Origin of the sequence: Ensifer sp. M14 (assembly GCF_003355565.1) — a bacterium.
Lineage (GTDB): Bacteria > Pseudomonadota > Alphaproteobacteria > Rhizobiales > Rhizobiaceae > Ensifer.
Genome location: NZ_QJNR01000004.1, coordinates 2,283,728 through 2,338,268, shown reverse-complemented (window position 1 = coordinate 2,338,268; position 54,541 = coordinate 2,283,728). Strand labels below are relative to the sequence as shown.

57 protein-coding genes (2 of these 57 cut by a window edge) are annotated in these 54,541 nt (G+C 62.9%); 31 read left to right on the top strand and 26 right to left on the bottom strand.

Going from position 1 to position 54,541, the window contains the following annotated elements:
* A protein-coding gene (locus tag BLJAPNOD_RS11115; protein WP_115419843.1) for a LysR family transcriptional regulator crosses the window boundary here: on the top strand, positions 1-106 show its 3' portion. It extends 791 nt beyond the left edge of the window; 106 of the gene's 897 nt are visible here — the last part of the coding sequence; its start codon lies beyond the left edge, outside the window; it ends in the stop codon at positions 104-106.
* A gap of 18 nt (positions 107-124) precedes the next feature.
* Here BLJAPNOD_RS11115 and BLJAPNOD_RS11110 read toward each other — a convergent pair whose 3' ends face one another.
* A complete protein-coding gene (locus BLJAPNOD_RS11110) occupies positions 125-532 on the bottom strand; it encodes a GFA family protein (protein ID WP_115419842.1) in 408 nt (135 codons plus the stop codon).
* Positions 533-833: 301 nt separating this feature from the next.
* Here BLJAPNOD_RS11110 and BLJAPNOD_RS11105 point away from each other — a divergent pair, with 301 nt between their 5' ends.
* The gene (locus BLJAPNOD_RS11105) at positions 834-1,826 is read left to right on the top strand and encodes a threo-3-hydroxy-L-aspartate ammonia-lyase (protein ID WP_244610919.1); all 993 of its coding nucleotides are present in this window, start codon (positions 834-836) and stop codon (positions 1,824-1,826) included.
* Positions 1,827-2,223: 397 nt separating this feature from the next.
* Complete coding sequence (locus tag BLJAPNOD_RS11100) at positions 2,224-2,973, top strand: SDR family oxidoreductase (protein ID WP_115419840.1); 750 nt, start codon at positions 2,224-2,226, stop codon at positions 2,971-2,973.
* Positions 2,974-3,082: 109 nt separating this feature from the next.
* On the opposite strand, the gene BLJAPNOD_RS11095 is transcribed toward BLJAPNOD_RS11100, so the two are convergent.
* On the bottom strand, positions 3,083-3,535 hold the full coding sequence (locus BLJAPNOD_RS11095; protein WP_077505806.1) for an Lrp/AsnC family transcriptional regulator: 453 nt from the start codon (positions 3,533-3,535) through the stop codon (positions 3,083-3,085).
* A 114-nt stretch (positions 3,536-3,649) separates the two neighbouring features.
* Between BLJAPNOD_RS11095 and BLJAPNOD_RS11090 the strand changes: the two genes are divergently transcribed.
* Positions 3,650-4,633, top strand: a complete 984-nt coding sequence (locus BLJAPNOD_RS11090; protein WP_115419839.1) for a nucleoside recognition domain-containing protein — start codon at positions 3,650-3,652, stop codon at positions 4,631-4,633.
* A gap of 302 nt (positions 4,634-4,935) precedes the next feature.
* Positions 4,936-7,326 (top strand): arylsulfatase, encoded by a 2,391-nt coding sequence (locus tag BLJAPNOD_RS11085; RefSeq protein ID WP_115419838.1) that lies wholly within the window; start codon positions 4,936-4,938, stop codon positions 7,324-7,326.
* Positions 7,327-7,754: 428 nt separating this feature from the next.
* On the opposite strand, the gene ftrA is transcribed toward BLJAPNOD_RS11085, so the two are convergent.
* Positions 7,755-8,801 (bottom strand): transcriptional regulator FtrA, encoded by a 1,047-nt coding sequence (gene ftrA / locus BLJAPNOD_RS11080; RefSeq protein ID WP_199565994.1) that lies wholly within the window; start codon positions 8,799-8,801, stop codon positions 7,755-7,757.
* A gap of 82 nt (positions 8,802-8,883) precedes the next feature.
* Between ftrA and BLJAPNOD_RS11075 the strand changes: the two genes are divergently transcribed.
* From BLJAPNOD_RS11075 to BLJAPNOD_RS11065, 3 genes are all read left to right on the top strand, one after another.
* Positions 8,884-9,315 carry a rhodanese-like domain-containing protein gene (locus BLJAPNOD_RS11075; protein WP_077505801.1) on the top strand — a complete coding sequence of 144 codons (432 nt, stop codon included), beginning with the start codon at positions 8,884-8,886 and terminating at the stop codon, positions 9,313-9,315.
* Positions 9,316-9,509: 194 nt separating this feature from the next.
* On the top strand, positions 9,510-9,986 hold the full coding sequence (locus tag BLJAPNOD_RS11070; RefSeq protein WP_115419836.1) for a GNAT family N-acetyltransferase: 477 nt from the start codon (positions 9,510-9,512) through the stop codon (positions 9,984-9,986).
* Between the two features lie 438 nt (positions 9,987-10,424).
* Positions 10,425-10,844 carry a DUF1801 domain-containing protein gene (locus BLJAPNOD_RS11065; protein ID WP_115419835.1) on the top strand — a complete coding sequence of 140 codons (420 nt, stop codon included), beginning with the start codon at positions 10,425-10,427 and terminating at the stop codon, positions 10,842-10,844.
* 386 nt (positions 10,845-11,230) lie between these two features.
* Here BLJAPNOD_RS11065 and BLJAPNOD_RS11060 read toward each other — a convergent pair whose 3' ends face one another.
* From BLJAPNOD_RS11060 to BLJAPNOD_RS11050, 3 genes are all read right to left on the bottom strand, one after another.
* The gene (locus BLJAPNOD_RS11060) at positions 11,231-12,463 is read right to left on the bottom strand and encodes an HlyD family secretion protein (protein WP_115419834.1); all 1,233 of its coding nucleotides are present in this window, start codon (positions 12,461-12,463) and stop codon (positions 11,231-11,233) included.
* Between the two features lie 3 nt (positions 12,464-12,466).
* Positions 12,467-12,931 (bottom strand): hypothetical protein, encoded by a 465-nt coding sequence (locus BLJAPNOD_RS11055; protein ID WP_244610918.1) that lies wholly within the window; start codon positions 12,929-12,931, stop codon positions 12,467-12,469.
* Positions 12,932-13,259: 328 nt separating this feature from the next.
* A complete protein-coding gene (locus BLJAPNOD_RS11050; protein ID WP_115419833.1) occupies positions 13,260-14,528 on the bottom strand; it encodes an NAD(P)/FAD-dependent oxidoreductase in 1,269 nt (422 codons plus the stop codon).
* A 354-nt stretch (positions 14,529-14,882) separates the two neighbouring features.
* Between BLJAPNOD_RS11050 and BLJAPNOD_RS11045 the strand changes: the two genes are divergently transcribed.
* The 3 genes from BLJAPNOD_RS11045 (at position 14,883) to BLJAPNOD_RS11035 (ending at position 17,961) form a co-directional block, all read left to right on the top strand.
* Positions 14,883-16,223, top strand: a complete 1,341-nt coding sequence (locus BLJAPNOD_RS11045; RefSeq protein ID WP_244610917.1) for a HAMP domain-containing sensor histidine kinase — start codon at positions 14,883-14,885, stop codon at positions 16,221-16,223.
* Between the two features lie 245 nt (positions 16,224-16,468).
* Positions 16,469-16,864 carry an Ohr family peroxiredoxin gene (locus BLJAPNOD_RS11040; protein ID WP_115419831.1) on the top strand — a complete coding sequence of 132 codons (396 nt, stop codon included), beginning with the start codon at positions 16,469-16,471 and terminating at the stop codon, positions 16,862-16,864.
* Positions 16,865-16,932: 68 nt separating this feature from the next.
* Entirely contained in the window at positions 16,933-17,961 is a 1,029-nt protein-coding gene (locus BLJAPNOD_RS11035; RefSeq protein ID WP_115419830.1) for a DUF3095 family protein, read from the top strand.
* Positions 17,962-18,382: 421 nt separating this feature from the next.
* Here BLJAPNOD_RS11035 and BLJAPNOD_RS11030 read toward each other — a convergent pair whose 3' ends face one another.
* The gene (locus BLJAPNOD_RS11030; RefSeq protein WP_077500229.1) at positions 18,383-18,889 is read right to left on the bottom strand and encodes a MarR family transcriptional regulator; all 507 of its coding nucleotides are present in this window, start codon (positions 18,887-18,889) and stop codon (positions 18,383-18,385) included.
* A 154-nt stretch (positions 18,890-19,043) separates the two neighbouring features.
* Here BLJAPNOD_RS11030 and BLJAPNOD_RS11025 point away from each other — a divergent pair, with 154 nt between their 5' ends.
* Both BLJAPNOD_RS11025 and BLJAPNOD_RS11020 read left to right on the top strand, forming a co-directional pair.
* The gene (locus BLJAPNOD_RS11025; protein ID WP_077500196.1) at positions 19,044-19,439 is read left to right on the top strand and encodes an Ohr family peroxiredoxin; all 396 of its coding nucleotides are present in this window, start codon (positions 19,044-19,046) and stop codon (positions 19,437-19,439) included.
* A gap of 452 nt (positions 19,440-19,891) precedes the next feature.
* Entirely contained in the window at positions 19,892-20,155 is a 264-nt protein-coding gene (locus tag BLJAPNOD_RS11020; RefSeq protein ID WP_077500194.1) for a hypothetical protein, read from the top strand.
* A 26-nt stretch (positions 20,156-20,181) separates the two neighbouring features.
* Here the strand turns inward: BLJAPNOD_RS11020 and BLJAPNOD_RS11015 are convergent, their stop codons facing one another.
* Positions 20,182-20,646 (bottom strand): Lrp/AsnC family transcriptional regulator, encoded by a 465-nt coding sequence (locus BLJAPNOD_RS11015; RefSeq protein WP_077500227.1) that lies wholly within the window; start codon positions 20,644-20,646, stop codon positions 20,182-20,184.
* 200 nt (positions 20,647-20,846) lie between these two features.
* Here BLJAPNOD_RS11015 and BLJAPNOD_RS11010 point away from each other — a divergent pair, with 200 nt between their 5' ends.
* Positions 20,847-21,566: an aspartate/glutamate racemase family protein gene (locus BLJAPNOD_RS11010; RefSeq protein WP_115419829.1), complete on the top strand. Its 720-nt coding sequence runs from the start codon at positions 20,847-20,849 to the stop codon at positions 21,564-21,566.
* A gap of 183 nt (positions 21,567-21,749) precedes the next feature.
* Positions 21,750-23,123, top strand: a complete 1,374-nt coding sequence (locus BLJAPNOD_RS11005; RefSeq protein ID WP_115419828.1) for an HD domain-containing protein — start codon at positions 21,750-21,752, stop codon at positions 23,121-23,123.
* A 74-nt stretch (positions 23,124-23,197) separates the two neighbouring features.
* Here the strand turns inward: BLJAPNOD_RS11005 and BLJAPNOD_RS11000 are convergent, their stop codons facing one another.
* From BLJAPNOD_RS11000 to BLJAPNOD_RS10985, 3 genes are all read right to left on the bottom strand, one after another.
* On the bottom strand, positions 23,198-23,572 hold the full coding sequence (locus BLJAPNOD_RS11000; RefSeq protein WP_115419827.1) for a VOC family protein: 375 nt from the start codon (positions 23,570-23,572) through the stop codon (positions 23,198-23,200).
* Positions 23,573-23,809: 237 nt separating this feature from the next.
* Positions 23,810-25,081 carry an NAD(P)/FAD-dependent oxidoreductase gene (locus BLJAPNOD_RS10995; RefSeq protein WP_115419826.1) on the bottom strand — a complete coding sequence of 424 codons (1,272 nt, stop codon included), beginning with the start codon at positions 25,079-25,081 and terminating at the stop codon, positions 23,810-23,812.
* A 378-nt stretch (positions 25,082-25,459) separates the two neighbouring features.
* Entirely contained in the window at positions 25,460-25,864 is a 405-nt protein-coding gene (locus BLJAPNOD_RS10985; protein ID WP_077500184.1) for a helix-turn-helix domain-containing protein, read from the bottom strand.
* Between the two features lie 196 nt (positions 25,865-26,060).
* Here BLJAPNOD_RS10985 and BLJAPNOD_RS10980 point away from each other — a divergent pair, with 196 nt between their 5' ends.
* Together BLJAPNOD_RS10980 and BLJAPNOD_RS10975 are read left to right on the top strand one after the other, a co-directional pair.
* On the top strand, positions 26,061-26,948 hold the full coding sequence (locus BLJAPNOD_RS10980; RefSeq protein WP_115419825.1) for an SDR family oxidoreductase: 888 nt from the start codon (positions 26,061-26,063) through the stop codon (positions 26,946-26,948).
* 212 nt (positions 26,949-27,160) lie between these two features.
* On the top strand, positions 27,161-27,544 hold the full coding sequence (locus BLJAPNOD_RS10975; RefSeq protein ID WP_115419824.1) for a VOC family protein: 384 nt from the start codon (positions 27,161-27,163) through the stop codon (positions 27,542-27,544).
* A 64-nt stretch (positions 27,545-27,608) separates the two neighbouring features.
* Here the strand turns inward: BLJAPNOD_RS10975 and BLJAPNOD_RS10970 are convergent, their stop codons facing one another.
* The 3 genes from BLJAPNOD_RS10970 to BLJAPNOD_RS10960 form a co-directional block, all read right to left on the bottom strand.
* Positions 27,609-28,823, bottom strand: coding sequence for a multidrug effflux MFS transporter (locus BLJAPNOD_RS10970; RefSeq protein ID WP_115419823.1), 1,215 nt, complete (start codon positions 28,821-28,823; stop codon positions 27,609-27,611).
* A 122-nt stretch (positions 28,824-28,945) separates the two neighbouring features.
* Positions 28,946-29,569, bottom strand: a complete 624-nt coding sequence (locus BLJAPNOD_RS10965) for a histidine phosphatase family protein (RefSeq protein WP_115419822.1) — start codon at positions 29,567-29,569, stop codon at positions 28,946-28,948.
* Positions 29,570-29,811: 242 nt separating this feature from the next.
* Entirely contained in the window at positions 29,812-30,564 is a 753-nt protein-coding gene (locus BLJAPNOD_RS10960; RefSeq protein ID WP_077500174.1) for a pyridoxine 5'-phosphate synthase, read from the bottom strand.
* A 464-nt stretch (positions 30,565-31,028) separates the two neighbouring features.
* Between BLJAPNOD_RS10960 and BLJAPNOD_RS10955 the strand changes: the two genes are divergently transcribed.
* The 3 genes from BLJAPNOD_RS10955 (at position 31,029) to BLJAPNOD_RS10945 (ending at position 34,110) form a co-directional block, all read left to right on the top strand.
* A complete protein-coding gene (locus tag BLJAPNOD_RS10955; protein WP_115419821.1) occupies positions 31,029-32,141 on the top strand; it encodes a hypothetical protein in 1,113 nt (370 codons plus the stop codon).
* Between the two features lie 415 nt (positions 32,142-32,556).
* Positions 32,557-33,237: a MerR family transcriptional regulator gene (locus tag BLJAPNOD_RS10950; protein ID WP_115419820.1), complete on the top strand. Its 681-nt coding sequence runs from the start codon at positions 32,557-32,559 to the stop codon at positions 33,235-33,237.
* Between the two features lie 198 nt (positions 33,238-33,435).
* Positions 33,436-34,110 (top strand): hypothetical protein, encoded by a 675-nt coding sequence (locus BLJAPNOD_RS10945; protein ID WP_115419819.1) that lies wholly within the window; start codon positions 33,436-33,438, stop codon positions 34,108-34,110.
* A gap of 44 nt (positions 34,111-34,154) precedes the next feature.
* Here BLJAPNOD_RS10945 and BLJAPNOD_RS10940 read toward each other — a convergent pair whose 3' ends face one another.
* Positions 34,155-34,514, bottom strand: a complete 360-nt coding sequence (locus BLJAPNOD_RS10940) for a VOC family protein (RefSeq protein WP_077500166.1) — start codon at positions 34,512-34,514, stop codon at positions 34,155-34,157.
* Between the two features lie 41 nt (positions 34,515-34,555).
* The gene (locus BLJAPNOD_RS10935) at positions 34,556-35,683 is read right to left on the bottom strand and encodes an ATP-dependent RecD-like DNA helicase (RefSeq protein WP_077500164.1); all 1,128 of its coding nucleotides are present in this window, start codon (positions 35,681-35,683) and stop codon (positions 34,556-34,558) included.
* Between the two features lie 387 nt (positions 35,684-36,070).
* Between BLJAPNOD_RS10935 and BLJAPNOD_RS10930 the strand changes: the two genes are divergently transcribed.
* The 4 genes from BLJAPNOD_RS10930 (at position 36,071) to BLJAPNOD_RS10915 (ending at position 39,026) form a co-directional block, all read left to right on the top strand.
* Positions 36,071-37,159, top strand: coding sequence for an AbrB family transcriptional regulator (locus BLJAPNOD_RS10930; protein ID WP_115419818.1), 1,089 nt, complete (start codon positions 36,071-36,073; stop codon positions 37,157-37,159).
* Positions 37,160-37,295: 136 nt separating this feature from the next.
* Positions 37,296-37,667, top strand: coding sequence for a hypothetical protein (locus BLJAPNOD_RS10925; protein WP_115419817.1), 372 nt, complete (start codon positions 37,296-37,298; stop codon positions 37,665-37,667).
* Entirely contained in the window at positions 37,651-38,205 is a 555-nt protein-coding gene (locus BLJAPNOD_RS10920) for an RNA polymerase sigma factor (protein ID WP_115419816.1), read from the top strand. The genes BLJAPNOD_RS10925 and BLJAPNOD_RS10920 overlap by 17 nt, the downstream gene beginning before the upstream one ends.
* A complete protein-coding gene (locus tag BLJAPNOD_RS10915) occupies positions 38,202-39,026 on the top strand; it encodes an anti-sigma factor (RefSeq protein ID WP_115419815.1) in 825 nt (274 codons plus the stop codon). The genes BLJAPNOD_RS10920 and BLJAPNOD_RS10915 overlap by 4 nt, the downstream gene beginning before the upstream one ends.
* Positions 39,027-39,441: 415 nt before the next feature.
* Here BLJAPNOD_RS10915 and BLJAPNOD_RS10910 read toward each other — a convergent pair whose 3' ends face one another.
* The 3 genes from BLJAPNOD_RS10910 to nthA are packed head-to-tail and all read right to left on the bottom strand — an operon-like array spanning position 39,442 to position 41,100.
* Positions 39,442-39,831, bottom strand: coding sequence for a nitrile hydratase accessory protein (locus BLJAPNOD_RS10910; protein WP_077500154.1), 390 nt, complete (start codon positions 39,829-39,831; stop codon positions 39,442-39,444).
* Positions 39,800-40,459 carry a nitrile hydratase subunit beta gene (gene nthB, locus BLJAPNOD_RS10905; RefSeq protein ID WP_115419814.1) on the bottom strand — a complete coding sequence of 220 codons (660 nt, stop codon included), beginning with the start codon at positions 40,457-40,459 and terminating at the stop codon, positions 39,800-39,802. Before nthB ends, BLJAPNOD_RS10910 begins: the two co-directional genes overlap by 32 nt.
* Entirely contained in the window at positions 40,456-41,100 is a 645-nt protein-coding gene (nthA, locus tag BLJAPNOD_RS10900; protein ID WP_077500150.1) for a nitrile hydratase subunit alpha, read from the bottom strand. The genes nthB and nthA overlap by 4 nt, the downstream gene beginning before the upstream one ends.
* 346 nt (positions 41,101-41,446) lie before the next feature.
* Here nthA and BLJAPNOD_RS10895 point away from each other — a divergent pair, with 346 nt between their 5' ends.
* The 3 genes from BLJAPNOD_RS10895 to BLJAPNOD_RS10885 all read left to right on the top strand — a co-directional run bounded on the left by BLJAPNOD_RS10895 (position 41,447) and on the right by BLJAPNOD_RS10885 (position 44,406).
* A complete protein-coding gene (locus BLJAPNOD_RS10895) occupies positions 41,447-42,460 on the top strand; it encodes a hypothetical protein (RefSeq protein WP_115419813.1) in 1,014 nt (337 codons plus the stop codon).
* A gap of 183 nt (positions 42,461-42,643) precedes the next feature.
* Positions 42,644-43,927, top strand: coding sequence for an SDR family oxidoreductase (locus tag BLJAPNOD_RS10890; RefSeq protein WP_115419812.1), 1,284 nt, complete (start codon positions 42,644-42,646; stop codon positions 43,925-43,927).
* Positions 43,928-43,929: 2 nt separating this feature from the next.
* Positions 43,930-44,406, top strand: coding sequence for a DUF2269 domain-containing protein (locus BLJAPNOD_RS10885; protein ID WP_115421245.1), 477 nt, complete (start codon positions 43,930-43,932; stop codon positions 44,404-44,406).
* On the opposite strand, the gene BLJAPNOD_RS10880 is transcribed toward BLJAPNOD_RS10885, so the two are convergent.
* Positions 44,398-44,991: a LysE family translocator gene (locus BLJAPNOD_RS10880; protein WP_115419811.1), complete on the bottom strand. Its 594-nt coding sequence runs from the start codon at positions 44,989-44,991 to the stop codon at positions 44,398-44,400. The two genes, BLJAPNOD_RS10885 and BLJAPNOD_RS10880, sit on opposite strands and share 9 nt — an antisense overlap.
* Positions 44,992-45,174: 183 nt before the next feature.
* Here BLJAPNOD_RS10880 and BLJAPNOD_RS10875 point away from each other — a divergent pair, with 183 nt between their 5' ends.
* Positions 45,175-45,573, top strand: a complete 399-nt coding sequence (locus BLJAPNOD_RS10875; RefSeq protein WP_077500143.1) for a GFA family protein — start codon at positions 45,175-45,177, stop codon at positions 45,571-45,573.
* Between the two features lie 123 nt (positions 45,574-45,696).
* Here BLJAPNOD_RS10875 and BLJAPNOD_RS10870 read toward each other — a convergent pair whose 3' ends face one another.
* A complete protein-coding gene (locus BLJAPNOD_RS10870) occupies positions 45,697-46,599 on the bottom strand; it encodes an MBL fold metallo-hydrolase (RefSeq protein ID WP_115421244.1) in 903 nt (300 codons plus the stop codon).
* 130 nt (positions 46,600-46,729) lie between these two features.
* On the opposite strand from BLJAPNOD_RS10870, the gene BLJAPNOD_RS10865 reads away from it, so the two are divergent.
* Positions 46,730-47,638: a LysR family transcriptional regulator gene (locus BLJAPNOD_RS10865; protein WP_115419810.1), complete on the top strand. Its 909-nt coding sequence runs from the start codon at positions 46,730-46,732 to the stop codon at positions 47,636-47,638.
* Between the two features lie 128 nt (positions 47,639-47,766).
* Entirely contained in the window at positions 47,767-48,612 is an 846-nt protein-coding gene (locus BLJAPNOD_RS10860) for an aldo/keto reductase (RefSeq protein WP_115419809.1), read from the top strand.
* On the opposite strand, the gene BLJAPNOD_RS10855 is transcribed toward BLJAPNOD_RS10860, so the two are convergent.
* Positions 48,609-49,595, bottom strand: coding sequence for an acyl-CoA desaturase (locus tag BLJAPNOD_RS10855; protein ID WP_115419808.1), 987 nt, complete (start codon positions 49,593-49,595; stop codon positions 48,609-48,611). The genes BLJAPNOD_RS10860 and BLJAPNOD_RS10855 overlap by 4 nt on opposite strands.
* 190 nt (positions 49,596-49,785) lie before the next feature.
* Between BLJAPNOD_RS10855 and BLJAPNOD_RS10850 the strand changes: the two genes are divergently transcribed.
* The gene (locus tag BLJAPNOD_RS10850) at positions 49,786-50,139 is read left to right on the top strand and encodes a metalloregulator ArsR/SmtB family transcription factor (protein ID WP_244610916.1); all 354 of its coding nucleotides are present in this window, start codon (positions 49,786-49,788) and stop codon (positions 50,137-50,139) included.
* A 125-nt stretch (positions 50,140-50,264) separates the two neighbouring features.
* Here the strand turns inward: BLJAPNOD_RS10850 and BLJAPNOD_RS10845 are convergent, their stop codons facing one another.
* From BLJAPNOD_RS10845 to BLJAPNOD_RS10830, 4 genes are all read right to left on the bottom strand, one after another.
* Positions 50,265-50,759, bottom strand: coding sequence for a nucleoside deaminase (locus BLJAPNOD_RS10845; protein WP_115419806.1), 495 nt, complete (start codon positions 50,757-50,759; stop codon positions 50,265-50,267).
* A 377-nt stretch (positions 50,760-51,136) separates the two neighbouring features.
* Complete coding sequence (locus BLJAPNOD_RS10840; RefSeq protein ID WP_244610915.1) at positions 51,137-52,171, bottom strand: NADP-dependent oxidoreductase; 1,035 nt, start codon at positions 52,169-52,171, stop codon at positions 51,137-51,139.
* Between the two features lie 414 nt (positions 52,172-52,585).
* Complete coding sequence (gene ilvN / locus BLJAPNOD_RS10835) at positions 52,586-53,158, bottom strand: acetolactate synthase small subunit (protein ID WP_077500137.1); 573 nt, start codon at positions 53,156-53,158, stop codon at positions 52,586-52,588.
* 22 nt (positions 53,159-53,180) lie between these two features.
* Positions 53,181-54,541, bottom strand: the 3' portion of a protein-coding gene (locus tag BLJAPNOD_RS10830) for an acetolactate synthase 3 large subunit (protein ID WP_077500135.1). It continues 418 nt past the right edge of the window; the window shows 1,361 of its 1,779 coding nt (coding positions 419-1,779); its start codon lies off the right edge, out of view; it ends in the stop codon at positions 53,181-53,183.

Below are 54,541 nucleotides of genomic sequence, written 5' to 3'. Positions count from 1 at the left end.
GCGCCGCTTCGCCCTCGTGCTTCGCCGCGACAAGCGCCTCGACCGGGCGCTGCGCGAAACGCTCAATGCCCTGAAGACGTTGTTAGCGCTGGAACCTGCCCGTTAAGCCGACAGCCCGGCAAGATCAGAGATGCCGCACCTCTGATGGCGTCGAGCCCCAATCGTCGTTCCGTCCGTCGAAATAGGTGACGGGCGCGGCGACCAGTTCATCGACATCGATGGCATCGAGGCACGCCACGTTGATGTTGTAGTAGATGTGCCCTGTCATGTTGGGCGTGTCGATACGCTCGAACGGACGCACGCCGCAATGGTGGCAAAAGAAATGGTGGGCGACCTCGTTGCGCCCGCGATAATCCGTCAGCGCCTCCTCGCCGGCAACAAGGCGAAAGGCCTCCGGCCTCACCTCCACCGACCAGAGCCGCATCTTGGTGCAGAGCGTGCAGTTGCACTTGCCGGTGCCGGCGCTCAAGTCCACATCCGCCTCGATGCGAACCGCGCCGCAATGGCAGCTGCCAGTATAGGTCTTCAGCACTTCATCCCTCCCGTCTCGCCTGAAACGAACCAGAATTCAAGGTCCTGCAGCGTGTGTGCGTCCTGTCTGACGCGACCGCGCGACTATGCCACCGGCTGCAGCGCTTGAACATCGCGGAACTGCGCAGCAAAAGGCACCTGGCCGGCACGATGCGGCTAGGTCCGTGACCGCGATGTCGTGAACCAAATGGCACCGATGACTGCTCGACCTCGCTCGTGCAAACGCTGGCGCGATGCTACATTGCCGCGCCTTGGAAAATCCTCTCACGACCCGAGGCCACCGCGCGCAATGGAGGTTTCTCGTGGTCAATCCAGCACCGGCACCAGCTTCACTGCGCATCCCGACCTTCGACGATGTCCAGACCGCGCGGGCACGCATCTCCGGCGCGGCGCATCGGACGCCCGTTTTGACATCGCGAACTGCAGACGCACGAACCGAATCGACCATTTTTTTCAAGGCGGAGAACCTGCAGCGTGCTGGCGCTTTCAAATTCCGTGGCGCGTACAACGCCATCGCGGCGCTGGACGCACGCTCCCGGCAAAATGGCGTCGTCGCCTTTTCCTCGGGCAATCATGCCCAGGCACTCGCCTATGCCGCAAGACTCCAGGGCGTTTCGGCGACGGTGGTGATGCCGCGCGACGTGCCGGAGATAAAGGTGGCGGCGACCAGGGGCTATGGGGCTGAGATCGTCTTTTATGATCGGTATACGGAGGATCGGACGGAAATCAGCCTGCGGCTTGCCGCCGAACGGGGCGCAGTGCTCATACCTCCCTATGACCATCCGGATGTCATTGCAGGACAGGGTACCGCAGCATTGGAACTGATCGAGGAGGTCGGGGAGATCGACTTGCTCGTCGTTCCGCTGGGCGGCGGCGGTTTGCTTGCCGGCAGCGCGCTCAGCGCCCGGGCGCTTTCGCCCGCCTGCACCATTGTCGGTGTCGAGCCCGAGGCAGGTAGCGACGGCCAGCAATCATTGCGAAAGGGCCAAGTGGTCCAGATTCCGGTGCCGAAGTCGATCGCCGATGGCGCGCTCGTCACTCATCTCGGCAACCACAACTTCGCTATCTTGAAAGATGCGGTCGATGACATCGTCACGGTCACCGATGCGCAACTGGTCGAGACGATGCGGTTCTTTGCCGAGCGCATGAAGATCATCGTGGAGCCGACCGGTTGCCTGGCGGCGGCGGCCGTCCTGCATGGCGCAATCGCCTGTGGCGGAAAGCGGGTGGGTATTCTGCTCAGCGGCGGCAACATCGATCTCAAAACCTTCAGCGCGCTCCTGGACGGGCGCTGAAGATCACCCTTCGCTTGCATCAATGCTAATATAGCGGCGAATGGGGAGCGTCTTCATGGTCGAGGGGCAAGCGTTCTACTATGTCCTGATCTGGATCCTGGCCTTTGCCGTCTGGTTCCTCTTCTTCCGATGACGGTGAAGGATAACCGGCCTTGGCGCGCAGGTGGTTGAGCCGCTTTCTTGGCCACGCGGAGCGTTCCTGAATGCACCGCAAGCACGAGATCGGGGCAGAGGCTATGTTTCGCTCCGACTTTCTGTGCCGCCTGGCGTTCAATTCGGCCCAGCCCGTCAAATCCTCGATCCCCGCCCACCGTTCAACTGCACCCTATCGGAAATCGGGTGGGCGCTGCGCCTCGCCGTCGATACGCAAGGGGCCTCAACCAAGAGGAGCAAGTCCATGTCCATGCTGCAAGACAAGATCGTTATCGTCACCGGCGCATCATCGGGGATCGGCCGTGCGGTCGCCACGCTTTTCGCCGCCGAAGGCGCGAAGCTGGTTCTGAATGCGCGCACCGAAGCACCGCTCGACGCGGTGGTCGAGGCGATCCGTGCCGAAGGCGGCGAAGCGATCGCGGTCAGCGGCGATGTCGCCGACGAAGACACGCATGCCCGGCTGGTGGAAGCCGCCGTCACCCGGTTCGGCGGTCTCGACGTCGCCATCAACAATGCCGGCGCGGTCGGCGCGATGCGGCCGCTTGCCGAGATCACCGGGTCCGAATGGCGCGAAACGCTTGAAACCAATCTGACCTCCGCTTTCCTCGGCACCCGCCACCAGATCCCGGCGATGCTTAAGCGTGGCGGCGGATCGCTGGTCTTCACCTCCACCTTCGTCGGCACCAGCGCCGGCATCCCCGGCATGGCCGCCTATGGCGCTTCCAAGGCGGGGCTGATGGGTCTGGTGAAGGGCATCACCGCCGACTATGGCGCAAGCGGCGTCCGCGCCAACGCCCTGCTTCCGGGCGGCGTCGATACCCCAGCGGGCGGCAGCAAGGAGCAGAAGGAATGGGCAGCCGGCCTGCACGCAATGAAGCGCATCGCCCAGCCGGAAGAAATCGCCCGGGCGGCGCTGTTCCTGGCAAGCCCGATGGCGAGCTTCGTCGCGGGCTCGGCCCTCTATGCCGACGGCGGTAACGCCGCGGTCAAATGACACCGGCGGCAACGCGGTCTTCAAGCGCCGGGGTGGACCGCCCCGGGGCCTCCCGCACATTCCCTTTGGATCGGGATCACGCACAGCAAGGCCGCCTGACCGTCACGCATCACAGCGGTATCTCCGTCGTGTCCTTGCCCGTGCGAATGACGAATGTCGTGTAGTATCGGGCAACGTTGCTCTCTTCGCGAAAGAGCCGCTCGGTAAGCGCATCGAGTTCTTCCATGTCCTTCAGCCGCAGCATCAGCAGGGCGTCGGTCGCGCCGCTGACGCTGTAGGCCTGGGTGACGGTCGGCTCCTTGGCGACCATGTCGAGGAACCGGCGCACATATTGTTCGCCGTGGCGCTCCAGCTCGACGGTGATGATGGCCTTCACCGACCGACCGGCCTTGGCCGGATTGAGAACCGCAACGACGCGGTCGATCACGCCCGCCGCATTCAGCCGCCTGATGCGGCGCAGGCAGCTCGACGGAGACAGCCCGACTTCAGCCGCAAGATCGGCATTGGTTCGCGATGCGTCCTGCTGCAGCAGCGTGAGCAGCTTTCTGTCGATCCGGTCCATTCGATCCCCCAATTCGTGCCCGTGCAATTATATTGCACGAACTCGCATATTTTGACCACAACTGCGAATGACCTCGCGCTAGTCCTTGGACAACACATTCAAGGAGGCATCGCCATGACCGTTCACATCATCCTCTACCGCAAGACGTTGGATACGCTTGAAGTCTATTGGGACCTCGTGCGCATCATCGTGCCCGTGACCATCGCCACGCATATCCTGCAGGAGTTCGGCGTGATCCGGGCTGTCGCCCCGGCCTTCGAGCCGCTGATGACCCTGGTCGGGCTGCCGCCCGAGCTTGCTTTCGCCTGGCTGACAGGACTGCTGGTCGGTATCTGGGGCGCGGTGGTGGTCGTGTTCACGCTCGTGCCGGTGTCGGAGCTGACCAGCGCCGACATGACCGTGCTTTCGGCGCTGCTGCTGGTGGCGCATGCCATTCCGATCGAGCAGCGGATCATCCAGAAGGCCGGTCCGAGCTTCGTGGTCACCGCAGCGCTTCGCATTGGCGGCGGCCTGATCTTCGCAGCACTGCTCAATCAGATCTTCGCCGCCACCGGCTGGCTCTCCACCCCGTTGCAGCCGACATGGATACCGGCAAACCAGAGCGCCGATTGGATCGGTTTCGCTCTGAGCACGCTGAAGACGCTCGGCACCATGCTCGTGGTGCTGCTGGCGCTCAGCTGGCTGATCGAAATCCTCAAGATGGTCGGCATCCTCGGCTGGCTCAATCGGGGCATGGCGCCGCTCTTTCGCCTCGCCGGCATCCGTTCGCAGACCGTCCCCTTCACCGCGGTCGGCGTGCTCTTGGGGGTCTCCTATGGCGGCGCGCTATTGATCCGCGAGGCGCGCACGGCGAGCGTCGAGCCCCGCCAGGTCTTCCTCGCCTGCGTCTTCATGGGGTTTACCCACAGCCTGGTAGAGGACACCCTGGTCGTTGTCGCACTCGGGGCCGATTTTACCAGCGTGTTCTTCGGCCGGCTGATCTTTGCGATCGTCGCGACAGCCCTGATCGCCAAAGCCATCGGTTCGGCACCCGACAGGGTGTTCTTCACACGGTGCTTCCGAAAGGAGCGTGTGACACTCGCGCCGTCGGAAGCCTGACTCTTGGCTCACGGCCCGGCGGCGCGGTTCGCGCCGCCCTGAAGCCTTATCTCATCCGACGAACCGGCGGAGCTGCGCAGGCGCATTGATGGTGATCGTGCGGTATCCGAGCGAAACAAGGCCACGCGCGCCCAGCTCTTCCTGTGTGAGATTGGCACTCGCGGGAGCATCGCCCGGCACCCGGCAACGCACAACGGCACGGCGTTGCCCTTCCCGCCTTCGAAGCCGCATCGTAACTGTTACATCCTTGCCTAATTTTAGCATTCTGTAATTCTCCCCGTTTCAGCGGAGGAGAAGCGACAATGTTAAGACTTGGAACGCTATTTCTTGCTACCTTGAGTTTGACGGCAACTGCGAACTTCAACGCCAATGCGCAAGAAACCACTGGCGAGCCTGGCTCGCCCAGTGCAACAACGACGATCGATGGCCGATACTTGCCGAACCCGCCAGCGGCCTTCGGTGGAGAAATCGGTCTCGACGCGAAAACCTCGAAACCCTATTGGCCAGCACAGATCGTACCCCCAAAGGGCGCTCCAAACATCCTGCTGATCATGACGGACGACGCCGGCTACGGTGTTGCGGGTACGTTCGGAGGCGTCATACCGACGCCAGCACTCGACCGTGTTGCAAACGCCGGCTTGCGCTTTACGCAGTTCCATTCCACCGCGCTCTGTTCCCCATCGCGCGCCGCGCTTATCACCGGCCGTAACCATCACTCGGCGGGCTTCGGCGTCATCTCTGAGCAGGCGACCGGTTATCCCGGATATGACTCGATCATCGGCATAGAGAACGGTACGATCGGCGAGATCCTGAAGCAGAACGGCTACGCCACGTCCTGGTTCGGAAAGAACCATAACACTCCCGCTTTTCAGTACAGCGCCGCTGGTCCGTTCGATCAATGGCCGACGGGTATGGGCTTCGATTACTTCTATGGCTTCATGGGTGGCGATACCAATCAGTGGGAGCCGTACCTGTTCCAGAACACGACCCAGATTTTCCCGTGGATCGGCAAGCCCGGCTACAATCTCGTAACGGACACGGCCGACAACGCCATTGATCACATCAAGCAGCTAAATGCGGCGGCACCTGACAAGCCGTTCTTCGTTTACTACGTGCCCGGTGCCACTCATGCACCCCACCATCCAACCAAGGAGTGGATCGACAAGTTCAAGGGCAAGTTTGACATGGGTTGGAATGAACTGCGCGAGCAGATTTTCGCCAACCAGAAAAAACTCGGCGTCATTCCCGCCAATACCCAGCTAACCGAATGGCCGGACAGCCTGCCGAAATGGGACGCCCTGGACGCAGAAAGCAAGAAGCTGTTTGCCCACCAGGCTGAGGTGTTTGCTGCCTACGTGGCCTACTCGGACCACGAGATCGGGCGGGTGATCCAAGCGGTCGACGATCTGGGAAAACTCGACAATACCCTCGTCATATACATTGAAGGTGATAACGGCACCAGCGCCGAAGGAAGCGTGCTCGGAACGCCAAACGAGCTCATCACGATCGAAGGCATGCAGATGCCGGTTGCGGCTCAGATGAAGTTCTTTGATAGCTGGGGCTCGAACCAGACCTATCCGCACATGTCTGTTGCGTGGTCATGGGCCTTTGACACGCCGTTCAAGTGGACAAAGCAGGTTGCTTCGCACTTTGGCGGCACGCGTCAGGGCATGGCGATGTCCTGGCCGGCACGGATCAAGCAGGCCGGTGGCGTTCGGACCCAGTTCCACCACATGATCGATATCGTCCCGACCATCCTCGAAGCGACGGGCATTCCTGCGCCAGTGATGGTCGATGGCGTTGCGCAAAAACCGATCGAAGGCGTCAGCATGGCCTATAGCTGGGACAACGCCCAGGCTCCATCCGCCCGCAAAACCCAATACTTTGAAATGTTCGGCAACCGCGGCATCTACAACGATGGCTGGTATGCCTGCACGACACCGCCCGCAGCGCCGTGGTTGATGGGTACGACAGCGATGCCGGACGTCATCGATGGCTATAAATGGGAACTGTACAACCTCACGGAGGATTATTCGCAGAACAACGACCTTGCAGCAAAAATGCCGGAAAAGTTGCATCAGATGCAGGAACTGTTTCTGATGGAGGCGGCAAAATACGATGTCTTCCCATTGGACAACTCGATCCTGGAGCGACTTACGACGCCACGACCGAGCGCCACTGCCGGACGGAAGGAGTTCAGTTACGGCGGCGTGATGTCAGGTATCCCGACGAGCAATGCGCCGAACGTCGTCAACAAGTCCTATACGATCACCGCCGAGATAACCGTTCCTGAAACCGGCGGCGAAGGTATGCTCGTCACCACAGGCGGGCGTTTCGGAGGGTACGGGTTCTATCTTCTCAAGGGCAAACCCGTGTTTCTGTATAACTTCGTCAATATGGAGCGCTTCCGTTGGGAAGGCCAGGACACCCTTTCTGCCGGCAAGCACACACTGGTCTTCGATTTCAAATCTGACGGACCCGGCATGGGCAAGGGCGGCAGCGGCGTTCTGAAGGTGGACGGCAAGGAGGTTGCGAACGCGAAAATACCGCACACGATCCCAGCACTCATGCCTTGGGATGAGACCTTCGATGTGGGCGTCGATACGCGGACAGGCGTGGAAGAAGCGGATTATCAGGTACCGTTCGCCTTCAACGGTGAAATCGCAAAGCTGACCGTCAATCTGCAGCCGTAAATCGAGCTAAGGGCTCCGGGCGCGTGAACCCGGAGCCCAACATATGATGGTCCCGCGGGGCCTGCGAAGAAACGGAAAATCAACCCACCCGCCCAGGGCGGCAACACCTTCGATGCCCCGCCGACCATCAAGGCTGAAATCGCAAAAGAGGAGCAGTGAGGACAGCTTGATCGCCGTATCCGGTGATCAATCGACAGGTCCTGGTGGCAGCGTTGCACAACAGTCTGCCACCGGGATCGTCACGCCGAGGGAGCAAAGGTGCACTTGCACATCGCCTGTCCCCTCGAGAGCAAAGCTATGCATTCCTCGATCAATTCCGGCAGAAGCGCAGCGATTTTTCGGCAGGATTTACGTAAAAACAAACAGATAGAGCGTTTCGATGGTTCCGTTTCCGAAGGAAGCGCTCCGGCAACGCGGTCGTTGACGGATCACTCCGCGCTGGCGTCCGCAAGCGCGCTTGCCGGCGTCGGCGGCCGCCCGAACATGGCCCGATAGGCGGCCGGCGTCGTCGAAAGCTGCTGACGGAAGTGATGGCGCAGCGTCTGGGTCGAGCCGAAGCCCGAGGTTTCGGCCACCTGCTCCATGCCGAGCGTGCTCTCCTCCAGCAATTGCCGGGCGCGCGCCAGCCGTTCGCCCAGCAGCCAGCGTGCCGGCGTCGTGCCGGTCGCCGCCTCGAACCGGCGCAGGAAGGTGCGCTCGCTCATGCCCACGGATCTGGCCAGCGCGGCGATCGAAAAATCCTCGCCGAGCTGCGCGCGCATCCGGTCGATCAGCGGCCCGAGGCGCGCGCTCTCGTGCACCTCGGGCACCGCCTTTTCGATATATTGTGCCTGCCCGCCATCGCGGTGTGGCGGCACGACGAGACGGCGGGCCACCCGGTTGGCCGCCTCGCTGCCGAAATCGCGGCGGATGAGATGCAGGCAGAGATCGATGCCGGCGGCACTGCCGGCAGACGTCAGCACCGTGCCGCTGTCGACATAGAGCACGTCGGGCACCACCTCGACATCGGGATAGGCCGCCTTCAGCTTGTCGGTGTAGCGCCAGTGGGTCGTTGCCCTCAGCCCCGAGAGCAAGCCGGCTGCCGCCAGCACGAAGACGCCGGAGCAGATGGAAAGCACCCGCGCACCGCCGGCATGCGCAGCGCGCAGCGCCTGGCACAGGGCTTCGGGCACCGGCGTATCGGAGCCGCGCCAGCCGGGAACGATGATCGTGCCTGCTTCAGCCAGGAGATCGAGCCCGCCATCGGCCATCATCCGGATGCCGCCGGTCGCCCTCAGTTCCCCCGGCTCGATCGCCGCGACGGCGAAGCGATACCAGCCCTCGCCCATCTCCGGCCGCGGCAGGCCGAACATTTCGACGGCCACGCCGAACTCGAAGGTGCAGAGACCATCATAGGCAAGAGCGACGACAAGCGGGTTGGCGGGCGACTTTGGTGTGGCGGACGGTTTTGGCATGATCTTGAGCATATATGGCAAACCTGCCATCTGCCAGCCCCTCTCCGACGTTGCTACAACCATCCTCGCCAACCGCAGAAGACCAGAGCCACAGGAGAGCCAGATGAGCTACGTCACCGAAACCCCAGCCGCCGCCCCAGAAATCGCCATCACCCATTTCGCCGGGCGGCTGAGCGTCGAGACCGATTGTGCCGATGTCGCCCATGCCCTGAAGAGCGGCGAACAGGATTTCGTGCTGCTGCATGCCGTCGGCACCGAGGCTGCCTATGCCCGCCGCCATGTGCCAGGCGCGATCCATTTGCCCCACCGGGAGATCACCGCAGAACGTTTGGCCGAATGGCCTGATGACACCCTGTTCGTCGCCTACTGTGCCGGGCCGCATTGCAACGGCGCCGACCAGGCGGCGCTGAAGATCGCCCGGCTCGGACGGCCGGTAAAGATCATGATCGGCGGCATCACCGGCTGGGAAGACGAGGGTCTGGCTTTCGCATCGGGTGCAGCCCCAGGCGAACCGAAGCGCCTGCTGGCCGCCTGAAGTCCGCGCTGACGAGACAGTTGGCCCGCCGATACCATCTCGGCGGGCCATCGCATGGCGTCGCAGAGCGGGCCCGACGACGCGAACTGATACGACTGGAGAACGGCAGTCTTGGCGGATCGGCGCAGACACGCCAAGATGGCCGGCAGGACCATCCCTTCCAGCTTCCTTCCAGCCCCCCCTTGAGGAACCCGATGACGAACGCCCTTTCCACCCGCCCGTTCGAGCATCGCGATGTGCCCACGGTGCTCGCTCTGATGCGCGGCCTTGCGATCTTCGAAGGCTACATCGACAAGTTCGCCGTCACGGAAAAGGACCTCGTCGACAATGGCCTTGGCGATGCCCCGCGCTTCGGCGTTCTCGTCGCCGAGCTCGACGGTCGCGTCATCGGGATCGCTGTGCACTATGTCATTCCCTGGACCTACGACCTGAAACCGACGGTCGTGCTGAAGGAACTGTTCGTCGAGGAAGGTGCCCGGTCTTCGGGTGCGGGCGCGGCCCTCATCGCCGCCCTGAAGCGCCACGCCACCGCCATCGGCGCGCCACGCGTCAACTGGACCGTGCTTGCCGGCAACGAGCCTGCCAAACGCTTCTACCGTCGCCAGGGCGGCGCCCCCGACGAGCTCTGGGAGCCGTGGACGATGGCGGTGCCATCGTGCGACGGGAGCTGAAGGAACGGCACGAGCGAAGGCGTAATTTTGGCTTGAGCATTGCGCAGCATCGGTCCCTTGGTCGATGCTCGCCAGCCCGCGTGTCCCCGATGGCGATATCGGTGGTTTCCCGTGCGGGAATGCCCCTGCCCTTGGCGCGGCCGACATCCTCGTTCGAAAGGCGATGGGCCTGCGCCCTATCGCGGGGCAAACCGGAAAATGCGCAACGCGCCGCTTTCAGCGCCGCAGGACGACAGTGCCGCGTCCGGCTCCAACGCGCTGCAACGCATTAATCCGGCTGCACAACACCTTGAATCGATTCCGATTTGAGGCATTGTGCGGTGGCTATTGCGCCGCCCTTGGAACGATCGACGGGGACCGCGGTCCGTCCGCGATCAAGCCAGGCGACGCCAATGCTACCGAACGAGACGGAGCCGGGAACCGGAGGATCGAGCCCCAATGAATGCATCTGATCATATCGACCAGCTGATCGCCGACACTGACGACTGGCGCGGCAGGACGCTCGCCAATCTGCGCAAGATCATCCTCGGGGTCGACAAGGATATCGTCGAGGAATGGAAGTGGATGGGAAGCCCGGTGTGGTCTCGTGACGGCATCGTCGCCGTCGGCAACGCCCACAAGGACAAGGTGAAGCTGACCTTTTCCCACGGCGCCAGCCTTCCGGACCCTGAAAACCTGTTCAACAACGGCTTGAACGGCAAGGTGTGGCGGGCAATCGACCTGTTCGAGGGCGACGAGATCGACGAGCGCGCGTTCCAAAACCTCATCCGCGCTGCCATCGAGTACAATCAGGCCAAGGCAAAGAAGAAATTGGCTTCGGGAACGCGCGCAAAGACGGCGAAAAGCAAGGACGCATGAGGCAAGACAGCGCCGTGCGTCGGATATGACGCGCAAAGGAGGCTGTATCGCTTTAAACTTGTCATCGGCTTTGGGCGATTTCGAACCGCCGGCACTCAATCGATCTTCAGCGCCGGTCCAATGTCGTCGGCAAGCGCCTACGAATTGAACTCGTCCATCCGACGGACCAGAACGTGCGGTTCACCTTGCCCAGCCCCTGCAGAAAGCCGTATTTGTCGTCGGTCCGGCCGCCTTTCGAGAAGGCGAAGTTCACGCCGGTCCTGTTGGGGGGCTGATGGCGATGATATCGCGTTTGAGCCGCTAGACCAGAACGCCGGAATAGGCCTGGGCGCCTGCGCGAATTTCCTCCAGGCCGCGCCGTCCTGCCCTCGAGTGCGGCTGACCCGTCAGTGCCCGCCGAGTACCAGCGTCTGCACCGGCAGCATCACCGCCTGCATGCGCAGGATCATCGCGTGTACCAGACCGACCGTATCGACCACGTGCAGGTAGAACCAGCGCAGCGAGCTGATATCAGGCGATTCCAGCTCGTCGTGGCTGTTGGTGTAAGCGTTGGCGATGCAGCTGCTGCCCGGCGGAATGCCGTCGAGGCCGCCGGGATAGAGCGGCTCCAGATAGACCGTGAGCGTTCCGGGCTTTGCCAGTTGCGTCACGTCGACCAGCTGGTCACTTGCCCTCAGCTGCCCGCCGGCAATCACGTCCTGTATCTCGGTCACCACCATCGGAATGATGGTGAAGGGTTTGCCGACGCAGGTGGCCTCGGCAATCATGCCCACCTTCAGCACCTGCGCCTCGATCTGGCCGAAACCGGCGATCAGCGCCACCTTGCCGGCCTCGGTCGGCACCAGGATGCCGGCCGGGCGCAGCATCGGATTGACCACTTCGCCAACCCTCAGTGTGAACTGGTGCAGCGTGCCCGAGGTGCCTGCGCGCACGATGGTCTTGTCCAGGTCAGCCTGGGCTTGCTTTAGCGCAGCCTCGGCACTGGCCCTCTGCGATGGCAGCAGCGACGTGATCTTCGTCTCCAGAGTGCGCTTGTTGGCAATAGCCGCATCGACTGCGCCCTTGCGGCCGTCGGCGGCCACCTGCAGCCGCTCGATCTCGCGCGGAGCCACGACATTGGCATTGCGGCGCATCAGTTCTGTCTGGGTTTCAAGCTGGTCCTGCGCCTGGCGAAACGCGCCTTCCGCCTGCTGGATCAGGCCGTCTGCGGCGGCAAGCTCCGTCTGCGCCACAGTCGTCTCGGCATCCACCTCGGCGATCTGACGGCGTGCCAGTTCGGCGGCTGCTTCCTGCTCCGTGCTGTCGAGCCGGAACAGCGGCGCGCCTGCCTTGACGTCCTGATTGAGGCTGACAAAGATCTCGGCCACACGCCCGCCCGTCTCAGGCAGGATTGCAACCGTTCGGAAAGCCGAGGTGACGGTCTTCGTCGACGGATGGAAATAGAACACCAGCGTGATCAATGTCAGCGTCAGCATCACGCAGGCGGTGATGCCGTAGCGAAGCTCGTACCAGACGGAATAGAGCGTGATCTCGCGGCCGAACCTCCGGCCCTGGACATAACGGCGATAGAGATAGTCGGGAAGGATGGTCAGCATCGAGCAGAGCAGGAATTCGAACATGGATCATGCCCTTCCGTCGGTCGAGGTCGAAACGACGTTGGTTTGGACAACGGGGGTCGCCGGCTCGGCAACAACCGAATGAGCAGGCATGGCATGCCCATGGGCGTCCAGTTCCGGCTCCGGCTCGCGGCCCGACATTTTCTCCAGCGACCGCGCGATCGACTTCAACGGCGACCAGAAGTCGGGCAGATCAACCAGTGCCAAAAGCAGACCCGCGATCCAGAAGAGATGGTTGTGGGTGAACAGCGCGATCAGCGCCAGCACCGCCACGACCTCGAACTTCGCCTTGCTCGCCCCATGTGCCATCTGCTCCGGCAGAGCGTGCAGGCGCAGGTAGAACGTGCCGATCATGAAGATGACGATGAGCAGAAACACGGCGACGACATTGAACAAAATGTCGGGCTGCCCCGGTGGCGTGATGAACATCGGCAGATGTTCGATCGCCTTTGGATGTATCAAATCCGCCATCTCCGTCTCCCCCACGCAGATCAGATCATGGCTCCAAAACCGGCCACCCATGAACGGATTCATGCGGCATGCCGGCCCCCTGGTCCCCATGCACATCGCTGGCTCGATACCGCTGCGCACGGTCGAGCGACATGCATAATATCAGAGACTTAGCATACAAATGATGCTTGTAAAGCAAAGACTTTCTTGCAAGCTGAACGATCGCCGCCGACCTCGGCGGGCAAGCCATGCCGAGCAAAAATGTCCGTCCGCCGCCGATCCATCGGGTGCGAATGCCCTGCCGCCATTGCTGCCGGGATTGCTCAGCCCGCCTGCCCTTGCCGCAGCGCTACTGCCCGTCGCGCAAGGTTTCCTTCTGCGTAATCAGCCGGGCGCTGTGCTGGCCGCTGAGATAGGTCCAGAACCAGCTCCAGGCGACCGCAAAGCGGCTGCGCGTGCCGATCAGGAAGTAGATGTGGGCAATGCCCCAGATCCACCAGGCAAGCGCGCCCTTCATCTTGAAGCGGCCGAAATCGATGATCGCCGCCCGCCGGCCGATCGTGGCCAGGCTGCCCTGGTGGCGGTAGCGAAACTCGCCTGGCTGCTTGCTTCCCGTTAGCCGCGCGCAGATGACCTTGGCGACATAGGCGCCCTGCTGCTTGGCGGCCGGCGCTATGCCCGGCACCGGCTTGCCGCCGTCATAGGCGACGGAGGCGGTGTCGCCGATGACGAAGATATCGTCATGGCCGGGCGCCCTGAGATCGGCATCGACGATCGCGCGCCCCGCGCGGTCCTCGGCAATGCCGAGCCAGCGGGCGGCGGGTGATGCCTGAACGCCTGCTGCCCAGACGAGCGTGCGGCTGGCGACAAAGGTTTCGCCGATCGTTACCCCTTGCGCCGTGCAGGCCGTCACCGGCGTTCCGGTCCGAACTTCAACGCCTAGCCGTTCCAGCTCGCGCCGGGCATAATCGGACAGATCCTCGCTGAAGGCGGCCAGAATGCGCGGCCCCGCCTCCACCAGGATGACCCGCGCCTGGCGCGTATCGATGCGGCGAAATTCGGAAGGCAGCGTGCTATGCGCCATTTCGGCGATGATGCCGGCCAGCTCGACGCCCGTCGGCCCGGCGCCGATCACGGTGAAGGTCAAAAGCGCGTCGCGGACCGCCGGGTCCTCTTCCAGTTCCGCCTGTTCGAAGGCAAGCAGCACGCGGCGGCGAATGGTGGTTGCGTCCTCCAGCGTCTTCAGTCCCGGCGCCACCGGCTCCCATTCGTCATGGCCGAAATAGGCATGCGTCGCGCCGGTGGCGATCACCAGCGTGTCGTAATCGATCGTCTGCCCGCCCTTGAGCGACACGGTCCTGGCGCCGGCATCGACGCCGGTCACTTCGGCGAGCAGCGTCGTCACCTCCGGCCGGTCCCGATAGAGGTTGCGGATCGGCCAGGCGATCTCGGAGGTGGCGATCAGCGTGGTTGCGACCTGATAGAGCAGCGGCTGGAACAGGTGATGGTTTCGCCGGTCGATCAGCGTGATGCGCACCGGCGCACCCGCGAGACCGTTGACGAGCTGCAGCCCGCCGAACCCTCCACCGACGACGACGACATGATGCCTGTCCTGCATGGTCCTGATCCCGATTTGACTTTTTGCAAATGTGGAGCACCGGCACACCGGCACAACCTCCGGCTTCGCATTTCGCCCTTGCAAAATCGGGCATGGCGCTTGCGCCGGCACTGCAATAAGGTGGTGAACTACATGCTCTGCGCCCGAATCGGCTGGCGCCTTCCCTACTTTCCCTCGTTGGTACGCCCCTGCCGCTCCCCAAAATGCGGCAAGGATATCGAAGTAATGTCCGTGCAATCTAGTGTTTGCAGATGTCACCATGCGGTAGAACAACGTCGGCCGCAGGCGCAGGAACGGGCGAGATAAGCGGATGCACCGCGTTGCCGGTCTAACAATAGGGTGCAGATGGTGAGAATGCTCTGGCCCCGGTCCCTCAAGCAACGCCTGATCGCGCAGCTTCTGGTCTTGCAACTGGCGATCCTTCTCGTCTTCGGCCTCTCCTTCGTCACCCTGCTTGTCGTCGCCGACGAAGGCGGTGTGCTCATCGGCCCGGCACCGGTCGAGACGGCGTTCGCGGCGATCGAGAGAGGCCCGGACGGCAAGCTTGCCTTCGCCAAAACCGACAAGCTGGCGGATGTGCTCGTCAGACATCCCAAATTCTGGTTCATCGCCCGCAGCGACCGGGGCGAGATCCTGCAGCTTGGCGAAGTGCCGGAGATCTACAAGGGCATCAGCCAGACACTCGACAGGATGACCTATTCGGATCTTCGGGATGTCGGCGATCCCTCGCCCTATCTTGCGGTCCTCAGGCGTCGTTCGAGTCCGGCCGGCGATTTCACCGTCTTCGGACAGGGTGAACTCCTGAGCGAGCAATCCCTCATCCTCACCTTTTCACGCGTGTCGCTCGCCCCGATGCTGGTGCTGCTCGCGATCGTCACGGTGATCGGCGTCCCCTGGATCGTCAATCGCGCCATCAAGGGCATTTCTGAGCTCGCGCGCGAAACCGACGGGATCGATATTGCCCGGCGGAGTTACCGGCTGACGGAAACGGCCATTCCGAGCGAAGTCCGGCCCCTCGTTCAGGGCATCAATGGCGCGCTTCACCGCCTCGACCAGGCCTATGATCGTCACCAACGTTTCATCCTCGATGCGGCGCACGAACTGCGCACCCCTGTCGCGATCCTTCAGGCGCGGCTCGACTCGCTGGCGCCCGGCCCGGATCGCGACAGGCTGATCGCCGATTGCGAGAGAATCTCGGCGCTTGCCGAACAGCTGCTCGACCTGCAGCGGCTTGAAGCCAATGCGAAACCGCTGACGCCGGTCGATCTGGTCGAGCTGTGCCGCGACGTCGCCGCCGACCTCGCACCGCTGGCGATCGACCAGGGCTATGAACTTTCCTTCGAGCCGGAGGTGGAGCGGTCGCCGATCCAGGGCGATCCGGCGTCGCTGTCACGCGCCATCACCAATCTGATCCAGAATGCGATCGAGCATGCCGGAAATCAGGGAGCGATCGTCGTCCGCGTCGCATGCGACCGGGTGATCGAGATCTGCGATGACGGGCCCGGCATTCCGGAAGCCGAGCGGGAACGCGTATTCGAACCGTTTCACCGGCTGAAGCCGCGCGATCGCGGCGCTGGTCTCGGCCTGAACCTTGTTCTCCAGATCGTTCAGCGCCACGGCGCGCAAATCCGCATTCTGGCCTCGCCAAGCGGCGGAGCGTGCTTCCGGCTGGTCTTTGCCGAGCAGGCGGCTTGAACCACCAAACGCGAGCGGCATACCGCCCAGGGCGATCGCGCCCTCCTCGTTCGAAACCGTTATCGGCACGTGAGCGCGCAGATTCCATAGAGCACCGGCCTGCGCGTTCAAACGGCACGCAGACCTGCGCCAAACACATCGCATCCGATTAAATCGCATTTTGATTGACATTGGAATTCCCTTTCTGTATTTACATCGCATCCGAGTTAATCGGACATGAGTTAATCCAGAGACGGGATACAGCTATGACTGAGAAGCTTCTTTTCACAGGCAAGACACACAACATCGGCGGCCATAATGGTGGCACCCGCAGCAGCGATGGCCAGCTGGACCTGCGGCTGTCAGCGCCGCATCCGGCTGCAGAGCGCCTGTTCGGCGCCGCCTGGTCGGCCTGTTACATCGGCGCGGTTCAGGTCGCCGCGTCTGAAAGAAACATTGCGCTTCCCGCAGGAGCCGAGGTCGACGCCGAGATCGACCTCAATGTCGATGACGGCAATTACTTCCTGCGCGCTCGCCTCAATGTCAGCCTGCCGGGCCTCGACCGGGATATCGCCCATCAACTGATCCATGCCGCCCACAAGATCTGTCCCTATTCCAAGGCGACGAACGGCAACATCGACGTCGCGACCAATCTGATCTGACGCGACCAGCCGAGGTCCGCCGGCTCGCCCGGCGGACCTCGCGTCCCCATACCGACCGGGAACACATAATGCACAGCGAACACGCTCAGCCACCGCAAGCCCACAGCAAATTCTCCGATATGCTCGACCCGGCCATCTATGAGCCATTGCCCGGTGATTGGCTCATCGCCATCACCGATGTCGTCGACTCGACCTCGGCAACCCGGTCGGGCCGCTACGAGGACGTCAACTTTGCCGGCGCCTCGGCAATCGCCGCCTTCGGCAATGCCTGGGGCACGTTCGATTTTCCCTTCGTCTTTCGCGGCGACGGCGCGGCATTCGCCTTGCCGCCGGGGGCCGCCGAAACCGCGACATCAGCGTTGCGGCAAGTCGCCGCCTTCGCCAAGCGCAGCCTTGGCCTCACCCTTCGAACGGGATTGTTGCCCGTGCGCGAAGTCCGCGCCAATGGACACGACGTGACCATCGCGCGTTACGCGGCATCGCAGGACGCGACCTACACCATGTTTGCCGGCGGCGGATTGAAGTGGGCAGAACACGAGATCAAGCGCGGGCGCTATCTGGTAAAGCCGCACACGGATACGTCGCAGCCGAACCTCACCGGCCTCAGGTGCGAGTGGAAGCCGTTTGCCAGCCAGCGCGGCGAAATTCTATCCTTGCTGGTTGAGCCGACAGCACAGACAGGCGCGCAGGACTTCGCCGCATTGGCGAGACGCGTTCTCTCCGTGCTCGAGGCCGGGCCGCGGCAATCCAATCCGGTGCCGGATGCCATCGGCATACCCAAGGACGAGCGGAGCCATGTCGATCCTGCTCGCTGGTTAGCGGTTGCGGCCAATTCGGATTTTCGCAAATACGATGACGGCCTGCGCCTGACGCTCGATTGCACCAGCGAACAGATCGACCGGGTCGAAACCCTTCTTGTCGCCGCCAGGCACCGTGGCGAGGTCAATTTCGGACTGCATCGCCAGTCTCACGCTCTGATGACCTGCCTGGTCCCCTCGGGCCGGCCGGATTCGCACCTGCATTTCCTCGACGGATTGGACGGCGGCTATTCGAAGGCTGCCGAAATGCTGGCGCCGGCCAAGCGCTCTGCGGCGTGATCACACGACGCCACGGGCACGAAGCGACAGACGCATGATCAGTGGCCGGGCAGAGACAGCAAACGTCATCCGTTCACGCCTCAATCCCAGGCATAGCAACGACAGTGGCTTTGGCAGGCAACAGGCGCAGACCACCGCAACGCCCCTTTCCGTTGGCAATACGCCCGCAGGCGTGTGGGGTTCCAGGGGGTACCATTGGGCACCGATCGCATGCCTCGCGCAGCCGCCATCCAGCGAGCGACCAATTCTTGGCCGGATTTTATTGCGCCGTCCCACGCGGCTCTTGTCTCGACGGCCAAGACTCTCAGCCGACCATCACCCATCAACAGCTGCACCTGACGCACGCCAAACGCGCGTACACACTGGCGAGGCGGTCCTTCCCGGTCAATTCAAGGCCTAACGGTCGCTCGACCGCGATCCCCTACCCTTTCCCGGAGCCGCCCTGCGTCGCCTGCAGCAGGTTGTCGCGCAACCTCACCACCGTCTGCTGCACGACCGGAAAGTCGTCTCCGAGACCGATCACATCCGTCAGTGCGGAACCGGGGTCCATTTCGACCAGCTTGCGGCCGGCCGGCGTCAACGTCACCCGCACCTGCCGTTCGTCGGCCGGGTCGCGCCGGCGCTGCAGATAGCCCTCGGCTTCAAGCTTCTTGAGAATGGGCGTCAGCGTGTTCGATTCCAGGAAGAGCTTTTCGCCGAGCGTGCCGACCGTCTGGTCGTCTTCTTCCGACAGCGCCACCATCGTCACGTACTGGGTATAGGTCAGGCCGAGCTTGTCGAGGATCGGCTTATAGGCGCGACCGAAGGCGAGGTTGGCCGAATAGATCGCGAAGCACAGAAAATTGGAAAGCTTCCTGCCGCCGTTGTCGGCCTGTGCTGCGGACGGCTGAGCGGTTTGCGCAGCTTTTGCTGTCGGGGATTTGGGCATCGGTATATCCTGTTCCATTGTCCTCTTTCTCTCCACCTATATAAATCGCATCCGATTAAATCGCAACACTATTGACATCCCGCTTCAGTTGGCATATTTATCTCGCATCCGATTGAAGCGGATACGATAAAACTTTACCAGAAAGGATACCACCATGACCGAGAAGCTTCTTTTCACCGGCAAGACCCACAACACCGGCGGCCGCAACGGCGGCACCAAGAGCAGCGACGGCATGCTCGAACTTAAGCTGGCGCAGCCGCATCCGGCCGCCGAAAACCTCTTCGGTGCTGCTTGGTCCGCCTGCTACATCGGCGCGATCGAGGTTGCCGCCGCGCAGAGAAAGATCAAGCTCCCGGCAGGTCTCGCTGTCGACACCGAGATCGATCTGAACGTCAACGACGGTTCCTACTTCCTGCGCGCACGGCTCAATGTCAGCCTGCCGGAACTGGACCGCGACGTCGCCCACGAGCTGATCCATGCAGCCCACGCCATCTGCCCCTACTCCAAGGCAACGCACGGCAACATCGATGTCGAGACCAACCTCGTCTGAAACAAACCGCCTGCCCCTAAGGCCAAAACTGCCGGCACAGACATGTGAATGCGCCGGAACACTCGAAGGACAACGCATCAGGCCTGTCGCTTTAGAGCGCACGATAGCCTGCATGCCAGCACAGGCGGCCCCGATCGGGGTCGCCCGAGACCCGCCCTAGCGTCAGGGCACACCAAATTCATCCATTCTGCGTGACGGACCCTTGGAACCAGAGATCATGGTTCGGGTCCGTCATTTTTTTGGCAGCCTCGAATAGACCGTGATCGCATCCGGTGGGACAATCGCCGCGCCCGCCCATGGAGCTTATTGTATTCGGGCTAACCCGAAATAAGGGCAGACATATCTTTGGGATGACAGGCCGAAAACAGCCACACTCGTCCTGTCATTGAAGTGAAGGCAACACATCGCAGCAGTGCACTTGGATTTACGTCCAATCCCGAAGGGAGGCCACCATGCCCACAGTCATGGTCTATCACGATGTCAAGGACACCAAACACTGGCTCGCTTCACCTCTGCGCAAGAAGGTGCTCGAACCCATCGGCGTGACGAACATTCGCACATTCGTCGACAACAAGGCATCCAACCGCGTCGGCCTGGTCATGGACGTTGCCGACATGGAAAAACTGGACGCCTTCATGCAGACCAAGGCGGCAGCGGAGACCATGGCGCATGACGGGGTGCTGCCTGAGACCTTGGTCTTCCTCGTCCAATCGTAACGGCAGAGGTCGTCGCCTCCGCGCAGTCACTCCGCATAATCGACCGGCACCGCCGTGCCGCTTTTCAGGATTTCCATCGAGATCGAGGCGGAAACGTCGAAGAGTTCCACCTTGCGCACGATCTGCTTGTAGACCACATCGTAATGCTCGACCCGCGGCAGCACGACCTTGACGATATAATCGTAGTTTCCCGTCAATCGATGCGCCTCGACGATCTCGGGAATGTCGCTGATTGCCCTCCGGAAGGCCTCGATCCACTCGTCGGAGTGATGCGCGGTCTTGATCATTGCGAACACAGTGGTCGGCACGCCCATGCGCTCACGGTTGAGCACGACGATGCGCTTGGCGATGTAGCCCGCCTCCTCCAGCCGCTGGATGCGGCGTGAACAGGCGGAAAGCGAAAGGTTCACCCGGTCGGCAAGTTCACCGACCGCCATGCTGCCATCCTGTTGCAACAGCGCCAAAAGCTTCCGATCTCGCTCGTCGATCACGCTCATCACTCCCATTTCAATTCCCATGCACGCGGCATGTTTGCACAATCCACCAGGAAGGCGCAAATCCTTCGCGCCAAAATGCAATTCTCGCGCCATCAAAGCAAACCATTGCGCATGAAGGTCCGGCATATTTCCCTCAATCGAACGACAGCCGCAAAGCACCAATGCGAGCGGCGACAGGCACAGGGAAAGCGATGATGGAAATGCGCAAGATCGGCCTTATCGGCGGCATGAGCTTCGAAAGCTCGGTGGTCTATTACCGCATGGTCAACGAGGCCGTTCGCGAGCGGCTGGGTGCGTTGCATTCGGCAGAAGTGCTGCTGCACTCCGTCGATTTCCAGTCGATCGTCGACCTGCAGAAATCAGGCCGCTGGGACGAAGCCGCGAAAAGGCTCGCCGATGTTGCCCGCGGGCTGAAGTCCGCCGGTGCCGACTGCGTGCTGATCTGCACCAACACCATGCACCTGATTGCAGACGCTGTTCAGGCGGCCGTCGACATCCCGCTGATCAACATCATCGACGAGACTGCAGCCCGCCTCAAGGATGCCGGCATCCGCAAGCCGTTGCTGCTCGCCACCCGCTACACCATGGAGCACGGCTTCTACGCCGAGCGCATGAAGAGCCACGGCATCGAGGTGATGGTGCCCGACGCTGCCGGCCGCACGCTGACGCACAACGTCATCTTCGACGAGCTTTGCGCCGGCAAGGTGCTTGGCACCTCGCGCAGGGCACTGGTCGAGCTGATCGACAAGGCCGAGGCCGAAGGTGCTGACGCCGTGATCCTCGGCTGCACCGAGATCTGCCTGATCCTCGACCCCAAGGCTCTGCCCCTGCCGGGCTTCGATTCCACCGCAATCCATGCGGACGCCGCCGTCGAATTTGCCCTCGGCCGAGAGGATTTCCGTCGGGCTGCGTAAGCAAAGCGCAAGCCCCGGACCTGAGCCGGTGCCACGATCCAGTCCGATGAATAGAGCCCGTGGCCAACGCTGCGGGGCGTCCGGAGGACCGCAGGCCGCGTCGCCCACATCTCGCGCGCACTAATCCCGCCTTAACGCCTTGGCAGATAACGTCCCTCTGCAGGGATTGGGGATTGCGTCAGCATGGCGGGGATATCGGGGTCGGAGCGTCAGCCGCAGAAGTTGCGGCTTGCGGAAATCGTCAGCGCACTCAGCTACGCGCTCGACCTGACGGACGGCCAGCCGGCGGGCCACAGCGTGCGCTGCTGCTGGATCGGCATGCACCTTGGCGAAAAGCTCGGCCTTTCCGACGCCGAGAAACATGATCTCTACTACACCCTGCTTTTGAAGGACCTCGGCTGCAGCAGCAACGCGGCCCGCATCTGCAAGCTGTTTGCCACCAGCGACCATGATTTCAAACGCAACGCCAAGCTGATCGACAACAGCTTCACGCAGGTTCTCGGCTTCATCGCTGCCAACACAGCCGTGCGCTCGGGCCTCGCGGTCAAGCTGCGCACGGTTCTGAGCCTGGCCATGAGCGGCGGCAAGATCGACCGGGAGCTGATCGAAACCCGCTGCGAGCGCGGCGCCGAGATCGCGCGCCGCATGCGCTTTTCCGAACCGGTCGCTAAAGCCATCCTCGATCTCGACGAACATTGGGACGGTCGCGGCCAACCGCTCGGGCGCAAGGGCGCCGAGATTTCGCTGCTGGCGCGCATCGCGCTTCTCGCCCAGGTCGTCGACGTCTTCTTCATTACCTCCGGGCGCAAGGCGGCCTGCCGCGAAGTGCGGCGCCGTGCCGGAAAATGGTTCGACCCGCATCTGGCTTCCGTCTACGAAGACGTCGTGGCTGACCCCGATTTCTGGTCGGCGCTGGAGGATCCCAAGCTCGACAGCCGCGTCTTTGGGCTTGAGCCCGCGGGGTTTTCACAGGCCGTGGACGAAGACCTGCTCGACGACATCGCCGACGGCTTCGCCCAGGTCATCGACGCCAAGAGCCCCTTTACCAGCGGCCACAGCAAGCGCGTGGCGCTCTTTGCCGACCTGATCGCGACGGAGCTCGGCTTCAGTCGCGCACGCAAACGCTGGCTGGTGCGCGGCGCATTGCTGCACGACATCGGCAAGCTCGGCGTTTCCAATGAAGTTCTGGACAAGCCCGCCAAGCTCGAGCCGCAGGAATGGCAGGCGATGAAGAGCCACCCCGATCTTGGCGCGGCCATCCTGGAGCGGATCGACGCCTTTCGGAGGCTCGCCACCATCGCCCGGAACCATCATGAGAAGCTCGACGGCAGCGGTTACCCCAATGGCCTGGCGGGCAGCGAACTCGACCTCGAAACGCGCATCGTCACGGTTGCCGATATCTTCGATGCGCTGACGGCCGACCGGCCCTACCGCGCCGCCATGCCGGCTGCAAAGGCGCTCGCGATCATGGCAGCCGATGTCGGGACCGGCCTCGACCCCATCTGCTACGACGCCCTGACCCGCGCCCTTCAGGGGCTGGAATCCAAGGCCGCATAGAGGCCGGAAACCGCTTGGAAACAAGAAGATAAAACGCTTTCGCGACTCATTTTGCGAGCGACGAAACGAGCCCCCTATACCTCCGGCGCGCCGGCACGCGGCCCGCGAAGGCCGATGCAATTGCCCCAGGGATCGCGAACCTGGCACATCCAGAGACCGTCCTCGATCGCCAGCGGCCCGCGATAGAGCGGCGCGCCCAGACCGTTGAAATGGTCAAGCGCCCGATCGAAATCCTCGACCTGCCAATAGACGACCGAACCGGCCGCGCCGCTTGCCACTTTCTCATCCGCCGGCACGATTTCCAGATGGGTCGAGCCGATCTTCAGATAGTCGAAATCGAAGGCGTCCAGCCGGCGCCGTTCGGCGCTCGGAAAGGCCCGGTGGTACCAGGAGAGCCCGGCCTCGACATCGGCGACATGCACCAGAACGGCAGACACAAAATCGGTCATCGCAACACCTCGCCAACGCAAACTATTATCCCGTAACGGCGTCGTCGCCCCCTTGAGGAAGCGGGCCTTATACATCGTTTCGCATGACGTCCAAGAGGCTGTCGGCCCACGCGTGCGGCAATCTTGCGATGGGCGCAGGCAGGTCGCGACCTATCACTATCGCTTGGTGCACCTTGCCGTCATTCTTTCGCGCATACCGCAATCACAAGACCGCTTCACCCTCTTGCGCGACATGAATTAAGCCGGCACTGCGAGAGCGCTTTCGGCGACGGGTTGAGAGCGAACGGCGCGCCAATCGCATTCCTTGAGCCCCGCAGCAGCGAAAGGATCGATCAGCGTGCCAGAGACGATCGAGGCGAGCAGCGCCGGCGCCGGAGGCATGCGGGCAATCATCGCCACCAGCCGGTCGCGCAGCCAGGCAAGGGCGGCCGAATCCGACTGGTAGAAGGGCGTGAAGGCCAGCGACAGCATCTGGAACAGCGCCATATGGTTGCGCCTTGCCCGGCCATAGGCGGCAAGTGCTGCGTCGATGTTGTCGGTAAGCGACAGCGCATGAGCAAGCGTCGCCGCGTCGATCAGCGCCATGTTGGCGCCCTGCCCCAGTTGCGGGCTGGTCGAATGGGCGCTGTCGCCGATAAAGACGACGCGGCCCGACGCCGGCGGGCGCATGGTGCGGTGGGCATAGCGCGCCAGCGTCAGCTGGTCCCAGTCGTCGATCTGGTCGAGCAAGGGTACGCAGTCAGGCCAGTAACCGCGAATACCCGCCTTCCATCCGTCGAGGCCCGCGCGCTTCACGGCGTCGGCATCGCCGACCTTGACGCTCCAGAAGAAGGCGACGCGGTCGCGGTCCCCGGCTCGCGCCCGGCCCGCCGGCAGGATGCCGATCATCACCTTGGCGCGGTCATAGCGCTGCGTCAGCGCGTTTGGGTCATGGGCGAGGTCATCGCTGTCGAGCGTCGCCCAGAAGGCGCCATAGGCAAGCTCGCGCACACCGGGCGCCGTCGCGCTCCCTGCCGCTATGGTCGAGCGTGCGCCGGTCGCATCGATGACGAGATCGTAGCGTCCGACTTCTTGGCCCGAGGCATCCAGCAGCAACGCCTTTTGGCCCGCGGTGGTCGCCTCGGTCAGCGTCACCCCCGTGCGGATGGGAATGCCGGCCGCAACGACGGCATCGTGCAGCACGCCGAACAAAGCCGCCCGCTGCACGGCCAGCCCGAAGCGGCCACCGGCAAGCGCATCGTAGCGCACATCGAGCACGGTCCGCCCGGATTTCGCGTCCGCGCCATGAAGGCGGTCGATCCGGCTGCCGAGCGCCATCATCGGCTGCAACAGGTTCAGCGCGTCGAGCACCGTTAGGCCGGTCGGCTGCAGCATCAGCCCGGAACCAACGGGTGACGCCTCTTGGAAACGCTCGAGCAGTTCAACCCGATGGCCCTGCCGCGACAGCAACAGTGCCGCCGCAAGACCCGCCGGGCCGGCCCCTGCGATGCCGATACTCAGTGTCTTCATGATCCCTCGGCTGGCACGCGATCGGCGCGCCGGATACATTTCATCGGCAAACTATAGGGAAAATCAAAGCGCTACGGCAAGCTTGCTTCGCCGGAACACGGCGTCGCGCAGGATGTGACACGTTTGGACTCAATGCCCCTCATCCGCCTGCCGGCACCTTCTCCCCGCCTGGCGGGGAGAAGGACCATCGCGGCATGCTTTCGTCCCACGACAGCGTACCTCGGTGACACCGCTCCTTGACGATTGATGCGAGCGACGGTGCAACCGTATCGCTCGTCCCCTCTCCCCGCCTGCGGGGAGAGGGTTAGGGTGAGGGGCAGACCACACCCTAAGCTTGGACGGTAAAACGGCCCCTCCAGCAGACCAGATCAACACCCCTCAGGATGCCGCGTCATACACGCCCCGGGCCGAACGAATGGCCCCGTGGTTGGCCACCGACCAGTCGACAAAGTGCTTCAGCAGGCCCAGCAGCGAGCGCCCGAGATCGGTCAGCGCATATTCCACGCTCGGCGGCTGCGTCGGAAACACCGTCCGGCTGATATAGCCGTCGCGCTGCAGGTCGCGCAGCGTCTGGGTCAGCATGCGCTGCGAAATATCGGGGATCAGCCGGCGGAGTTCCGAGAACCGCAACGCACCGTCTGCCAAGGACAGGATCATCAGCGAATTCCACTTGCCGCCGATATTGTCCATGACATCGCGCACCGGACAGTTCTCGACATCCATCGGCACGCCGCAGACCATCGCCACTCGCCTGCCCTTCACATCACCGGTCAGCTTGTTCATCTGAGTTTGCCCTTCTCGGTCTGATCAACGTGGGGGGACGGTACCCTTTTTGTAACCACAGCAGAAAAAACTGCCTCCTTTACAGTTCCTACCAGATTACTAGATTAGAGCAAGTCTCAAAAAGAGACCATCAACTGGCAGGCGTGCTTTCCCTCCCGAAGCGTCGGCTGGCATCACAGAGAAAAAGGAAAAATCCATGTCCGATACATTGCTCGTGACCGGTGCCACCGGCCAGCTCGGCAAGCTCGTGCTCGATGCGCTGCTCGCATCCGGCAAGGTCGAACCGACCGATATCATCGCCACCAGCCGCGATACGGCCAAGCTGTCCGACTATATCGGCAAGGGCGTGCAGGCACGCGTTGCCGATTTCGACGATCCGGCCTCTCTCGACAAGGCTTTCGCCGGTGCCGACCGCATCCTGATCATTTCCACCGACGCGCTCGACCAGCCGGGCAAGCGCCTGCGTCAACACCTGGCCGCCGTCGAAGCCGCAAAGAAGGCCGGCGCCAGGCACATTCTCTACACGTCGATGCCGAACCCGGAAACCTCCGTCATCCCGTTTGCGCCTGATCACCTCGGCACCGAGAACGCCATCAAGGCAACCGGCATCCCCTACACGATCCTGCGCAACGGCTGGTACATGGAAAACCTGTTCATGGCGCTGCCGCATGCGCTTGAAACCGGGCAGTGGTATTCGTCCTCCGGCGATGGCCGCCTCGCCCACCTCGCCCGCGCCGACGCCGCAAAGGCCGCAGCCGCAGCACTCCTTTCCGCCGGCAGCGAAAGCCGCACCTATACGCTGACCGGCCCTGAGCTGCGCTCGACTGACGAGATCGCGGCCCTCGTTTCCAAGACCGCAGGCAAGCCGCTCGACGTCGTGCACATTTCCGACGACGCGCTGGCTGGCGGCTTGAAGGGCGCGGGCCTGCCCGACTTCCTCATCCCGATCGTCGTCTCCTTCGACGCCAACACCCGCGAGGGCCATATCGACATGGTGACGAGCGACGTGAAGGCGCTGACCGGCACCACGCCACTGCCGCTCACCGCTTTCCTCGACTCCAGCAGGGCAAGACTTGCCGGCTGATTGGCACCCATAAGACCGAAGTGGGCCCGGCCGATCGCGCCGGGCTCATTGTTTGCGGCGAAGTCCGCAAACGAGTGTTTCAGGTCTGCCCGCCCTGCCGACGACCGGTCGGGATCTTCAACCGGGAATCGTGCCTTCTTTTGTGTTCTTGTTATGTTCACGCGGACGCGATATAGATCCCCACAGTTCCGCAACCGTAAAATGGGGAAATCATGACCGTTTACATGACCGTTGGCGCATTGGATTCCGACAAGTCCAATGCCTTTTATGACGCAGCCCTGGCGACTATTGGCTGGAGCAAGCACACGGATTTTCCGGGCTGGCGCGCCTACTCCGAAGGTGGAGCAGGCCTAGGGCCTGTCCTGTGGGTCTGCAAACCCTTCAACGGCGAACCGGCCACGGCTGGAAATGGCGGCATGGTCGGCTTCATGGTCAAATCCCGCGGGGAAGTGGATGCCTTTTACGACGCTGCCATGGCCCATGGCGGAACGGATGAAGGTGCACCTGCCTCACGCCCACATTACGGCCCCACCTGGTACGCCGCCTACATGCGCGACCCCTCGGGAAACAAGATTTCCATCGTCTACAACGGCTAGCGTTTCACCCGGCTTGCGACACGGCGGCACCGTTCCATCGGGCCGCCATAGCTCGCATCTCAGTCTATCGTGCGGCCTCTATCGGCGCGACGTCTCCCCGCACCGCAATCTCGGCCAGAGCAAGCGCGCTGACACCGGCAAGGAAGAAACCGGCCGACAGGTTCAGCGTCGTACCGTCGTAGAAGGCGCCCATCGCGATCGCAAACAGGGTCGCCACAAGGCTGGATCCGGAAGCGATCAACGATGCGCCCAGTCCCGCCACATGGCCAAGCGAGCGCATGGCCATGGCGTTCAGGTTGCCGAACAGCACCCCGATCGCAAAGAACGCCGCAAAGCCGAGTACCATCAGCACAGCCAGGGGCGGCCGCCCACCCCAGGAAACGGAGACCGCCAGCATCACCAGCCCGGCTGCGGCCAAGCAGAGAAAGCCATAGCGCGCCATTGTCTCCGCCCCGAAGCGCTGCACCAGCTTCGCGTTGAGGAACGAGGCAAGCCCGATGCCCGTGGCCAGCATCGCGAAGTACAACGGGAAGGTCTGGCCGATGCCATAGGCATCGAAGAACAGATCGGCCGCGGTGCTGAGATAAAGAAGCTGCGCACCGAAAACGAGCCCGGTCGCCACGATCAGCAGCGTCACGCGCCGGTTCGACAGGATCCGCCGGCCGTTCAGCAGGAGAAGCCTCGGGCGAAAGGGAATGCGTTTGGCGACAGGCAAAGTTTCCGGCTGCCGCAGCACCAGCCATACCCCGAGAAGACCAGCCACTGCGAGATAGACCACGAAAACGCTGCGCCAGCCGCCAACCGCGATGATGCCCTGCGCCAGGCTCGGCGCCAGCATCGGCACGAGAATGAACAGCGTGAACATGAACGACATGACGCGGGCCATCGCATCGCCCTCGAACTGGTCGCGGATCATGGCGCGCGTGGCGATCTTCGGCCCGGAAACGCCGACCCCCTGCAGCAACCGGCCAAGAATGACCATCTCGAGAGAGCCCGCCACCATGGCGATGATCGTTCCGAGCGCGTAGACGCCAAGGCCGAGAACGAGCGCCTTCTTTCGCCCCATAGCGTCGGAGAGCGGCCCGAGCAGCAACTCCCCGAACGCCATGCCGAGGATGAAGAGCGAAATGATGTGCTGAGTGGAAAGCGGTGGCGCAACCCCGACATCGGCGCCGATCTGGCGTAGGCCCGGCAATAGCGCATCGATGCTGATGGAGGTGAGCGAGGTCAGAAGGGCGTAGAGCGCGATGCGCTCGCGGAAACTGGTCTGGGATGTCATTGGCCGCACAGATGGAAAAACATTGGCTCAGCCTATAGCAGTCTTGCGACAGGATGGGTGCGGTCAGATGCAACTTCGGCTGCAAAATTTCCGCCGGCCGTCGTGCTAGATCTCTGACGCGCTCAGCACCTCAGATGCGAGGTATCCGCGAGACTGACAACAGCCCGATTCCGGAAGAAGTCGTCCTGGCGCAGATGCGTGATGCTGCCGGATTTTGCCGGGAAGCTGAGGAAACCGCAGGCGTCGATCGGGATCTTCATCCAGGCGGCCAGCACCAACGTCAGTGTGAAGCCATGGGTGACGATGATTTGCGTCTCGCACGGCCGCGCGACGATCGCGTTCACGCACGGATAGACCCGGGCGGCCACATCGCGGCGCGTTTCCGCGCCATCGATCCCGCAGGAAAAATCGAGCCGGTTGTCGTCGGGCGCCGGGCTATAGCGTGCGTCGAGCCACGCCTGGGGTTTGCCGCCCGCCAGACCGTAGCTGATTTCCCGGAGATCGGCGGTCTCGGCCACCGGCCGTTGGAAACGTTTTGCAATTGCAGCCGCCGTCTGCGCGGCCCGACGCAGATCGGAGCTGTAGATCTCCACCTCTTTCTCGCCGACGAAGGCCCGCAGCCGCTCGGCCGTTGCCGCCGCGTCCTCCTGGCCCCGCACCGTCAGCTCGGTGTCGTACCAGCCTCCCACCTTGTCCTCTTCGTGATGGACGGACTGCGTGTGGGTAACGACGAAAATGTCTTTCATATCGGCTGTCTCATGAATTTCGCATCAGCGGCAGGCGGCAAGGAGAAGGTCTCGCACTGACGTCCCTGGAGCCAGCGGGCGCGACGCCTCCCCCGACGGCCGGGCTTGCTGCTTCCTTTACACGGATGTTCGCCGGGCCGATCTGCGCGCAACGCACTTTGCGGGCGGCGGGCAGCAGCGGCATGCCGTTCAAGCCGGTCCTGGTTACCGGCAACGTCGGGCGTTGCCGTTAAATGATCAGATCAAACCGTCTGGCCGCAGGCCCGGCGGAAGCGGCGCACGCTTTCGGCCATGCCGTATTCCAGCGCGTCCGCCGTCAGCCCGTGGCCGATCGACACTTCGGCGAGGTTCGGGATGTGCCTGGCGAGAAGCGGCAGGTTGGCGACCGTCAGGTCATGGCCGGCATTGACCTCGAGCCCGAGGCTGGCGGCGATTTCTGCCGTGCGGCCGAGTTCGGCGGCAATCTTCTCCGCCTTGTCCGGGTCGTCGTAGCAGCCGCCATAGGGGCCGGTGTAAAGCTCGATACGGTCGGCGCCGGTTTCCTTGGCGATGCGCAGCGCTTCCACGTCCTCGTCGCCGTCGGCAAACAGCGAGACGCGAAAACCCTTCTTCTTCAGCCTGCCGACGACGCTGCCGAGCAGGTTGTGGTTCTTGCGGAAGTCCCAGCCATGGTCGGAGGTCGCCTGTGCCGGATCATCGGGCACCAGCGTCACCTGCTCCGGCTCGTGGGTTTCGACAAGGCGCAGAAACTCCTCGTTCGGATAGCCTTCCATGTTGAATTCGGTCGCAGAAAATTCGTCGTCGATGAGATCGCGGATCGGCTGCAGATCGGAAAAGCGCACATGGCGCTGGTCGGGGCGCGGATGCACCGTCAGCCCGCTTGCGCCGGCTTCGAGAGCAATGCGGCCGAGGGCAGTGACGGACGGCCAGGGAAGATCGCGCCGGTTGCGCAGCATGGCAACGGCATTCAGATTCACGGACAATTTTGCGGGCATGTCGGAACTTTCCAGAGGCGGGCAATGTCAATGCAATCTTCTACTGCATAATTGCAAAAACCGAAAACGGTTTGAGACCAAGATTATGCAGCAATTCCAAAGAGTACGTCCGCCAACGAAAGTCGTGGCCCCGCGTCGCTTGATTGCTGGCAATCTCTTGACGAAACCTCGACATTAGTGGGGCCTAACATGCAATCAGACACATGGGGTTGGCTCGACCCAGGGTACTCGACCGGTATGAATTCCGGCGGCGCAGGGCCCGCAATCACGGTACCGCTACGTTCTGCCACAGGGAGATGGTCGCATTTCTTGCCTTTATTTCAGATAAAACTCAAGTTTGGCGCAAAGCACTCCTGACAACAGCTTTTTTTGAGCCTAAATTTCCGAATCACATCGAATGGCCATAGTCTGCCCTTCGATCACCTTCATAAAGTTCGCGGCGAATGAATCTGGAGCAACAACCGATGACGACGGTCGAAAGACCCTGCAACGAGACGATCCGGCAGATGCTGCGCCGCATCCTCGAGAGCAAGGCTTTTGCACGTTCCGAACGCCTGCGCGCTTTTCTCGCCTATGTCGTCGACAAGGAGATGATCGGCGAAGGCCCGCAACTGAAGGGCTATTCGATCGCCATTGACGTCTTCGATCGCCCCCAGGCGTTCAATGCCGACAGCGACCCGCTGGTGCGGGTGCATGCGGGCAAGCTGCGCAAATTGCTCAAGGTCTACTATGAGACCGACGGCGCTAGCGACGAATGGCATCTGGTCATTCCCAAAGGCACCTATGTGCCCGAATACAGCCGGCAACGGATCGATGCGGCCAGTGCCGCCGAGCCGCATGCCCGCCAGCCGAAGCTGACCAGGAAGCGCCTTCCCGGCCAGAAGACGGCTTGGCCGCCGGCGCCGTTGTCTTCGCCACTGGCCGTTCTGTCCGTGCTGCCGCTGCTGTTGTTTGCGCCCCTGCCCTCGCCGGAGATGACGCTGGATATCGATGCGCAAGCGAAGCTGTTCAACGGTCGCTATGCGACCGAGCGTGTGCTGCCGTCCGTCAACGTCATCGTTTCAGGCGACCAGAACAGCGATCTCAAAGCCTTCGCCACCGCCCTTCGCACCGCTGCCCAGCGCCACAAGACGCTGGCGCGCGCCACCGATGGCGACACGGGACGGCCGGTGTCGCGCAATGCCGCGCTGTCGTTTTCACTCGACCTGACCTGGTACGATGCGCCGGCGGCCGGTGTGCGCGTGACGCTCAAGCATGACGGCGAAGGCGTGCCGCTCCGGCAGGATTTCATCACCAGCGAACGGCTGAAGAGCGAACCGGACCTGCTGTTCGAAAGCATGTCGCTGGCATCCGAACTGTTCTCTCTGGATGGCGAGATCTACACCCACGCCAGCGAGGAACAGATCCAGAGCCCGCTGATGGATTGCATGACGGCGACTGCGCAGTATCGCAAGCTCCTGACCCGCGACAGCTTCGAAAAGGCCTGGTCCTGCCAGCAGCAACTGGCGCCGCTGCGCGGCGATGAGCCTCTCTTCATCCTCAGCGCCAAGAGCCCGTTCAAGGTCGTCGGCCACTGACGAAAGCCATGGTTCCGGGCGCCGGGAAGGCTTTGCCGCACAGCTCGAACCAGCATTTCTCCTGCAATATTAAGCACTATTCATATATGCGATTCGCGTATACGGTGTGGTCATGCGTTGGGAATTGGTGCCTGGTTGCTCGTCAGGCAAGCACAATTGTCAGCAGTAATCGCGCCCTTGGCGCGGTGTGCCCCAGCCGAGCAGCAGGCGCTATCGTCGACGACAGACGGTGGCTTCGGAGTGCGGATCCGTTCCGCTTCCGGTCACGGACTGTCGTGACGGCATCCCGATGCGTGCGGCATAATTCCGTAAATCGGCAGCGATATCGGGATCAATTATGCAGCAAATCGAAGCGTGACGCCGGCCTCCTCTGCCTTGAACGGGCGCGCGGCGGCGTCAATCGGGGACCATCGATATGCCGCGAGACCACTGGAAATACGAGGGCGTGCTGGCGGCGCCCGAACGTGATGGCTACCTGCCCAAACTACCGTTGCCGCACCACGACCCTTCAAGCCCGCTTGCAATCGCCGATATGGCCGATGCCTTCGGCGTCACCCACCGCACCCTGCATTTCTATGAGGAGAAAGGCCTGCTGATCGCGGCCCGCATGGGGCCGATGCGGGTCTATGGCGCGGACCACATCCGGCGCATGGCCGTCATCAACGCCTGCCGCGAAATCGACATGCCGATCGCCACGATCCAGGAGCTGCTTTCAAGCCTCGCCGGTGCCGATGACCAGGCCGAGGCCGACCGGTTGTTCAAGGAGGCGCTTCTGTCGCGGCGGCGGGAACTGGCCGCCCAACAGTCCAACCTGCGCCGGCAGATGCAACGCATCGCCGAACTTCTGGAAAGCGAAGCCGGGAATGGCGAGCCACAGTCCGACGACACGGCACATGTGCACCTCTCGCCGATCGAAAGCGAATGCCTGACCTTCATGGCCGAAGGATACCCGGCCTCGCGCATCGCCCGGCTGATGGAGATGGATCTGGCAGCGGCCCTGACGCTCGAAGCCGGAATCATCCGCAAGTTCAATGCCCACAACCGCTTCCAGGCCATCGCCAAGGCGGTGCTGTCAGGCATGATCGCCGCGGAGTAACAGGGGCGTCATCAGCCGCGCTGGCAGGCTTTTCGCCTCGTCATCCCGTGCCCGCTTGGGGATGAGACGATGCTGCGTCTGCGCCCGCAGATGCGGGGTCAATTCGGGCGGAATTCCCGAGGGATCATCGATAATGTGATGTCTTCAATGCCACGCTCATGTTACGAGGCGCCCAAACGACGCAAGTGAGAGACCCCGATGCTTCCCTGGATCCAGCTAGACCGCGCAACCATTCCCGGTGACGGTGACGAGTTGCGCCTGAAGCAACGCGGCAGCGAGTTTTCCATCATGCTCGGCTCGACGGAACTGATGAACAGCCGGCTGAGCGGGTCGGAAGAGGCACTGGCGACGCTGAGCTGCGAGCGGATCGCCGGCCGGAAAAACGCCTGCATGCTGATCGGCGGGCTCGGCATGGGCTTCACCTTGCGCGCAGCCCTCGGCGCCCTGCCTGAGGATTCCAGGGTGGTCGTCGCAGAGCTTGTGCCTGCCGTCGTCGAGTGGGCGCGCGGGCCGATGGCGGAGCTGCACAGGGGCACGCTCGACGATCCCAAGGTCGAGATCCATGTCGGCGATGTCGGCGCGCTGATCCGCTCGAGGACGGCCGCTTACGATGCCATCCTGCTCGATGTCGACAATGGCCCGGATGGCCTGACGCGCCCTTCCAACGACAGTCTCTACAACCACACCGGGCTGCGCGCCGCCAAGGCGGCGCTGCGTGCCAACGGCGTGCTTGCCGTCTGGTCGTCGGCGCCGGATAGCGCTTTTACCCGCCGATTGCGCGAGGTCGGCTTTGCCACCGACGAGGTCAATGTGCGCGCCAACGGCAAGCGTGGCGGCGCACGCCATGTGCTGTGGATGGCAACCAAGCGGTAGAAGATCTGGTCAGCCGAGCATCTGCTCCACCGCCAAGATGGCAGTCACCCGTTGCGGAAGGCCCGGCTGGAAACCGAGATCGGATTGTCGCTCGGGTCCTTCGCGTTGGCGAAAACATAGCCATCGCCCGCATGGATCGCCCCGAACACCAGCCCTTCGGCCGCTGAGCGCGCGCAAAAGGCCTCGACATCCCGGATATCGAACACCAGCTTGACCAGGGACTGGCCGCGCCGCTGTCCCTTGGCCGCCGGATGGATCATCAGGCTGGCGCCGCCATCCCCCGGGATCAGCTCGACGATCCGGTCTCCCGCCTCGCGCGATGCTCGAAAGCCGAAGTGCTTCTCGTAGAAGCCAACGGTCGCTTCCACCTCATGGGCGTAAAGGATGATCCGGTTGATCGGCACGCTGGTCTCCTCGCATCGAAACCCCGGTGCCCGCCTGCCCGTCAGCGAACGATCGTCAGACGCTCGGCGGCACGGGTGATGGCGGTATAGAGCCAGCGCTCGCGGGTATCGCGGAAGGCCCAGCTCTCGTCGAACAGCACGACATTGTTCCACTGCGAGCCCTGCGCCTTGTGTACCGTCAGCGCATAGCCGAAGTCGAACTCGTCGTAGCGCTTGCGGGTCGTCCAGGGGATTTCGCCCTCGACCTCTTCGAAGGCCGCCTTCAAGAGCTTGATCTTGGCGGCACCGCGATCCATGTCGTCGTCCTCGGGACGGATCATCAGGTTGATGCCGGGCTTCACCGTTTCCTTCGACGAACTCATGACCTGCCAGAGCGAGCCGTTGAGCAGGCCCTTGGCCGGATCGTTCCTGAGGCACACCAGCTTGTCGCCGGATTGCGGATATTCGCTGGTAAAGCCCTTGAGCTCGCGAAGCCGCTGGTTGTAGCGCCGCCGGGTCTTGTTGGTGCCGACCAGCACCTGGTCGGCCTCCAGCACCAGTTCCTGGTTGACCTGCCCGCGACCGATCACCTGGGTGGTGCCGTAGTCGCCGTGCATGATCTCGTTGCCTTCGCGCACCTGCATCGCGAGGCGAATGATCGGGTTGTCGCGGGCCTGGCGATGGATGTCGGTGAGGAGGTAATCCGGGTCCTGATTGGTGAAGTAACCGCCGCCGGTCACCGGCGGCAACTGGCCGGGATCGCCCAGAACCAGGATCGGCGTGCCGAAGCTCATCAGGTCCTTGCCGAGCGCCTCGTCGACCATCGAGCATTCGTCGACGATGATCAGCGCCGCCTTGGCGACCGGGCTCTGGCGGTTGATGGAAAACATCGGCGCGATCGAGGTCTTGCCGGTTTCCTCGTCGGAAACCTCCTCCTCGCCGCGTGGCCGGTAGATCAGCGAGTGGATGGTCTTGGCGTTGCTCGCCCCCTTGGAGCGCAGGACCTGGGCGGCCTTGCCGGTAAAGGCGGCAAACAGCACGTCGCCATCCACATGCTCGGCGAAATGGCGCGCAAGCGTCGTCTTGCCGGTGCCGGCATAACCGAACAGCCGGAAGAGCGGCGAGCGGCCTTCCTTCAGCCATTGCGAAACGGCCTTGAGGGCCTCGTCCTGTTGCGGAGCAAATTGCATGACGCGAAGTGTCAGGATTCGGGGCTGACAAGCAAGCCCGGATTTCCGGCCGGCAGCCGGCGGCCGCACTCTGACCGGGCCGTTTCGCCAAATCCTGCACCGGATCGGCCTGATATCGCAGACCTTTCAGCCGGAGGAGCGCCGCATCTCGACCGCTCAAAGGCACGGGCGCCGCCCCAGCACTGTTCAGCCAGCGATCCCGATCTCCGGCCCTGTCGGCTGTGGCCATTTCTTGCCCTGTGGGTTGACTGCCGCTTGAATGCCCGCGCGCAATGCTGCTAACGAGCGGTTGCGCGGCGTATCGCCCCATCGACGGGACTGTCCGCGCCAAACTGATCAGGCGGAGGCGAACGCGAACGCCGCCTGAGGCAATGCCGGAGAATGCCCTTGAAGCCCGACCAGCCCGCCATGCCCACCCCTCCGGCACCTGTCGGCATCGGCCGCCTGGCGCCGGCGCTGCAGTGGCTGCTTCTCACGCTGGTCTCCCTGGTCTTTACGGTGGTCCTCGAATTGCTTGGCATCCCCGCCGGATTACTGATGGGGCCGATGCTCGCGGCCGTGCTCTTCGGCATGAACGGCAGCACCATTCGCCTGCCCAAGCAGGTATATTTTTGCGTGCAGTTCATTCTGGCTATGATGATCGCCGGCGCGATGACACCGGGCATGCTCGGCACCTTTTCCGGCAACTGGCCGCTGTTCCTCGGGGTCATTCTTTCCGTTATCGCCGTCAGCACGCTCTGCGGCTGGGTGATCACACGCATGCGCATCCTGCCGGGCACGACCGCAATCTGGGGCTCGTCTGCGGGTGCCGCCTCGACCATGCTCATGATGGCGGATGCCTATGGCGCCGATGCACGCCTGGTCGCCTTCATGCAATATCTGCGCGTCATCTTCGTGGCCAGCACAGCGACGATGGTCGCCCATCTCTGGGTAACCGGCGCCGAGGCTGAAACCGCGATCGTCTGGTTCGAGCCGGTCTCTGTGCTCCCGTTCCTGGCAACGCTTGCCGTCGGGCTCGGTGCCGCCTTTGCCGGCCGGATGCTGCGCGTGCCTGCCGGCGCTTTCCTGATGCCGTTCCTCGTCGGCGCCGTGCTCAATGTCAGCGGCGTCATGACCACCGAGCTGCCGCAATGGCTGCTGGCGCTCTGTTACGGCCTGCTCGGCTGGAACATCGGCCTCGGCTTCACCCGCTCGATCCTCGCCCATGCCCGCCGCGCCCTGGTGCCGACGGTGATCTCGATCCTCGTGCTGATCTCGTTTTCCGGCCTGCTCGCCCTGCTGTTGATCAAGGTCGCCGGCATCGACCCGCTGACGGCCTATCTCGCCACCAGCCCGGGCGGCCTCGATTCCATCGCGGTGATCGCGGCGTCGAGCAATGTCGACCTCTCCTTCGTCATGGCTTTGCAATCCGCCCGCCTGATGATCATCACCATGATCGGCCCGGCACTCGCGCGCTTCGTCGCCGACCGCGCCTGAGCGCTTTCGCGCCGGTGCGTGAGAATTCTGCGACGATGCAACAAATCCGGGAATAATCGTCGCCCTCCTCGTGTCTCATCTTCGGATACGCACCCTGCGCGCTCCGTTAGAAACAACTTGAGGAAGGAAAGCTCCCATGAGACCGTTACCCCTAGCAATTGCTATTTCCCTTGTCGCCAGCGTCGCCTTTGCGGCCCCTCCGGTCAAGACGGTCGAAACGGCAAAGGGCAATGTGCTCGCCGCCGCCAACGGCATGACGCTTTATACGTTCAAGAACGACAAGAAGGGCGAGTCGAATTGCTACGATTCCTGCGCCACCAACTGGCCGCCGTTCATGGTCGAAGGCGATGCCAAGGCCGAGGGAGCCTTCACGATCGTCGAGCGCAAGGACGGAGCCAAGCAATGGGCGAAAGACGGCATGCCGCTGTACTTCTGGATCAAGGACAAGAAGATGGGTGACGCGACCGGCGATGGCGTAAAGGGCGTCTGGGATGTCGTCAAGCCGTGACCGCATGAGCGAGGGTGTGGAGGCGAATGCCGCCGCGCCCGACCGCTTCGAGGAGGACGTGCTGGCGCTGATGCCGGCACTCCGGCGCTATTCGCGCAGCCTCGTACGTTCGGATCCGGATGGTGAAGACCTGCTGCAGGATTGTGTCGAGAAGGTTCTGGCGCGCCGCGCCCAGTGGCGCGGGGTCAACCTGCGCGCCTGGGCCTTCACCATCATGACCAATCTCAGCCGCAACCAGCACCGGCACACGGCACTCCACCCGCAGGTCGAACTCGACGACGACCTCGGGCTGCAGGCCGAAACCCATGAGAGCGATCCGCTCGAACGCTCCCGGCTCGAACGCGCGCTCAACGGGCTTTCGGCGGAAAACCGCTCCGTGCTGATGCTCGTGGTGATCGAGGGATACCGATACCAGGATGTGGCCGACATGCTGGCCATACCGATCGGCACGGTGATGTCGCGCCTGTCACGCGCGCGCCACCAGCTGGCCGAAGCGATGAAGGACGATAACGTGATCAGCATGCGGAGACCGAAATGACGGACGAACGCAAAACCGTCTCCGAAGACGACCTCAACGCCTATGTCGACGGCTTCCTGAGCGAGGCGGATCGGGCGCGGGTAGAGCAATGGCTCGAGCGCAATCCGGCGCGCGCCGAGGACGTCCGCCAATGGCAGGCCCAGGCGACCGAGCTTCGCGCCATGTTTTCCCCCTATGCGCACAGCGACGAGCGCGACCGCGCGCTTCTGTCGGCCACGAATGTCAGGGAAGTTGCTCATTCGGGCGATCGCTGGACTGAACGCCTCGGCAGCCGTATTGCCGCCGGTCTCCTGCTTTTCGCCGCCGGCGCCCTCACCGGGCTCTATGCCCCGCATATTCTTACGCCCGGGCGGTCCGAGCAAGTTGCCCAGGTGGCGGAAAGCCTGCCGCGCCAGGCGCAATCGGCATTTCTCATCTATGCAAGCGAAGTGCGCCATGCCGTCGAGGTCGGGCCGGACCAGCAGACCCACCTTGCCAACTGGCTCGGCAAGCGGCTCGATCATCCGCTCAACATCCCCGACCTGTCGAATCTCGGCTTTTCGCTCGTCGGCGGCCGGCTGCTGCCGGTCAACGGCAAGGCGGGCGCGCTGTTCATGTATGAGGACACGAGCGGCCAGCGGCTGACCGTGCTGCTCGGCCGCAATCCCGACAACCGCGAAACCAGCTTCCGCATCGACAGCAGCGGCGGCGTCGAAACCTTCTACTGGATCGACGGCCCGATCGGCTACGCCGTCACCGGCGAAGTGCCGCGCACGCTTCTGCAGAAGGTCGCCGACGAGTGCTACCGCCAGTTCGAGAAGCCGGCTGCGGCCAAAAGCTGAGCGCGACCAGCCAGGCACCACCCATATGACCCGTATGAAGAGTGGTCTGACGGCGAATTTATCAGGATATCAGGGCTCTACGGCGCTATTTGCATGAGCGGCTCACGTTACGTGACGGAGCCTTTGCCGCCCACATCCGATCTGCCGGCCCGCTTTTCGCAAGCGGAGAACGTGCCCCTCATCCGGCCTGCCGGCCACCTTCTCCCCGCCCGCAGGGAGAAGGAAATGCACGGCAACCGTCCACCCGACAACACCAGTCGTCGATCACTGCCCCCTGACGACAGATGTCGGATGGTGACGCAGCCGCCGTGCGCGTCCCCTCTCCCCGCCCGCGGGGAGAGGGTTAGGGTGAGGGGCAAACCCGCGCGCTTAAAGGAGATGGGGTAATCCCGCTCACGCTCCAAGAGGAGCACCCCTACCGCAGCGGATCGTTCTCGATCACGATCGGATGCCCGTGCGGCGTCGCCTCGGCCGCACGCTGCCAGCTCTTCGTCAGGATATCCAGATGTCCGCCGGATACGATCGAAAGCTCGGTGACGAGCCGCGACAGCGCCGCCACCCAGCAATCGAAGTAGTCGCTGGCATCCGCCTTGCGGCCGGGCTTGTAGAGCTCAGTCGAAAGTGCCTCGGCCCATTCCGGCCAGGAGAACACGCCCTTTTCGTGCAGGCGCACGGTCATGGCGAAGGCGGCTGCCTGCCAGGGTTCGGCGAAAACAGGATCGCCTTCCGGCGACTTCGGCAGCTCTGCAGAAGCAATAAGCGGCGACGCCACCTTACACGTGTTCAAGATAGCCCTCCCAGGCATCGATAGAGATCGTCAGCGTCGGGTCGGCGCCCTCGCCCCAGATCTCAGCCCCGTCAAACACCACGGTATAGAGCCACTGCGCACTCTCGCCGCGGCCATGCGCGTTGTCGTCGGGGAAGACGAAGGAGCCCTGCACCGCCTCTATTCGGCCGATCTTGGCACGGGCATAGCGCGGCAGCCGCGTATGGGTCGTCGGATTGAAATTTTTCGTGCGAACCTCTTCGCCGACGACGAAGCGCGGGCGGGCGTCGACCGGGCGGTCACAGGGACCACCCTTGGCAAGCACGCCCGGCACCATCTCGGCCTTCAGCACGCGCTTGGGCGCAGCACCCTTTTCCAGCATATGGCCGCCATCGAGTTCGGCCTGGGTGACGAAGCCATGGCGCTTCAACAGCGTTTCCAGTGCCCGCGTCCAGATCTCGTAATAGCTTGCCGAGAGATAGGTGGCCGGGGCCAAGTTTTCGCGCGCATGCCGGCTCTCGTCGATCGTCCAGGCGCCGAAGGCGCCGCAGGAGAGCGTCACGCCGAGCGCCCGCTTTTCCCATTCGGCGTGAAAATACGGTTCGTTGGCCTCGGGCGCGACCGGGCCCATGCCATGCTGGCCGCCGAGATCGTGTGGCCCGTTCATCGCAGCGCCTCCGGGGCAAGCGCAAGCCCGGTGCCGATCATCGCATCGCGGGTCACAAGGTCGGCAAGTTGTTCCTCGTCGAGCCCGTCCGTTCCCGCCGGCCGTTCGGGCACCACGAGATAGCGCAGCTCCGCGGTCGAATCCCAGACGCGGATGCGCGTGTCTTCGGAAAGCGTCAGCCCGAATTCCGCCAGCACCCCGCGCGGGTCGATGACCGCGCGCGAGCGGTAGGGCGGCGCCTTGTACCAGACCGGTGGCAGGCCGAGCACCGACCAGGGGTAACAGGAGCAGAGCGTGCAGACGACGAGATTGTGGGTATCGGTGGTGTTGAACACGGCGCGCATGTGCTCGCCCTGCCGGCCGGTATAGCCGAGACTGGCGATTGCCGCCGTCGCGTCGCGCTTCAGCCAGTCGGCAAATTCGGCATCGTTCCAGGCCTTGGCAACGACGCGGGCGCCGTTGCGCGGGCCGATCTTGGTCTCGTAGGTCTCGACAATGGCATCGATCGCCGCCGGATCGATGAGCCCCTTTTCCGTCAAAACGGTCTCGAGCGCCTTTACCCGCGCTTCCATATCGGTGAAATGGTTGTCGTGGTGATGATCGTGATCATGGTGATCGTGACCATGATGGTGTTCGGACATTGCCTGGCTCCTCGCAGCACGGTGCCCTAGGGCGCGCAGATGGCGCCGCTGTCTCCCTGAGGCGATAGTCGTAGCGAATAAACGCCGATTTCGAAATCGATTTTACCAGCGGCCGTGGACCGGAATTGTCACCGTAACAAGTCCGGTTCGACGCAGTTTGCCACCGCTGTCGACATGGCCCGTTTGACTGCAAGCAATCATCGGGAAAACGACGAAGGCATGATTGCACACCACCTCCGTCACAAGTCTGAAGTTGCGCTAAGGTCATCGCAAACGGGGTGATTCGACGCGACGACGCCTTGCGGGCGGAAGGCAGACAACGAAGCATTGAGGGAACTGGCAGCGCATGACGACACCAATCGAAAGTGCCTTCCCGCCCCGTGCTATCCGCGTCGTTGCACCCGTCTTTTCCCTCGGCTTCTTTTTCCTCTTCCTGGCACTTTTGCCGCTGCCATTGGCGGTGGGCCTGCTCCGGCTCCCGATCGACGACATCATGCGTGATTACGCCATCAGCCGGAACCCCGTTCTCATCAGCGGCGCAGAGATCTGCTCGGTCGATTGCCTGCCTGGCAGCGACGGGCCCCAGCTGTGCAGCACGCAGGTTCGCTTTCAGCACGACGGTCGACCCCATGAGCAAATCTTGAACACCCGTTCGGTCGGTCAACCCGGCCTTTGCCGACAGGGCAACATCACGATCGCCGGCGACAGCCCCGAACATGTCAGCCTCACCCATGATTATCGCAGCGTCATCCGCACGACGGCGCAACGGCTCATCCTCGGAGCCGGCCTTGCGTTGTTCAGCCTGGTCATGCTGAGCAACGCCATACCCATTCTCCTTGCCGGCCGCGCCGCCGGCCGGCGGTATCTGCTCAAACCCATCATCGTCGACCTGAGCGGCAGCCAGGTCCTGCGCTACGCCCCGAGCGTTCCCTTTACGCGCGGTACGATCAAGACAGGCTATACACGGATGAAGCCGGGCCAGCGCCCGCTGTACCTCCGGCCGACGAGCGACAGATGTGCACTGCCGACAACCGCCTTTGCCGGCCACGCCTATCCGGCCCTTGCCGTCATGGCCGAAGGCGTCGCGTTGCCGATCCTGCTTGACGAGAAACTCGCCCGGCTTGAACTGAGCGAGCCGGAGCGCAGCCGCATTCGAGCGGCAATCGATGAAACCATAGGGGCGCCCGTCGGTGAAGCCGTATCCCCCGCGTTCGTCCGCGAGAAACTCATTCAGCCCTTGCGGAAAGACAATCCGGTCGACAGGCCACGACTGCCTTCAAATTGGGCGTTCCGGCTTGCCATCACCATACCGCCAATGTTCCTGCTTGCTGTCGTAATCGTTATCGACGAGTTCTTGTGACAGGTTTGCAGCCCCTTCCGCGCCTGTGGGCACCCAGCAATCGGCGGCTTGTTTTGATACCCGCAGCAGCCTCTGCCGTTGCATGGTGTCAACTCCATCCAAGGCGCGAAGTCGTGCAGTCCACCTTTGCTGCTCGATCATTTTACCCGCCGATTTTCGCTGGCAGCCCTGTAACGTGACCTCATGAAAATTCTGATTCTCGGCGCCACCGGCTTCATCGGCTCGGCCAGCCTCCAGCGGCTGCTTGCCGATGGACACATCGTTACCGGCCTTGGCCGCGCTGTCGCCCGCGCCCGTCTGAGGATGCCCGATGCGCAGTGGCTTACGGCCGATCTTGCGACCATGCGCACGCCTGAGGATTGGCAGCCCCTCGTCCAAGGCTACGACGTGGTGGTCAATTGCGCCGGTGCGCTACAGGATGGCCTGGCAGATGACGTGGCGGCGACACAGGAGACGGCGATGCTGGCGCTCTATGCCGCCGCCAAAGACAAGCCGTCGATGCGCATCGTGCAGATTTCCGCCCCCCGCGACGGTGCCGGCGCGGAGCGAGCCTTTCTCGCCACCAAATTTCGCGCGGATGACGCACTTGCCGCAAGCAGCATATCGCATGTCATCCTGCGGCCGGCGCTGGTGCTTGGCCGCAATGCCCATGGTGGCTCGGCCCTCATCAGGGCGCTTGCCGCCCTGCCCTTGGCGATCCCGCTCGTCCACGCAGAGAGCCGCGTCGAGACAGTTGCCTTGGGCGATGTCACTGAGGCCGTCAGCGCCGCAGTCGCCAATCTCATGCCCGATCGAAGCGATCTCGTGCTCGGCCACCCGGAGCGGCCAACCCTTGCCGAACTCGTCACGCTGCACCGCCAATGGCTTGGCCTGCGGCCGGCGAGCATCGTCTCGCTGCCCGCCCCGCTCGCGGCGCCCGTCGGGCTCCTTGCCGATATCGCCGGGCGGCTCGGTTGGCGTTCGCCGCTGCGCTCGACCGCGCTTGCCGTCATGGCCGGCGGCGTCTCTGGCGAGGATAGCGCTCACGCCGCAGTGCCGTTTCTGTCGGCCCGCCAAAGCCTTTCGTCTGCGCCATCCGGCGTGCAGGATCTCTGGTTTGCCCGGCTTTATCTCCTCAAGCCGCTGATGATCGTCGGGCTTTCGGCATTCTGGCTGCTGTCGGGCTTGATCCCGCTTCTCGACCTCGACGCCGCCCGGCAACATTTCCTGCGGCTCATGGGCGAAGGACCGGCAACGGCACTGACGCTCCTGACCTGCCTTGCCGATATCGTGCTCGGCTTGGCGGTGCTGGCCCGCCCGTGGGCGAAACGAGCCCTCTTCGGCATGCTGGTGCTGACCGCCGCCTATCTCGCCTCCGCGACCCTGGTCGAGCCTGAGCTCTGGGTCGATCCGCTCGGGCCGCTCGTCAAGGTTCTGCCGTCGATCCTTCTGACGCTGGCCACGCTTGCGATTCTGGATGAACGCTGATGTTGACCGAGGATCTCCTGCGCCTTGCCCATGTCATCGGCGCCGCCGTGCTCTTCGGCACCGGCGCGGGCATCGCCTTCTTCATGGTGATGGCGCGGCGAACGCGCGATGCGCGGCTGATCGCCCATGTCGCCGGCACGGTGGTCGTTGCCGACACGGTCTTCACCGCCACCGCCGTGGTGATCCAGCCGATCACCGGCTATCTGCTGGCGACCAGGATCGGCTGGTCGCTCAGTGAAGGCTGGATCGCGCTGTCGCTGATCCTCTATGTCGTCACGGGGCTATTCTGGCTTCCCGTTGTCTGGGTTCAGATCCGGCTGCGCAATCTGGCGCGGCTTGCAGCGGCAGAGGATACGCCGCTGCCGGCGGCCTTCGATCGGCTCTATGCAATCTGGTTTGCCTGCGGCTTCCCGGCCTTCTTTGCCGTGATCGGCATCTTCTGGCTGATGCTGGCAAAGCCGCAGTTCCAGCTATTTTAGCATCGGCCACAGGCTGACGACGAGCAGCACCGCCATGGTGATGTTGAACCATTTGAGCCGTGCCGGCTCCGACAGCCATTGGCGCAGCGCCGAGCCGAAGCCGGCCCAGGTGGAGACACTCGGCACGTTGACCAGCGCAAAGACGAGACCGACGACAAGCACGCTCATGAGATAGTTCGCGCCGCCGGTATAGGTGGCCATCGCCGAGACGGCCATGACCCAGGCCTTGGGGTTGACCCACTGGAAGGCGGCGGCAGCCAGGAAGCTCATCGGCGCGGCACCGGCCTTGCCTTCGCCGAGGGAACGCGAGGTGCCGATCTTCCAGGCAATCCAGACGAGGTAAGCGCCACCGGCAAATTTCAAGGCCGTGTAAAGCAACGGCACGGAATGCAGGAGCGCGCCGAGGCCGAGACCGACGGCGATCAGCAGCGAGAAGAAGCCAGCGCCGATGCCCAGCATGTGCGGAATGGTGCGCACGAAGCCGAAGTTCACGCCCGAGGCAAACAGCATCATGTTGTTCGGACCCGGCGTGATCGACGTTGTGAATGCGAACAGAAACAACGCCAGAAGCGTATCGGCCTGCATGGTCTTTCTCCGATTGAATTAGGTCAACATAATTGACCTAATTCCGACGCGAAGCCGGATACTTGTCACGGTGACAAGATCGACCGATGGCCTGTGCGATGCAAGCCTGCTTGCAGTCGAAAATTGCGATAGCCGGGTTGTTTACGATAAGCATTCCCTGCTTGTTTCTGGAGGAGCTAAAACATGGACCGGTTCACGGGCGGTTGCCGGTGCGGCAACGTGCGGATCGTGGCGTCGGGGCGCCCCTATCGCGTCGGCCTTTGTCACTGCCTTGACTGCCGCAAGCATCATGGCGCCCTCTTTCACGCTTCCGCGATATTTCCGGCGCACGCGGTGACGATCGATGGCGAAACACGTGACTATGCCGGTCGGTTTTTCTGTCCGCGCTGCGGCTCGCCCGTCTTCTCGCGCTCGGCAGACGAAATCGAAGTAAACCTCGGCTCCCTCGATGCGCCGGACCAGTTGACGCCGACTTATGAACTCTGGACCATTCGCCGAGAATCCTGGCTGCCGCCGTTCCCGCTCAAGCGACGATATGAGCGCGACCGTGACGACACGAGCCGCTTCGAGGCCGAGACGTAGGCCGCGCGGGCGGCTGCCCTTGGATCCGGCGAGCGCAGCGCGCATGTTTCCCAGATCCATAAACTGCAGCAATGCAAAGTGCTGCAACGACGACTGCGCCGCGCGGCGCAGTCGTCGGATGGTTCAACCCCACTTCATCTCGCCCTTGGCCACCTTGGCGCCAAGTTCAAGCGAGGAAACGTCAGTAAAATCCGGATAGAGCTTGGTCATCGCAGCGATCAGTTCGGCGCTGTCCTTGGCCTTGGCTTCCGCCGCGTTGAAGGCGATGAGATAGTCGCGGGTAAACAGGATAGCCTCGATGCCATCAGGCCCGCCCGCGCCCTTGTGCGCCGGCACGACGATGGCAGGCTTGCGCGCCGCCATGGCGTCAAGCGCTTCGATCCATGTCTTCCGGCCTTCCGCCGTCGGTTCGTCGGCGACCCAGACATGCGCGCCGGAATAGACGAGCACGCCGCCGAAGATGGCGTTGAGATCAGGGACATGCAGGTAGCGCCGATCCTTCAGGCCCTCGACGGTGACGATGTCGATCGCGTTGCCTTCGAGCGTCAGCGACGAAAGCTCTGACGCCTCGGGAATGACCACATCGGCCAGCACCTTCGGTCCGTTGTCGCCGAGCTGCGGGCTCCATGTGTCGAGCTTGGTCTGGACATTGGCGTTGATCGCGTCGATGGTCGCCGGTGCCGCCAACACCTTGGCATCCGGAAACGCCTCAACGATCGGCCGAAGGCTGAAATAGAAGTCCGGGTCGCTGCAGCTGACATAGATCGTCGTCAGCCTTTTGCCCGTTGCCTTGATGGCGTCGGCAACCGTCTTGCCGTCGGAAAGCGTGAAGCCGCCGTCGATCAGGATGGCCTCCTTCTCGCCGGTCAGAAGCACCGGCGTGCGGCTGAAGCCGGCCTCGTCCGCCTGGAAAAATGTCCAGTCGAGCTTCGATGCGGCCTGGGCCACAAGGCTGCCGGCCGGCTGCAACAGGGCAACGGCGCCAGCAGTAACGGCCGTCTTCAGTGCGGCGCGCCGCGTCATCATGATGTGCATGGGGTCTCCTTCGCGAGGCCAATGGTCGATGGCGCGACAATGCCCACCGAAACCCTCTTGAAAAAGCCCGCCAGCTTGAACAGATTGTCTGATCATTTCAGACAATCATGGGAAAAACCGTATGACCGTCAACCTGAACCGGCTTTCCCACTTCATTGCCGTCGTAGAAGCGGGGTCGTTCACCGCCGCTGCGGAAAAGCTCGGCCTGGCGAAGGCGGCCGTCAGCCATCAGGTGGCGCAGCTCGAAAGAGAGCTCGGCACCACCCTCCTCATCCGCACGACGCGGCGGCTGCGGCCGACCGATAGCGGCCTTCGATTTTACGAGCGCTGCGTACTGATCCTGCGCGACGCCGATGAAGCGGTCGGCGCAGTCTCTGAGGAAGCGGAAATTCCAAGTGGCACGCTGACGCTGACCGCGCCGCTCGACTATGGCATGCGCGTCGTCGTCGATGCGGTCGCCGCCTATGTCGCGCGCTATCCGGCCATGCAGGTGAACCTGTCGTTCAACGATATCGTCTTCGACATGATCGAGAAGCGGCTGGACATCGCCATCCGCGCCGGCTGGCTGGTGGATTCCAGCGAGCGGGCACGCCGCATCGGCACCTTCGAGCAATATCTCGTGGCATCGCCCGCCTATGCCGCCCGCATCGGCACGATCGAGCATCCGCGCGCGCTGTCACAGGCGAGCTGGATCGCCAATGGTGCGCTGAAGGCGCCACTCCATTGGACCTTTTCCCACGTTGGTGGTGAACAGGCACCCGTCGTCGGCAGCAGCGTCGTTGCGGTCGACAGCACGGACGCCGCCTATTGCTGCGCGCTTGCGGGTATCGGCCTTGCCGTGCTGCCGGATTATCAGGTCCGCAGCGAGCTTGCCGATGGCCGTCTCGTCCGCATCCTTGCCGACTGGACGCTGCCTTCCGGCGGCATTCACGTCGTCTACCCGCCGTCTCACTACCGCCCCGCCCGCGTGCGCGCCTTCGTCGATATCCTGCAGAAGCTGGAAAAGGAACGCGGCCGATCGACTGCATGAGCCGGCCTTTCCTTTGCCTGCAAATGACATCTCGAAAGACAGCACGATTGCGCTAGATTGCCACGCGAACAACGCTGGCGCACCCCCCGCGCTAGATCCTGCGCCGCATCCGAAAGCGAGGAAACCGAATGCACGACCCTATCCCGACCACCCTCCTCATCGACGGCCGCAGCGTGCCGGTTCTCGGCCAGGGCACCTGGCGCATGGGCGACGAGCGCTCGCGCGCCGCAGACGAAATCAAGAGCCTGCAGGCAGGCCTCGACCTCGGCATGACCTTGATCGATACCGCCGAAATGTACGGAAACGGCGCTTCCGAACGTATCGTCGGTGAAGCGGTCAAGGGCCGGCGCGACGAGGCTTTCATCGTCAGCAAGGTGCTGCCGTCGAACGCCAGCCGCGATGGCACCGAGGCCGCCTGCGAGCGCAGCCTGAAACATCTCGGCATCGACCATATCGATCTCTATTTGCTGCACTGGCGCGGCGGCTATCCGCTCGCCGAGACGGTGGCTGCCTTCGAAGCCCTGAAGAAGGCCGGCAAGATCGGCGCCTGGGGCGTATCCAATTTCGATGTCGATGACATGGAAGAACTTCTGGCGGTCCCGGATGGCAGACAAGTCGCCGCCAATCAGGTGCTCTACAACCTCTCGCGACGCGGCATCGAATACGATCTCCTGCCCTGGTGCCAGAGCCAAGGCGTCGCGGTCATGGCCTATTCTCCGCTCGACGAGGGCCGGCTGCTGCGCAATGCCGATCTCGTCCATATCGCCAAGGCGCATCAGGCAACGCCTGCACAGATCGCCCTGGCCTTCCTCAAAACTCAGCCCGGCGTCATCTCGATCCCCAAGACCGGTTCGCCGACACGCGCCCGCGAAAACCGCGACGCGATGGACATTCACCTCACCGCCGAAAACCTCGCCGCCCTCGACACCGCCTTTCCGCCGCCAAGGCGCAAACGGTCGCTGGAGATGATCTAGCGGCTCGTTCGTCTCACCGTGAGCGGAGTTTCCGTCGCGATCGGCCCGCCTTCACCATTGACGGGCGGAACGCTCGTCCCGGTCGCGCCCACACGCCTCAAGCCGGCGCGGCGCGCGGTGTTGGAGGGCAGTTTGATCCCCGACGCCAGCCCCAGGAGCGAAAGCACACGTATGAACGACCAGCCAAGATCCAGCTGGCCGGCTTCGATCCCAAGCCGCGCGGATTCGGGAAATGCATGGTGATTGCCATGGTAGCTTTCGCCAAAGGTGACCAGGCCGAAATGCCTGAGATTATACCCCTGCACCGCGACACCATCGACGCTCCATCCCTGCTCGCCGCCACGATGGGCGAAGTGCCCCACGAGCCAGTGCCCCATCAGGGAAACCGGAACGCGAACGACAACGCCCCAGATGACCCACGGCAACCCACCCAGCAGGAACAACAGTCCCGCCAATGGAAGCTGCTGCAACATCCAGGTCGCCTCGATGAACCGATAGAAGCGATCCTGTGCGACCCTGTCTTCGATGACGAACCGCGGCGGATGGTCAAGAACCACCGCGCAATGCATTTGCCAGAAGGCATCCCGAAAGAACGAGCGACGGTGCGCGTAGAGATCGTGGCAGGCCTGCTGGCGTTGAGCCCAGTCACGAACATCATGGGCGTAGATCATACCGAACGGCCCCGCCATGCCGACGAGCGTTCCGAGATAGACAAGGATACGCTCAAGCCATAGCGGCGCCTCGAAAGAGCGGTGGATCAGCAACCGGTGCATGCCGACCGAATGGCCGAGGCAGATCGTAACACCCGTGGTGACAACGAAAACAAGGAGAGCCTCGAACGAAAATGTCAGCGGTGCGGCGATGATTGCGGCCAGCGTCAGGGCCGAGATCCACAGTGATTTGCCGGGCACCCAGACGACGTGTCCCTTCACAGGGTCGCTGTCCGGTTCCGATATCATCCGGCTTGTCGATAAAATGACCATGCGCGCTCCCTATCGAAATCGGCATCGGATTTCAGACAACACTCGGAGATCCGATTGAAAACCACCGGAGCAGAAGGTAATTAGGAAATCAACTAACAGTACATTTAATGGAGATTAGGTATTTAGGCAATATCCTAAATATCTGACCCGAGGATGCCGAGCGCCGATTTCGGCGGGGATGGAGTTCAAGTTGGAAGACGAATTGAACGAGGGCGATCTGGAGAACGATGAAGGCCGATCGGTACAACGGATCTTCAATGCACTATCCTCGCTGCATCGGCGCAAGATACTTGCCTATCTCTCAGCGTCGAGCCTGACGGCCGGAGAAATCGCCGAGCGGTTCAACATGAGCAAACCTTCGGTGTCGCAGCATCTAACGGTGCTGGAGAATGCCGGTTTGATCGCGAAGGAGAAGCGAGGCCAGTTTGTCCACTACTCCATCGTCGCGAACAATTTGATCAACACGCTCAATGGCTTTGCCCAGGAGGTTTGCCCCGTCAGCCGCCCGCTCAAGAGAGAAAGCCAAGCCAAGGCAAAGACTTGAGCAGGGCATTCCCTGCCCCTCGTGCGGCACGACGGCCACCCCACCAACGGGGAGAAGGACTGATACGGCAAGCTTGCGCAATTTGCCTGAGCGTCCTTGGTGCGCTCGTCTGAACGCCTGGAACTCTAACGGCCAGACCAGTATTCTTCGTGCAGTTGCGCCGCCTCGCTCGCAAGCATCGGGCCGACGACTTCCGTTGGGCGTTGGCCGGCGGCGAACACGATGTGGCAAGGGAGATCGAGCGTCGGATTTTCTTCGCTCTCGCCGATCTGTTGTTTCATCTCTTTCTCGGACTGGCCAAACACGACCCGGCCTATGCCTGCCCAATAGATCGCGCCTGAGCACATGGCGCACGGCTCGGCAGATGTGTACATCGTGCATTCGGCAAGGAAATCCAGACCATAGGCTTTGCCGGCGCGCGTGGCCAAAAGCCGCTCCGCATGGGCCGTGCGGTCGCCACCTTCCGAACTGTAGCCATTGCACTGTTCCAGCAGAACGTTGCCGTCACGATCGGCAAGAATGGAACCGAACGGATGATCCCCGCCTTCGCGCGAACGCCGCGCCACATCGAAGGCCTTGCGCAAGAGTGACTCATCGTAGGGCCGCTTGGTGCTTGCCATTCTGTGAGCTCCTGAGAACCATCGAGCGTTCATTCACCATCCGTGCTTGCCGGCAACGGAAGGGGCAGTTTGCGTTTTCGGCCAGGTGAAAGGGCGCCAGCTTCCCATCGCCGGCTGCCTGATTTCCCCGATGAACAGGCATCAAAACCGGACTTTGATCCTTTTTGACTTGCGCAGCAAGACCGGGCGAAGGTGCAAGCCTGCCAGCGAAGGACGGGGGGCCGGCAACAGTTGCTACCGAATGGCGCAAACTCGAAGTTGCGCGCCCTCACTCAGGCTGCGGGATGAGGGCAAACCCACCCGCCTGGCTCAGGCAAGCCAGAGAAGAGCCGCCCTGCGGGCCGCGGCCCTCGAAACGCTGCCGATACGGCAGACGCTTATAAAACCGAGCCGCTAGCAATCTCCACCACCACCTTGCCCTTGGCGCGGCCGGATTCCAGGTAGGCAAAGGCGTCAGCAACATCCTTGAGCGGAAACACGCGGTCAATGACCGGCCTGATCGCTTTTGCCTCGATGAGACCGGCAAGCTCCGCAAGCTCGCTACCATCAGGATGCATGAAGAGGTAGCGGTAGGAGACGCCATGTTTCCTGGCGACGGCGCGTATCCGGTAGGACGCAAGCCAGAAAAGCATCCTCAAGAACGGGCCCCGGCCGAGATCTTTGCGCGCCGTTTCCGGCTCGGGCATGCCCGCGACAGAAACCACTTTGCCGCCGCGCTTGACGACACCGAATGACTTGACGAGCGTTTCGCCGCCAATGAGATCGAAGACGCCGTCCATGTCGCGCAGATGCTCTTCGAAACGGCCTTTCGTGTAGTCGATCACCACATCAGCGCCGAGTTCTTCGACAAGCGCCCGACCACGAGAAGATGCCGTGGTCGTCACCTCTGCGCCCAGCCATTTCGCCAGTTGAATGGCGAAAGTGCCGACACCCCCGGCGCCGCCGGGTATGAACACCCTGCTGCCTTGGCCGACATGAAGCTCGTCGCGCAGGGCCTGCATGGCCGTGAGACCGGCAAGCGGCACGCCGGCTGCCGTGCAGAAATCGATGGATGCGGGCATCTTCGCCAGAAACGTTTCGGGCAAGACCGCATATTCGGCCAAACCGCCCATGGCTTCCTTGGGCATACGCGCAAAGACACGGTTTCCCGGTGCGAAGGCGGTGACGCCTTCCCCAAGCGCCTCGACGACACCGGCAAGCTCGTTGCCCATCACGATCGGCAATGGATACCGTTGAACGACCTTGAGCATGCCTTCACGCGTCTTGTAGTCGACCGGATTGAGACCCGCGGCATGCACCCGCACAAGCACTTCACCGCGTGCCGGTCGCGGACGCGGCACGTCACGCAACTGCGCGGCATCGGGACCACCATATCGTGTCAGAACCAATGCCTGCATCGTCGTGGAACTCATCCGGCACCTGCCATCATCGACCATTCTGTCAGGGATTAGTCGGCGAGAAGTGCCGGCGAAGTCAACAGCGGGTGTCCGGAAGCTTCGCCTGCCCCTCATCCGGCCTGCCGGCCACCGTCTCCCCGCCTGCGGGGAGAAGGACACGCGCGGCAACCGTCGGGTACAATTTCACCACCTCGATTGTAGAGACGCTGTTTTCCTGGAAAGTCTGCAAGGACGAGGCACACTCGGTGCCAGTCCCCTCTCCCCGCCTGCGGGGAGAGGGTTAGGGTGAGGGGCAGCCCCGGCACGAAGTGCAAGGGGGCAATCCCGGCTTAAAGGACAAAGGCAGCCCCGCGTGAAGCGCGGGGCTGCCCAAGTTTGAAGTGCGATGGCAGCGACAGGACAGCCTGAGCCACCCTCACCGCGCGGAAATCACATGCCCTGCGGGCCGCGGTTCATCGCAGCGATTCCGGTGCGGCAGACTTCGATGAGGCCGAGCGGCTTCATGATGGCGATGAACTGTTCGATCTTGGCTGGCTTGCCGGTGATCTCGAACACGAAGTGATCGATGTTGGCATCGATGACCGAGGCGCGGAAAGCATCGGCCAGCCGCAGGGCCTCGACGCGCTGGTCGCCCGAACCATGCACCTTGACGAGCGCCAGTTCGCGCTCGACCGGGCGGTCATGACCGAGCGTGGCGGCGCGCACGGTCAGATCGACGACGCGGTGCACCGGAACCAGCCTTTCCAGCTGGTTCTTGATCTGGTCGAGCACGTGCGGCGTGCCGCGCGTGACGATGGTGATGCGCGAGAGGTGCGCGGCATGTTCCGTTTCCGAAACGGTCAGGCTCTCGATGTTGTAGCCGCGGCCGGAGAACAGGCCGATGACCCGGGCGAGAACGCCCGGCTCGTTGTCGACGAGAACCGATAGCGTGTGCGTTTCGGCGACTTCGGTTTCCTTGGTGATGAAATAGGCGGAACCGGTCGGTTGAAGGTGTGCGCTCATTTTGTTGTTTCCTGTCCCTATCTCAAACCAGCTGACGGCCCTTGGCGTCGATCGCGTTGGCGACCGCTTCGTCCGTGGCCTCATCCGGCAAAAGCATCTCGTTGTGCGCCTTGCCCGATGGGATCATCGGGAAGCAGTTGGCGAGGTTGGCAACGCGGCAGTCGAAGATCACCGGGGCCGGCGTATCGATCATCTTGCGGATCGCAGCATCGAGCTCACCGGGCTTGTCGCAGCGGATGCCGACGCCGCCATAGGCTTCCGCCAGCTTGACGAAGTCAGGCATCGCCTCGGTGTAGGAGTTCGACAGGCGGTTGCCGTGCAGCAGCTGCTGCCACTGACGCACCATCCCCATGTACTGGTTGTTGAGGATGAAGATCTTGACCGGCAGACCGTACTGGACGGCGCAGGACATTTCCTGGATGCACATCTGGATCGAGGCATCGCCGGCGATATCGATGACGAGGCTGTTCGGGTGGGCAACCTGGACGCCGATGGCGGCCGGGAAGCCGTAACCCATGGTGCCGAGGCCGCCCGAAGTCATCCAGCGGTTCGGCTGCTCGAAGCCGAAGAACTGGGCGGCCCACATCTGGTGCTGGCCGACTTCCGTCGTGATGTAGGTGTCGCGGCCCTTGCTCAGCTCATAGAGCCGCTGGATGGCGTATTGCGGCATGATGACGTCGTCGTTGGCCGCATAGGCCAGCGAGTTGCGCGCCCGCCACTTGACGATGCCTTCCCACCAGTCGGCCAGCCGCGCCTTGTCGTCGGCCTTCTTGGCCGCGCGCCACAGGCGAACCATGTCTTCCAGAACCGAGCCGACATCGCCGAGGATCGGCACGTCGACGCGCACGTTCTTGTTGATCGACGACGGATCGATGTCGATGTGGATCTTCTTGGAGTTGGGCGAAAACGCGTTGAGGCGGCCGGTGATGCGGTCATCGAAGCGCGCGCCGATGCAGACCATGACGTCGCAGTCATGCATCGCCATGTTGGCTTCGTAGGTGCCGTGCATGCCCAGCATGCCGAGCCAGTTCTTGCCGGAAGCCGGATAAGCGCCGAGCCCCATCAGCGTCGAGGTGATCGGGAAATTGGTGAGCTCGACCAGCTCGCGCAGCAGCGTCGAGGCCTGCGGGCCGGAATTGACGACTCCACCGCCGGAATAGATGATCGGACGGCGGGCCGTCCGCATCAGTTCGACGGCTTCCTCAATCTTCTTCAGGTCGCCCTGCGTCTTCGGCTGGTAGCTCTTCTGGGCCGGAACGGCCGACGGCGGCGTATAGGTGCCGGTCGCAAACTGCACGTCCTTCGGAATGTCGACGACGACAGGACCCGGACGGCCGGTCTGGGCGATGCGGAAAGCCTCATGGATGACGCGGGCGAGATCGT

Coding starts and splice junctions, on each gene's coding strand:
- BLJAPNOD_RS11100 (WP_115419840.1), top strand. CDS start 2,224: ATGTCCATGCTGCAAGACAAGATCGTTATCGTCACCGGCGCATCATCG.
- BLJAPNOD_RS11095 (WP_077505806.1), bottom strand. CDS start 3,535: ATGGACCGGATCGACAGAAAGCTGCTCACGCTGCTGCAGCAGGACGCA.
- BLJAPNOD_RS11090 (WP_115419839.1), top strand. CDS start 3,650: ATGACCGTTCACATCATCCTCTACCGCAAGACGTTGGATACGCTTGAA.
- BLJAPNOD_RS11085 (WP_115419838.1), top strand. CDS start 4,936: ATGTTAAGACTTGGAACGCTATTTCTTGCTACCTTGAGTTTGACGGCA.
- BLJAPNOD_RS11075 (WP_077505801.1), top strand. CDS start 8,884: ATGAGCTACGTCACCGAAACCCCAGCCGCCGCCCCAGAAATCGCCATC.
- BLJAPNOD_RS11070 (WP_115419836.1), top strand. CDS start 9,510: ATGACGAACGCCCTTTCCACCCGCCCGTTCGAGCATCGCGATGTGCCC.
- BLJAPNOD_RS11065 (WP_115419835.1), top strand. CDS start 10,425: ATGAATGCATCTGATCATATCGACCAGCTGATCGCCGACACTGACGAC.
- BLJAPNOD_RS11060 (WP_115419834.1), bottom strand. CDS start 12,463: ATGTTCGAATTCCTGCTCTGCTCGATGCTGACCATCCTTCCCGACTAT.
- BLJAPNOD_RS11055 (WP_244610918.1), bottom strand. CDS start 12,931: ATGGCGGATTTGATACATCCAAAGGCGATCGAACATCTGCCGATGTTC.
- BLJAPNOD_RS11050 (WP_115419833.1), bottom strand. CDS start 14,528: ATGCAGGACAGGCATCATGTCGTCGTCGTCGGTGGAGGGTTCGGCGGG.
- BLJAPNOD_RS11045 (WP_244610917.1), top strand. CDS start 14,883: ATGCTCTGGCCCCGGTCCCTCAAGCAACGCCTGATCGCGCAGCTTCTG.
- BLJAPNOD_RS11040 (WP_115419831.1), top strand. CDS start 16,469: ATGACTGAGAAGCTTCTTTTCACAGGCAAGACACACAACATCGGCGGC.
- BLJAPNOD_RS11035 (WP_115419830.1), top strand. CDS start 16,933: ATGCACAGCGAACACGCTCAGCCACCGCAAGCCCACAGCAAATTCTCC.
- BLJAPNOD_RS11030 (WP_077500229.1), bottom strand. CDS start 18,889: ATGCCCAAATCCCCGACAGCAAAAGCTGCGCAAACCGCTCAGCCGTCC.
- BLJAPNOD_RS11025 (WP_077500196.1), top strand. CDS start 19,044: ATGACCGAGAAGCTTCTTTTCACCGGCAAGACCCACAACACCGGCGGC.
- BLJAPNOD_RS11020 (WP_077500194.1), top strand. CDS start 19,892: ATGCCCACAGTCATGGTCTATCACGATGTCAAGGACACCAAACACTGG.
- BLJAPNOD_RS11010 (WP_115419829.1), top strand. CDS start 20,847: ATGGAAATGCGCAAGATCGGCCTTATCGGCGGCATGAGCTTCGAAAGC.
- BLJAPNOD_RS11005 (WP_115419828.1), top strand. CDS start 21,750: ATGGCGGGGATATCGGGGTCGGAGCGTCAGCCGCAGAAGTTGCGGCTT.
- BLJAPNOD_RS11000 (WP_115419827.1), bottom strand. CDS start 23,572: ATGACCGATTTTGTGTCTGCCGTTCTGGTGCATGTCGCCGATGTCGAG.
- BLJAPNOD_RS10995 (WP_115419826.1), bottom strand. CDS start 25,081: ATGAAGACACTGAGTATCGGCATCGCAGGGGCCGGCCCGGCGGGTCTT.
- BLJAPNOD_RS10985 (WP_077500184.1), bottom strand. CDS start 25,864: ATGAACAAGCTGACCGGTGATGTGAAGGGCAGGCGAGTGGCGATGGTC.
- BLJAPNOD_RS10980 (WP_115419825.1), top strand. CDS start 26,061: ATGTCCGATACATTGCTCGTGACCGGTGCCACCGGCCAGCTCGGCAAG.
- BLJAPNOD_RS10975 (WP_115419824.1), top strand. CDS start 27,161: ATGACCGTTTACATGACCGTTGGCGCATTGGATTCCGACAAGTCCAAT.
- BLJAPNOD_RS10970 (WP_115419823.1), bottom strand. CDS start 28,823: ATGACATCCCAGACCAGTTTCCGCGAGCGCATCGCGCTCTACGCCCTT.
- BLJAPNOD_RS10965 (WP_115419822.1), bottom strand. CDS start 29,569: ATGAAAGACATTTTCGTCGTTACCCACACGCAGTCCGTCCATCACGAA.
- BLJAPNOD_RS10960 (WP_077500174.1), bottom strand. CDS start 30,564: ATGCCCGCAAAATTGTCCGTGAATCTGAATGCCGTTGCCATGCTGCGC.
- BLJAPNOD_RS10955 (WP_115419821.1), top strand. CDS start 31,029: ATGACGACGGTCGAAAGACCCTGCAACGAGACGATCCGGCAGATGCTG.
- BLJAPNOD_RS10950 (WP_115419820.1), top strand. CDS start 32,557: ATGCCGCGAGACCACTGGAAATACGAGGGCGTGCTGGCGGCGCCCGAA.
- BLJAPNOD_RS10945 (WP_115419819.1), top strand. CDS start 33,436: ATGCTTCCCTGGATCCAGCTAGACCGCGCAACCATTCCCGGTGACGGT.
- BLJAPNOD_RS10935 (WP_077500164.1), bottom strand. CDS start 35,683: ATGCAATTTGCTCCGCAACAGGACGAGGCCCTCAAGGCCGTTTCGCAA.
- BLJAPNOD_RS10925 (WP_115419817.1), top strand. CDS start 37,296: ATGAGACCGTTACCCCTAGCAATTGCTATTTCCCTTGTCGCCAGCGTC.
- BLJAPNOD_RS10920 (WP_115419816.1), top strand. CDS start 37,651: ATGTCGTCAAGCCGTGACCGCATGAGCGAGGGTGTGGAGGCGAATGCC.
- BLJAPNOD_RS10915 (WP_115419815.1), top strand. CDS start 38,202: ATGACGGACGAACGCAAAACCGTCTCCGAAGACGACCTCAACGCCTAT.
- BLJAPNOD_RS10910 (WP_077500154.1), bottom strand. CDS start 39,831: ATGCCTGGGAGGGCTATCTTGAACACGTGTAAGGTGGCGTCGCCGCTT.
- nthB (WP_115419814.1), bottom strand. CDS start 40,459: ATGAACGGGCCACACGATCTCGGCGGCCAGCATGGCATGGGCCCGGTC.
- nthA (WP_077500150.1), bottom strand. CDS start 41,100: ATGTCCGAACACCATCATGGTCACGATCACCATGATCACGATCATCAC.
- BLJAPNOD_RS10895 (WP_115419813.1), top strand. CDS start 41,447: ATGACGACACCAATCGAAAGTGCCTTCCCGCCCCGTGCTATCCGCGTC.
- BLJAPNOD_RS10890 (WP_115419812.1), top strand. CDS start 42,644: ATGAAAATTCTGATTCTCGGCGCCACCGGCTTCATCGGCTCGGCCAGC.
- BLJAPNOD_RS10880 (WP_115419811.1), bottom strand. CDS start 44,991: ATGCAGGCCGATACGCTTCTGGCGTTGTTTCTGTTCGCATTCACAACG.
- BLJAPNOD_RS10875 (WP_077500143.1), top strand. CDS start 45,175: ATGGACCGGTTCACGGGCGGTTGCCGGTGCGGCAACGTGCGGATCGTG.
- BLJAPNOD_RS10870 (WP_115421244.1), bottom strand. CDS start 46,599: ATGATGACGCGGCGCGCCGCACTGAAGACGGCCGTTACTGCTGGCGCC.
- BLJAPNOD_RS10865 (WP_115419810.1), top strand. CDS start 46,730: ATGACCGTCAACCTGAACCGGCTTTCCCACTTCATTGCCGTCGTAGAA.
- BLJAPNOD_RS10860 (WP_115419809.1), top strand. CDS start 47,767: ATGCACGACCCTATCCCGACCACCCTCCTCATCGACGGCCGCAGCGTG.
- BLJAPNOD_RS10855 (WP_115419808.1), bottom strand. CDS start 49,595: ATGGTCATTTTATCGACAAGCCGGATGATATCGGAACCGGACAGCGAC.
- BLJAPNOD_RS10845 (WP_115419806.1), bottom strand. CDS start 50,759: ATGGCAAGCACCAAGCGGCCCTACGATGAGTCACTCTTGCGCAAGGCC.
- BLJAPNOD_RS10840 (WP_244610915.1), bottom strand. CDS start 52,171: ATGAGTTCCACGACGATGCAGGCATTGGTTCTGACACGATATGGTGGT.
- ilvN (WP_077500137.1), bottom strand. CDS start 53,158: ATGAGCGCACACCTTCAACCGACCGGTTCCGCCTATTTCATCACCAAG.